The sequence below is a fragment of the Pedobacter duraquae genome, from assembly GCF_004362245.1.
Classification (GTDB): domain Bacteria; phylum Bacteroidota; class Bacteroidia; order Sphingobacteriales; family Sphingobacteriaceae; genus Pedobacter; species Pedobacter duraquae.
This window is the reverse complement of the sequence record NZ_SNWM01000001.1, coordinates 634,053-691,723: the sequence shown is the minus strand read 5'-3', so window position 1 is coordinate 691,723 and position 57,671 is coordinate 634,053. Positions and strand designations below refer to the sequence as shown.

Annotated in this window: 53 protein-coding genes (2 of these 53 cut by a window edge); 21 read left to right on the top strand and 32 right to left on the bottom strand. The window is 40.9% G+C overall.

Annotation, left to right across the window (positions count from 1 at the left end):
* The 3 genes from CLV32_RS03065 to rpmA form a co-directional block, all read left to right on the top strand.
* Window positions 1-61: the 3' portion of a hypothetical protein gene (locus CLV32_RS03065; RefSeq protein ID WP_133552262.1), read on the top strand. 449 nt of this gene lie to the left of the window's left edge; the window shows 61 of its 510 coding nt (coding positions 450-510); the start codon falls outside the window, past its left edge; the stop codon is at window positions 59-61.
* A gap of 82 nt (window positions 62-143) precedes the next feature.
* A complete protein-coding gene (gene rplU, locus CLV32_RS03060; protein WP_133552260.1) occupies window positions 144-455 on the top strand; it encodes a 50S ribosomal protein L21 in 312 nt (103 codons plus the stop codon).
* Between the two features lie 55 nt (window positions 456-510).
* Complete coding sequence (rpmA, locus tag CLV32_RS03055) at window positions 511-942, top strand: 50S ribosomal protein L27 (RefSeq protein WP_133552258.1); 432 nt, start codon at window positions 511-513, stop codon at window positions 940-942.
* 87 nt (window positions 943-1,029) lie between these two features.
* Here the strand turns inward: rpmA and CLV32_RS03050 are convergent, their stop codons facing one another.
* From CLV32_RS03050 to CLV32_RS03035, 4 genes are all read right to left on the bottom strand, one after another.
* On the bottom strand, window positions 1,030-1,848 hold the full coding sequence (locus CLV32_RS03050) for a helix-turn-helix domain-containing protein (RefSeq protein ID WP_133552256.1): 819 nt from the start codon (window positions 1,846-1,848) through the stop codon (window positions 1,030-1,032).
* Window positions 1,849-2,249: 401 nt separating this feature from the next.
* Complete coding sequence (locus tag CLV32_RS03045; protein ID WP_133552254.1) at window positions 2,250-3,218, bottom strand: polyprenyl synthetase family protein; 969 nt, start codon at window positions 3,216-3,218, stop codon at window positions 2,250-2,252.
* 29 nt (window positions 3,219-3,247) lie between these two features.
* Entirely contained in the window at window positions 3,248-5,380 is a 2,133-nt protein-coding gene (gene rnr / locus CLV32_RS03040) for a ribonuclease R (protein ID WP_133552252.1), read from the bottom strand.
* Window positions 5,381-5,441: 61 nt separating this feature from the next.
* Window positions 5,442-7,193: an ABC transporter ATP-binding protein gene (locus CLV32_RS03035; RefSeq protein ID WP_317130231.1), complete on the bottom strand. Its 1,752-nt coding sequence runs from the start codon at window positions 7,191-7,193 to the stop codon at window positions 5,442-5,444.
* Between the two features lie 28 nt (window positions 7,194-7,221).
* Between CLV32_RS03035 and CLV32_RS03030 the strand changes: the two genes are divergently transcribed.
* Window positions 7,222-8,532, top strand: coding sequence for a nicotinamide mononucleotide adenylyltransferase (locus CLV32_RS03030; protein ID WP_133552250.1), 1,311 nt, complete (start codon window positions 7,222-7,224; stop codon window positions 8,530-8,532).
* Here the strand turns inward: CLV32_RS03030 and CLV32_RS03025 are convergent, their stop codons facing one another.
* Complete coding sequence (locus CLV32_RS03025; RefSeq protein WP_133552248.1) at window positions 8,533-8,967, bottom strand: GNAT family N-acetyltransferase; 435 nt, start codon at window positions 8,965-8,967, stop codon at window positions 8,533-8,535.
* Window positions 8,967-9,458 (bottom strand): YajQ family cyclic di-GMP-binding protein, encoded by a 492-nt coding sequence (locus CLV32_RS03020; RefSeq protein WP_133552246.1) that lies wholly within the window; start codon window positions 9,456-9,458, stop codon window positions 8,967-8,969. Before CLV32_RS03020 ends, CLV32_RS03025 begins: the two co-directional genes overlap by 1 nt.
* A gap of 163 nt (window positions 9,459-9,621) precedes the next feature.
* Between CLV32_RS03020 and CLV32_RS03015 the strand changes: the two genes are divergently transcribed.
* The 3 genes from CLV32_RS03015 to CLV32_RS03005 all read left to right on the top strand — a co-directional run bounded on the left by CLV32_RS03015 (window position 9,622) and on the right by CLV32_RS03005 (window position 13,188).
* Window positions 9,622-10,131 carry a hypothetical protein gene (locus CLV32_RS03015; RefSeq protein ID WP_133552245.1) on the top strand — a complete coding sequence of 170 codons (510 nt, stop codon included), beginning with the start codon at window positions 9,622-9,624 and terminating at the stop codon, window positions 10,129-10,131.
* Between the two features lie 115 nt (window positions 10,132-10,246).
* Entirely contained in the window at window positions 10,247-12,304 is a 2,058-nt protein-coding gene (gene ppk1 / locus CLV32_RS03010) for a polyphosphate kinase 1 (protein WP_133552243.1), read from the top strand.
* Window positions 12,304-13,188 carry a Ppx/GppA phosphatase family protein gene (locus tag CLV32_RS03005; RefSeq protein WP_133552241.1) on the top strand — a complete coding sequence of 295 codons (885 nt, stop codon included), beginning with the start codon at window positions 12,304-12,306 and terminating at the stop codon, window positions 13,186-13,188. The genes ppk1 and CLV32_RS03005 overlap by 1 nt, the downstream gene beginning before the upstream one ends.
* On the opposite strand, the gene CLV32_RS03000 is transcribed toward CLV32_RS03005, so the two are convergent.
* The 17 genes from CLV32_RS03000 to CLV32_RS02920 form a co-directional block, all read right to left on the bottom strand.
* Entirely contained in the window at window positions 13,182-13,637 is a 456-nt protein-coding gene (locus tag CLV32_RS03000) for a 4'-phosphopantetheinyl transferase family protein (protein WP_133552239.1), read from the bottom strand. The genes CLV32_RS03005 and CLV32_RS03000 overlap by 7 nt on opposite strands.
* Window positions 13,634-13,891, bottom strand: coding sequence for an acyl carrier protein (locus CLV32_RS02995; protein ID WP_243732225.1), 258 nt, complete (start codon window positions 13,889-13,891; stop codon window positions 13,634-13,636). Before CLV32_RS02995 ends, CLV32_RS03000 begins: the two co-directional genes overlap by 4 nt.
* Window positions 13,881-15,164, bottom strand: a complete 1,284-nt coding sequence (locus CLV32_RS02990) for a beta-ketoacyl-[acyl-carrier-protein] synthase family protein (protein WP_133552237.1) — start codon at window positions 15,162-15,164, stop codon at window positions 13,881-13,883. Before CLV32_RS02990 ends, CLV32_RS02995 begins: the two co-directional genes overlap by 11 nt.
* Window positions 15,157-15,603 (bottom strand): 3-hydroxyacyl-ACP dehydratase FabZ family protein, encoded by a 447-nt coding sequence (locus CLV32_RS02985; RefSeq protein ID WP_133552235.1) that lies wholly within the window; start codon window positions 15,601-15,603, stop codon window positions 15,157-15,159. Before CLV32_RS02985 ends, CLV32_RS02990 begins: the two co-directional genes overlap by 8 nt.
* A 1-nt stretch (window position 15,604) precedes the next feature.
* Window positions 15,605-16,396 (bottom strand): SDR family oxidoreductase, encoded by a 792-nt coding sequence (locus CLV32_RS02980; protein WP_133552233.1) that lies wholly within the window; start codon window positions 16,394-16,396, stop codon window positions 15,605-15,607.
* The gene (locus tag CLV32_RS02975) at window positions 16,390-17,445 is read right to left on the bottom strand and encodes a type III polyketide synthase (RefSeq protein WP_133552231.1); all 1,056 of its coding nucleotides are present in this window, start codon (window positions 17,443-17,445) and stop codon (window positions 16,390-16,392) included. Before CLV32_RS02975 ends, CLV32_RS02980 begins: the two co-directional genes overlap by 7 nt.
* Window positions 17,446-17,447: 2 nt before the next feature.
* A complete protein-coding gene (locus CLV32_RS02970; protein WP_133552229.1) occupies window positions 17,448-18,158 on the bottom strand; it encodes a methyltransferase domain-containing protein in 711 nt (236 codons plus the stop codon).
* 3 nt (window positions 18,159-18,161) lie between these two features.
* Window positions 18,162-19,289 carry an NAD(P)/FAD-dependent oxidoreductase gene (locus CLV32_RS02965; protein ID WP_133552227.1) on the bottom strand — a complete coding sequence of 376 codons (1,128 nt, stop codon included), beginning with the start codon at window positions 19,287-19,289 and terminating at the stop codon, window positions 18,162-18,164.
* A gap of 25 nt (window positions 19,290-19,314) precedes the next feature.
* The gene (locus tag CLV32_RS02960) at window positions 19,315-20,322 is read right to left on the bottom strand and encodes a PorP/SprF family type IX secretion system membrane protein (protein ID WP_243732224.1); all 1,008 of its coding nucleotides are present in this window, start codon (window positions 20,320-20,322) and stop codon (window positions 19,315-19,317) included.
* 6 nt (window positions 20,323-20,328) lie between these two features.
* Window positions 20,329-21,279: a T9SS type B sorting domain-containing protein gene (locus CLV32_RS02955; protein ID WP_133552225.1), complete on the bottom strand. Its 951-nt coding sequence runs from the start codon at window positions 21,277-21,279 to the stop codon at window positions 20,329-20,331.
* Between the two features lie 14 nt (window positions 21,280-21,293).
* Complete coding sequence (locus tag CLV32_RS02950) at window positions 21,294-22,019, bottom strand: hypothetical protein (protein ID WP_133552223.1); 726 nt, start codon at window positions 22,017-22,019, stop codon at window positions 21,294-21,296.
* Window positions 22,020-22,047: 28 nt separating this feature from the next.
* Window positions 22,048-23,898, bottom strand: a complete 1,851-nt coding sequence (locus CLV32_RS02945; protein WP_133552221.1) for an immunoglobulin domain-containing protein — start codon at window positions 23,896-23,898, stop codon at window positions 22,048-22,050.
* A 305-nt stretch (window positions 23,899-24,203) separates the two neighbouring features.
* Window positions 24,204-24,929, bottom strand: coding sequence for a 6-phosphogluconolactonase (pgl, locus tag CLV32_RS02940; RefSeq protein ID WP_133552219.1), 726 nt, complete (start codon window positions 24,927-24,929; stop codon window positions 24,204-24,206).
* A gap of 1 nt (window position 24,930) precedes the next feature.
* Window positions 24,931-26,442, bottom strand: coding sequence for a glucose-6-phosphate dehydrogenase (gene zwf, locus CLV32_RS02935; protein WP_133552217.1), 1,512 nt, complete (start codon window positions 26,440-26,442; stop codon window positions 24,931-24,933).
* A 5-nt stretch (window positions 26,443-26,447) separates the two neighbouring features.
* A complete protein-coding gene (gene gndA, locus CLV32_RS02930) occupies window positions 26,448-27,860 on the bottom strand; it encodes an NADP-dependent phosphogluconate dehydrogenase (RefSeq protein ID WP_133552215.1) in 1,413 nt (470 codons plus the stop codon).
* Between the two features lie 6 nt (window positions 27,861-27,866).
* Window positions 27,867-28,631: an ROK family protein gene (locus CLV32_RS02925; RefSeq protein ID WP_133552213.1), complete on the bottom strand. Its 765-nt coding sequence runs from the start codon at window positions 28,629-28,631 to the stop codon at window positions 27,867-27,869.
* A 141-nt stretch (window positions 28,632-28,772) separates the two neighbouring features.
* The gene (locus CLV32_RS02920) at window positions 28,773-29,645 is read right to left on the bottom strand and encodes a lysophospholipid acyltransferase family protein (protein WP_133552211.1); all 873 of its coding nucleotides are present in this window, start codon (window positions 29,643-29,645) and stop codon (window positions 28,773-28,775) included.
* A gap of 89 nt (window positions 29,646-29,734) precedes the next feature.
* Between CLV32_RS02920 and CLV32_RS02915 the strand changes: the two genes are divergently transcribed.
* Window positions 29,735-31,981, top strand: a complete 2,247-nt coding sequence (locus CLV32_RS02915) for a GH92 family glycosyl hydrolase (RefSeq protein ID WP_133552209.1) — start codon at window positions 29,735-29,737, stop codon at window positions 31,979-31,981.
* A 40-nt stretch (window positions 31,982-32,021) separates the two neighbouring features.
* Here CLV32_RS02915 and CLV32_RS02910 read toward each other — a convergent pair whose 3' ends face one another.
* Both CLV32_RS02910 and CLV32_RS23040 read right to left on the bottom strand, forming a co-directional pair.
* Window positions 32,022-32,612, bottom strand: coding sequence for a DUF4142 domain-containing protein (locus CLV32_RS02910; RefSeq protein ID WP_208110938.1), 591 nt, complete (start codon window positions 32,610-32,612; stop codon window positions 32,022-32,024).
* Window positions 32,613-32,644: 32 nt separating this feature from the next.
* Entirely contained in the window at window positions 32,645-32,818 is a 174-nt protein-coding gene (locus CLV32_RS23040) for a DUF6496 domain-containing protein (RefSeq protein WP_166641866.1), read from the bottom strand.
* Between the two features lie 140 nt (window positions 32,819-32,958).
* On the opposite strand from CLV32_RS23040, the gene CLV32_RS02905 reads away from it, so the two are divergent.
* Window positions 32,959-33,909, top strand: coding sequence for an alpha/beta hydrolase (locus tag CLV32_RS02905; RefSeq protein ID WP_208110937.1), 951 nt, complete (start codon window positions 32,959-32,961; stop codon window positions 33,907-33,909).
* 3 nt (window positions 33,910-33,912) lie between these two features.
* Here the strand turns inward: CLV32_RS02905 and CLV32_RS02900 are convergent, their stop codons facing one another.
* A complete protein-coding gene (locus CLV32_RS02900; RefSeq protein ID WP_133552205.1) occupies window positions 33,913-34,164 on the bottom strand; it encodes a hypothetical protein in 252 nt (83 codons plus the stop codon).
* 128 nt (window positions 34,165-34,292) lie between these two features.
* Between CLV32_RS02900 and CLV32_RS02895 the strand changes: the two genes are divergently transcribed.
* Entirely contained in the window at window positions 34,293-35,597 is a 1,305-nt protein-coding gene (locus tag CLV32_RS02895; RefSeq protein WP_133552203.1) for a sensor histidine kinase, read from the top strand.
* Window positions 35,598-35,683: 86 nt separating this feature from the next.
* A complete protein-coding gene (locus CLV32_RS02890; protein WP_243732223.1) occupies window positions 35,684-38,041 on the top strand; it encodes an ATP-binding protein in 2,358 nt (785 codons plus the stop codon).
* 10 nt (window positions 38,042-38,051) lie between these two features.
* Here the strand turns inward: CLV32_RS02890 and CLV32_RS02885 are convergent, their stop codons facing one another.
* The gene (locus CLV32_RS02885) at window positions 38,052-38,582 is read right to left on the bottom strand and encodes a GAF domain-containing protein (RefSeq protein ID WP_133552201.1); all 531 of its coding nucleotides are present in this window, start codon (window positions 38,580-38,582) and stop codon (window positions 38,052-38,054) included.
* A 446-nt stretch (window positions 38,583-39,028) separates the two neighbouring features.
* On the opposite strand from CLV32_RS02885, the gene CLV32_RS02880 reads away from it, so the two are divergent.
* Window positions 39,029-39,934 (top strand): helix-turn-helix domain-containing protein, encoded by a 906-nt coding sequence (locus CLV32_RS02880; protein WP_133552199.1) that lies wholly within the window; start codon window positions 39,029-39,031, stop codon window positions 39,932-39,934.
* A 139-nt stretch (window positions 39,935-40,073) separates the two neighbouring features.
* Window positions 40,074-40,835 (top strand): SDR family oxidoreductase, encoded by a 762-nt coding sequence (locus tag CLV32_RS02875; protein ID WP_133552197.1) that lies wholly within the window; start codon window positions 40,074-40,076, stop codon window positions 40,833-40,835.
* On the opposite strand, the gene xth is transcribed toward CLV32_RS02875, so the two are convergent.
* A complete protein-coding gene (gene xth, locus CLV32_RS02870; RefSeq protein ID WP_133552195.1) occupies window positions 40,832-41,614 on the bottom strand; it encodes an exodeoxyribonuclease III in 783 nt (260 codons plus the stop codon). The two genes, CLV32_RS02875 and xth, sit on opposite strands and share 4 nt — an antisense overlap.
* Window positions 41,615-41,795: 181 nt before the next feature.
* Here xth and CLV32_RS02865 point away from each other — a divergent pair, with 181 nt between their 5' ends.
* The 5 genes from CLV32_RS02865 to CLV32_RS02845 all read left to right on the top strand — a co-directional run bounded on the left by CLV32_RS02865 (window position 41,796) and on the right by CLV32_RS02845 (window position 47,566).
* On the top strand, window positions 41,796-42,458 hold the full coding sequence (locus tag CLV32_RS02865; protein ID WP_133552193.1) for an NAD-dependent epimerase/dehydratase family protein: 663 nt from the start codon (window positions 41,796-41,798) through the stop codon (window positions 42,456-42,458).
* Window positions 42,459-42,519: 61 nt separating this feature from the next.
* The gene (gene modA / locus CLV32_RS02860; protein ID WP_133552191.1) at window positions 42,520-43,281 is read left to right on the top strand and encodes a molybdate ABC transporter substrate-binding protein; all 762 of its coding nucleotides are present in this window, start codon (window positions 42,520-42,522) and stop codon (window positions 43,279-43,281) included.
* A 14-nt stretch (window positions 43,282-43,295) separates the two neighbouring features.
* Window positions 43,296-43,967, top strand: a complete 672-nt coding sequence (gene modB / locus CLV32_RS02855) for a molybdate ABC transporter permease subunit (protein WP_133552189.1) — start codon at window positions 43,296-43,298, stop codon at window positions 43,965-43,967.
* A complete protein-coding gene (locus CLV32_RS02850) occupies window positions 43,964-44,578 on the top strand; it encodes an ATP-binding cassette domain-containing protein (RefSeq protein ID WP_133552187.1) in 615 nt (204 codons plus the stop codon). Before modB ends, CLV32_RS02850 begins: the two co-directional genes overlap by 4 nt.
* A gap of 96 nt (window positions 44,579-44,674) precedes the next feature.
* Entirely contained in the window at window positions 44,675-47,566 is a 2,892-nt protein-coding gene (locus tag CLV32_RS02845; protein ID WP_133552185.1) for an ATP-binding protein, read from the top strand.
* A 614-nt stretch (window positions 47,567-48,180) separates the two neighbouring features.
* Here the strand turns inward: CLV32_RS02845 and CLV32_RS02840 are convergent.
* Entirely contained in the window at window positions 48,181-49,407 is a 1,227-nt protein-coding gene (locus CLV32_RS02840; RefSeq protein WP_133552183.1) for a DUF2931 family protein, read from the bottom strand.
* Window positions 49,408-49,498: 91 nt separating this feature from the next.
* On the opposite strand from CLV32_RS02840, the gene CLV32_RS02835 reads away from it, so the two are divergent.
* Window positions 49,499-50,173 carry a DUF2461 domain-containing protein gene (locus tag CLV32_RS02835; protein WP_133552181.1) on the top strand — a complete coding sequence of 225 codons (675 nt, stop codon included), beginning with the start codon at window positions 49,499-49,501 and terminating at the stop codon, window positions 50,171-50,173.
* A gap of 6 nt (window positions 50,174-50,179) precedes the next feature.
* Here the strand turns inward: CLV32_RS02835 and CLV32_RS02830 are convergent, their stop codons facing one another.
* From CLV32_RS02830 to CLV32_RS02820, 3 genes are all read right to left on the bottom strand, one after another.
* The gene (locus CLV32_RS02830) at window positions 50,180-52,120 is read right to left on the bottom strand and encodes a sigma 54-interacting response regulator (protein WP_208110936.1); all 1,941 of its coding nucleotides are present in this window, start codon (window positions 52,118-52,120) and stop codon (window positions 50,180-50,182) included.
* Between the two features lie 136 nt (window positions 52,121-52,256).
* Window positions 52,257-54,188 (bottom strand): sigma 54-interacting transcriptional regulator, encoded by a 1,932-nt coding sequence (locus CLV32_RS23300; protein WP_133552179.1) that lies wholly within the window; start codon window positions 54,186-54,188, stop codon window positions 52,257-52,259.
* A complete protein-coding gene (locus tag CLV32_RS02820; RefSeq protein WP_133552177.1) occupies window positions 54,185-55,777 on the bottom strand; it encodes a sigma-54-dependent Fis family transcriptional regulator in 1,593 nt (530 codons plus the stop codon). Before CLV32_RS02820 ends, CLV32_RS23300 begins: the two co-directional genes overlap by 4 nt.
* A gap of 306 nt (window positions 55,778-56,083) precedes the next feature.
* Between CLV32_RS02820 and CLV32_RS02815 the strand changes: the two genes are divergently transcribed.
* The gene (locus tag CLV32_RS02815) at window positions 56,084-56,716 is read left to right on the top strand and encodes a hydrolase (RefSeq protein ID WP_133552175.1); all 633 of its coding nucleotides are present in this window, start codon (window positions 56,084-56,086) and stop codon (window positions 56,714-56,716) included.
* A 36-nt stretch (window positions 56,717-56,752) separates the two neighbouring features.
* A protein-coding gene (locus CLV32_RS02810) for an alginate export family protein (RefSeq protein ID WP_133552173.1) crosses the window boundary here: on the top strand, window positions 56,753-57,671 show its 5' portion. It continues 461 nt past the right edge of the window; only the first 919 of its 1,380 coding nucleotides appear in the window; it begins with the start codon at window positions 56,753-56,755; its stop codon lies beyond the right edge, outside the window.

The window sequence follows — 57,671 nt, the reverse complement described above, 5'->3', positions numbered from 1 at the left end:
GAAAACCTTAGTAGAGAAAACACTGAATGATGCAGAAGATCGGTACGGAAAGAAAAACTAAACGTTATGAATTTATAAAAATATATTCTATATTTGCACCTCGTTAAAAAAAGTAAACAATTTAAAATAATAATTATTTAACAATGTACGCAATAGTAAATATAGCAGGACAGCAATTCAAAGTTGCAAAAGACCAGCATCTTTTTGTACACCGTTTGCAGGGAGATGAAGGCGCTAGTATTGAATTTGACAATGTATTGTTGGTTGAAGATGGTGGAACTATTTCTGTAGGAACTCCAGCACTTAAAGGTGCAACCGTATCAGCTAAAATCGTGTCTCATTTAAAAGGTGATAAAGTAATCGTTTTCAAAAAGAAACGTAGAAAAGGTTACAAAAAGAAAAATGGCCACCGCCAGTATTTCACTAAGATCCAGATTGAGAGTATCAGTTTGTAATTAATTTTTGGTTTAATAGAAGACTTGGGTTTCCCAGTTTAAAATATAAAATAAAATGGCACATAAAAAAGGAGCCGGTAGTTCCAGGAACGGACGTGAATCGCATAGCAAGCGCTTAGGTATCAAAATCTTCGGAGGTCAGGAAGCTATCGCTGGAAATATTTTAGTACGTCAGCGCGGTACTAAACATCATCCTGATAAAGGCGTAGGTATTGGTAAAGACCATACTTTGTTTGCATTAGTTGATGGTACTGTAATCTTCAAAAAGAAACAAGATAATAAATCTTACGTTTCTATATTGCCTGCGGCAGTAGTTAAAGAAGTTGTTGCTGAAAAAGCACCTGCTGTTAAAGCGGAAAAAGCTGCGGAGCCAACTGAAGAAGTTGTTGCTGAAAAAGCACCTGCGAAAAAAGCACCTGCAAAGAAAGCTGTTAAAGCGGAAACTGCTACTGAATCAACGGAAGTTGAGGCTGCACCAGCGGAATAATTTGCAAATACATACATAAAAAAAGAGGACATCATAAGTGTCCTCTTTTTTTATGTAATAAATTTACCTTATTGTCCCTGTTCCGTACTAAACGGATTTTAGACTCCGCATCAGATTTAATTCTTTTTCAAGCTTCTTGATTGTGTGCTCAAATCGTTTTAGATTTAATTCCATATCATTTACTATAGGATCTATTGTTGTAGTAAATTTGCCGTGTGATTCCCATATTTCCTGAATAGTCGTAAAAGGTACAATAAAATCTGTACTATTATTGTTATTTCTGAATACCAAACTATCCATCGAACTATTGATGTTTAAGTACCTTGCAATGCGTATCTCATCATAAGTAACTATAATATATAAATTGTTTAACAGCAACTTTTTAAATTCAGAGAGGTGCCGCCCAATTACTATATCGTTCGGCTGCAACATTGCTGGTACGCTCAAACCAGTGAGTGTAAAGGCACGATAAACATTATTTGAGGCCCCATAGTCTAAAGGAATGTGTAGTGGGTCAAGAGTCTCTATAAAATCTATATCCCTTAGTGCAATCAAATACTGCTCACGCTTATTTTCAGGAATAATGGAAAGCTGCGGACGATTATCCGAGGCCGTGCAAAATACCACCTGCTCTAAGGATGGAAAAACGAATGGCCCGGGATTACTTTTCTTATCGCTTTCCTGGATTTGATAGCCATGTAATAGCCATTCGTAAGATTTACTATAATAACGGGCAAGAATATGTAAAGTATGAAACGTAGGAAACTGATTTCCAAGTTCTATCTGGGAATAGTTGCTCCTTGACAGTTGTAACACTTCCGAAATAAAGAACTGTGATAATCCCGACTTGATTCTCAGTTTTTTAATTCGCTCGCCTATATCTTTCTTTGACAGTATCTCTTGCATAGTATGGGTTATAGGTTGTACTAATGCAATTATTACTCCAATAAGATCCGGCCGTTATGTGTAATTACGGATAGCAGTACCGAAGTATTTTAGATGCTCAAGTTTCAGTGATAAAAAATCTGCTTCGATGAAAAAAACAGGTTTAGAAATTGTTCTGTTACCGGTTGAAATTGCTAAAACACACTTTTAGGTAATATGGTCTGTACGGGCTACAAGAAATTCTCAAATAAAAATGTAATAAAATAAGATAATTAACACATTTTCTTCGCCGCAAACAAAAAACTCATTTTGGCAAAAACTCCCTTTATGGGGAAAAAAATGTGGAAATAATTGGACAGAAATTCACGAATTTATATACCATACTTAAGCCTTCCGATAAGTATTGGCTGAGTAAACTGCTACTACGTTTCCCTGTTCATTAACTCTTTTGAAAGCTGAATTAACTGTTCTTTTCTGTGCTTCTCCACGGCTATCCTAGCTAAAGCATCGAATGCTTTGTCCAGGTAGGCCGTCATCTCTTTTGTAGCTAATCCCCTGATATCGTATTTTTCGTAAAGTGCTGTGATTTTAGCAATCTTTTGATCCAGATTGTTATTTGTAGATTGATCTAGAAGTGATTGCTCATCCGCTTTACTAACGGCTTGCTGAAGATTGAGCAATAAGAATGTTTTTTTATTCGCTATAATATCCCCACCTACTTGCTTACCGAATTTTTCAGGGTCACCGTAAACATCTAGAATGTCGTCCTGAAGTTGAAATGCTATGCCCAGATTTTCGCCAAAATCGTAGATCAACTCCGCTTGCTCCGGGCTAACTTCAGAAATAATCGCACCAAGCTTCATCGCACCGCCAACTAGAACAGCTGTTTTTAGCCGGATCATATTTATGTATTCCAATATGCTTACGTCATTTCTCGTTTCGAATTCCATGTCCAGTTGCTGACCTTCGCATACGCCCTGGGCTGTAGTGTTGAACGTATTGAGAACATCCTTTAAAACACCTGTATTGACCTGTGCAAGTTGCTTATTTGCTTCTACCATCATCACATCTCCACTCAATATTGCATTGTTAACGCCCCATTTTTCATGTACGGTTTGTTTTCCACGACGTAATGGTGCATTATCCATAATATCATCATGTATCAATGTGAAATTGTGAAAGGTTTCTATCGCAAGCGCTGCAGGCATTGCGGCGTTAACATCTCCGCTAAATAGATCCGTAGCTATAAGTACTAATGCAGGACGTAATCTCTTGCCCCCAAGGTTCATGATATAAGTGATCGGATCGTATAGGTTTTTTGGATGTGAAGGATATTCAATTGCTGGAATTGCTTGTTCTATGAGTTTTTGCAGTTCTGGTATAGTGTACATGTAATCTTTGCTTTTTTTTCTTTAGTTAATTAATCTTGCACTAAAGAGAAATCTATTTGTCGTTTAGACAAATCAACTTTTTTAACTTTAACTTTAACCTCATCACCGAGTTGATACTTCTTCTTCTTACGCTGTCCGATAATACAGTAATTTTTCTCATCAAGCACATAAAAATCGTCAGCAATATCGCGAAGCCTAATCATACCTTCGCATTTGTTCTCTATCAGCTCTACATACATACCCCATTCAGTAACACCAGAAATAATACCCATAAAGATATTCCCTACATTTTCTTCCAGATACTCCACTTGTTTATATTTGATAGAAGCACGCTCTGCATCTGCAGCACGCTTTTCCATAGCAGAGGAATGAGAAGATGCAATTTCGTATTTTTCTTCGTTTGCGGATTTTTCGTTATTCAAATAGGATGCGAGTAACCTGTGTACCATTACGTCCGGATATCTGCGGATAGGGGAGGTAAAGTGTGTGTAGTGGTCAAACGCAAGGCCATAATGACTGGTTTTTTTAGTAGTGTACACTGCTTTAGCCATCGATCGGATAGCAAGCTGTGTAAGGACGTTCTGTTCCTTTTTCCCCTCTACATCTTCCATAAGAAAATTAAGCGATTTAGCAATTTCCTTATCAGTTTTCATATTTATCTTGTAGCCAAAGCGAGCTGCAAATAAAGCAAAATTACCCAGGTTCTCAAGATTCGGTGAATCGTGCGAACGGTAAACGAAAGTGTATTTTTGTTTACCTTTTCCTTTTTTGGCTACAAATTCCGCTACTTTTTTATTCGCCAGCAGCATGAAATCTTCGATGAGTTTATGCGCATCTTTGCGTTCCTTAACATATACGCCAATAGGCTTACCGTGCTCGTTAAGCTGAAATTTCACCTCCGTGCTCTCAAAACTAATAGCGCCATTCTTGAATTTCCTGTCGCGAAGAATGTAAGCAAGTTCATTTAACTTTAATAATTCTTCTGCATAGTCGCCACTCTTGTTTTCTATTACTTCCTGAGCCTCTTCATAAGAAAACCGCCTGTCAGAATGGATTACTGTACGTCCAAACCACTCGTTTTTAATATTGGCTTCTTCATCAATTTCAAATACCGCTGCAAAACATAATTTGTCTTCGTGAGGTCGTAAGGAGCAGACACCATTGCTCAAGCGCTCGGGTAGCATAGGAATTACACGATCAACAAGGTAAACAGATGTTGCCCTGGAATAAGCTTCTTTGTCGAGCGGAGAATTAGGAATTACATAATGAGATACATCGGCGATGTGTACACCAATTTCGAAATTTCCATTTTCTAATTTCTTGAAAGATATTGCATCATCGAAGTCCTTGGCGTCAGCTGGATCTATTGTAAAGGTAGTTGTGTTCCTGAAATCTTTACGTCCGGTAAGTTCAGCTTCTGAAATCGTTTCAGGAATCGCATTAGCTTCATTTTCGACTTCTGGAGGGAATTGTAATGGGAACCCGTATTGTGCCAGGATTGCATTCATTTCCGTGTCATTCTCTCCCTGTTCTCCGAGGATATGCAGAATTTTTCCTATCGGATTTTTTGCGCCTTCAGGCCAGTCTGTTATTCCAACCTGAACCTTTTGGCCGTTCTTAGCACCATTCAAATCAGATAAAGGAACGAATATATCATGAAGCATCTTCTTGTCATCTATATTCACAAACGCAAAGCGCTCCGAAATCTTAATAACTCCGATAAAGTCTGTTTTTAAACGCTCAATAATCTCGATAACCTCACCCTCATTTTTTTTGCCGCTTTTCTTTGCATAAATGTAGACCTTAACCTTATCGCCATGGAGGGCATTGTGTAACTTACGTGCAGAAACAAAGACATCCTTTTCAAATTCGTCATCAGGAATGATGAAAGCAGCACCGTCTGCTGTCATATCCACTTTTCCTGTGATGAAAGTTTTCAGGTCCTTTAAACGGAATTTTCCTTTCTCAGGTTCTTCAAAAAGCCCCTTTTGTGATTGCTCTTTCAGAACGTCCAGAATGGTTTGCTTGGAGTCTGCGTCACTGATATTTAATTCGGCTGAAACTTGTTTGTAATTTAAAGCCTTTTTTTTATGCTTATCTAAGACATCACTAATCAGCTGGGTTAAGACCTGCTTTAAATGTGAAGATTTATTTTTTGCCATAGTATATGGGTGTATCAGCCCGAAGGTAACACTTTTGCAACGGTTTCGCGTCCTTTGTTGTTTACAAATTTATTCTTTGAGCACCGGGAATAGCAGCAATTAGCTTTTTTGTGTAAGCCGTTTGCGGGTTATGATAGATGTCTTCTGGAAAGCCAGATTCTTCTATTTTGCCCCTGTTCATTACAATCATGCGGTCAGAAATATGTTTTACTACCGCCAAATCGTGTGATATAAAGATGTAAGTGAGTCCAAATTCCTGCTGTAGATCTCTGAGTAAGTTAAGCACTTGCGCTTGTACTGAAACATCCAGCGCTGATACAGATTCGTCGCAGATTATGAATTTGGGTTGTAAAGCTAAAGCGCGGGCAATTACTATCCGCTGTCTTTGTCCACCAGAAAACTCATGCGGGTAACGGTTAAAATGGTCTGCCTTGAGATCTACCTTCTTTAACAGCCCAATGATATGTTCTTTTCTATCCGAAATACTGTCAAAAATACCGTGCACAGCCAAAGGCTCCAATAGGGCATTGCCAATGGTCATTCTTGGATTAAGTGCAGAATAGGGATCCTGAAATATCAATTGCACGTCTTTTCGTATTGACTGCATTGCTGACCCGCCTAAGTCGAGGATGGGAACCTTGTTGAATAAAATGGTCCCAGAACTAGGTTCTGTTAACCGTAGCAGGCTCCGTCCTAAGGTGGTCTTTCCGCAACCCGATTCACCCACAAGACCCAGTGTTTCACCTGGAAAAACATCAAAGCTAACATCATCAACAGCTTTGACAAATGATTTTGCAGTACCAAAAAATCCTTTTTTTATGGGAAACCACGTGCATAAATTCCTCACTTCAAGCAAAGGTGGCTGGTTATATAAACTACTTCTGCGTGTCGTGATTTCTTCAGGGGTATATGTGTTGCTTTTTTCCAGGTGAGCACTATTTACTGCACTATTCCCGCTTAGGAAATCTGCTACTACAGGAAGCTTTTTAAGTAACCGCTCTGGTGCTGGTCGGCACGCTAATAAGCCCTTAGTATAAGGGTGTTGTGCATCCTTAAAAATCGCTGAAGATGGTCCCTGCTCAACAATCTGCCCGTTATACATCACAGCAATGTCGTCTGCAATCTCGCTGATTACCCCAAGATCATGCGATATAAAGATCATCGCCATATGCCTTTCTTTCCTGATCTTTAAGAGCAATTCTAGAATAGTCTTTTGGACTGTCACGTCCAGCGCAGTAGTAGGCTCGTCGGCAATCAGCAATTCGGGATTACAACTTAGCGCCATTGCAATCATTACACGCTGCTTTTGTCCACCAGAAAGTTGGTGAGGATAGCTATCAAAGATATAATCCGGCCTCGGTAGTTGCACCTCTTTAAACAACGCTAATGTCATCTGTTTAGCCGTCTTTTTATCTAGTTTCTGATGCAGTACAATGGCCTCAAGGACTTGAAATCCACACGTGAAGACAGGATTGAGTGAAGTCATTGGTTCCTGGAAAATCATCGCGATCCTGTTTCCGCGGTATGATCTCATCGTTGTCGCTGAAACATCAAGTAAATTGATTTCATTAAAAGTAATCTCTCCACTGATTTTCGAATTTGCAGGATCATGAAGTCTCATGATCGAAAAAGAGGTGACCGACTTGCCTGATCCGGATTCTCCTACGATTCCCAGTATCTTTCCAGGCTCTATTTTAAAACTGATATCTTGAACAGCTTGCAGCCACGAATTGTCTTCCTGGTTATGGAAAGCTATATTTAGATTGGTTACATTTAACATCTCATTACCAAGATAGGGATTTTTATCGTTCAAAATCCCCCTTTTTCCTTATTTTTGTACCATGGAAAGAGAAATTCTGGATACCAAGCGTAAAGCATTAAAGATCAATTTAAATCCGAAGATATATGGCACATTTGCTGAAATCGGTGCTGGTCAGGAGGTTGCAAGAAACTTTTTTACTGCAGGTGCTGCTTCGGGGACCGTGGCGAAAACAATGTCTGCTTACGACATGACTTTTAGTGACGCTATCTATGGTGCGGAGGAAACAGGACGGTATGTAAGTCAATCCCGACTTAAAAAAATGCTGAATCATGAATTCGGCCTTCTTAAAGAAAGGCTCTCTGGAGAGAAGTATGATTCGCGTACTTTCTTTGCCTTTGCAGATACAGTTACTACATTAAACTACAATAAGTCCAATGATCCACACGGATGGATAGGGATTCAGTTTCAATCAGAACCGGCTGGCGAACCAAACGAAATATTTTTTCACGTACGTTTACTTGATACCGATGCAGCTTTACAGCAGAATGTTTTAGGGATCATCGGTGTTAACCTAGTTTACGCAGCTTTTTACTATAACCAGGATCCGAAAACCATGATTGAGTCATTGGCGGATAATCTGACAGTTGGTTCGGTCGAGATAGATCTGATTTCCGTAAATGGGCCTGCCTTTACAAATATTAATAACATACTTTTGAACCTCTATCTGATTGTTAAGGACTTTTCAAGTGCAGCGATATTCAATGCAGATGGACAGCCTGTTCTTCCAAAAGATTTGCTTTATAAAAAGGATATTATGATTCTGCGGACTAAGTATGCTCAGAAATCGAATCCTAACTTCAGTATGCTCAATAAGGCAGTAGACCAGTTTGTGCGTACTGAACACGTTCAGGAAGATAATCTAAGTGTCCTGATCGAAGTTTTGCTTTCTAATGTGCTAACACCCGACGAAGACGATAAGGAAATCGATCTGCACGCAGTTGCTAAACGCGCAGCCGATATGTGCGCAACAGGTAACCTCGTTATTGTTTCCAATTTTGCACGTCATAATAAACTGGCGAAATATCTTGATCGCTGTAAGCCGAAAAGTGTTGGGATATCCACTAACATCAATAACTTGAAGTTTGTATTTAATTCAAGTAATTTTGGAGAAAACTACAGCAGTATGCTGCTTACCTATGTAAGTGATATGTTCAGTAAAAACGTCAAACTTTTTGCCTATCCCTTCCTTGATAAAAAATCACATCAGGTAATTACGACGGCAAATATGCCTGTTACACCTGACGCGAAACCGCTGTTCGATTTTCTGATTATCAATGGATATATTGCTGATATCAGAGACTACAGCGAGGCTGATGTTAAGACAGTTTAGTTAGAGGTATGCATCTTTAATGACAACCGCCATCAGATTGTCGGGATTTTCAAGTTGTTTAAATCCATATTGACTGTATAGTTCATGGGCATCCCTGGTCGCCAACATATATCTGCGCAAGCCTTGCAAATCTTTGTGAAAGAGCATAAGGGAAATCAGTTTCTTGGAAAGCCCCAATCCTCTGAATTCTGCTTCTACATACACATCAGCAAGGTACCCAAAGGTCGCCTTATCTGTGATCCAACGTGCAAAACCGACCTGGCGCGCCTCCTTGTAAATACCAAAACAAAGGGAATTGGAGAGAGATCGTTCAACAATTTGCAGTGGAATTCCCTTTGCCCAGTATGATTCCTGACTTAGAAATCGGTGTATTGCAATAAGATCAAGTCTGTTTACATCATCAGAATATATGAATCCATGCTCCAGTATTTCCATTAGTTACGCATATTTATGAACTGCAAGGGCTGACCAAAATCCTCTTTTTTGCACAATGCAATAACGCCCTGAAGATCATCAATGCTCTTGCTTTGTACACGCACCTGATCGTCCATCATGGAAGCCTGTACTTTTAATCCACTTGCCTTAATTTTTGCAACTATCTTTTTGGCTGCTTCCTTATCAATACCTTCTTTTACAGAAATCTCTTTACGGATCATATTGCCAGATGCATATTGTTCTTTACCAAAATCAAGACTTGTGGAATCAAGTCCCTGTTTGGTCATCCTGGAGATAATGGCATCTTGAATCGCTTTCAGCCGCATGTCATCTTCCGTCACAATAGTGATCACATTTGTTTTTTTATCGTGATCAATAGTGCTCTTAGATCCGTTAAAGTCGTAACGGTTTAGAATTTCCTTTTTAGCATTGTTCATCGCGTTATCAAAAGTCTGCGCGTCAACTTTACTTACAATATCAAAAGTGGGCATGATTATAGCTTTAGTATGAAAAATAGATTAGATTTAAATAATAATACAAATCAACAAAAAATATCCTTTAAACACCCCATGTCCGTAAATTTAAGAAAACCAATTTTTACCTTGGTTAGACTTAATCGGGGAGCAGGATCATTTGATGCAAAAACACGAAATTATGAAGAATAGCAAAGCCGAAGTCCAAAAAAAAGCAGAGAAAAAAGCCGCAAAAAAAGAATTAGAAAAAAGCCTTACCGCTAAGTTTTTTGAGGCCGTTAAAAACTTAGGTCATGATGCAGAACAGATCGGTGAGGATTTGGTTCTCGTAAGCAAATTTGTAGCCAAGAAGATCGGAAAGAAATTGGGTTCCACTAAGAAAAAAGTTGAAGAAAACGCAACAGATGGCGTACCAGCAATAGCTAAGAAAGCTGCGTCTGCAAAACGAGAAGTAAAAAAAGACATTCAGAAAACGAAACAGGCTATCAAAAAGGTTACTGCAAAAGCGAAACCGGTAATTAGTTCAGTGAAAGTAGAGGCTATTGCAACAGCGGAAAAGGCAGCAAAATTAATAACTAAGCCGGTAGCCTCAACCACAGCTAAGGTAACCAAGGCTACTAAGACGGCTCCTGCAGTTAAAAAAATGCCCGCCAGAAAGCCAAAAGCTTCACCTGAAACGCCGGAATCATAAAATTCACAACATGATTAACAATTGACGGTTGGTATGAGATAATTAACATTGGGTTAACAATAAAATATGCAGTTTTGATTGTTCCTATACAAACGGGGAAATTTGATTACCATTCATGACTAAAAAGAAAGTTCCTTTTTTAAATCGGGAAATAAGCTGGCTGTATTTCAATGAACGCGTACTGCAGGAAGTAGCCGATGAAACGGTTCCTTTGATAGAAAGAATTAAATTCTTGTCTATTTTTTCATCTAACTTGGAAGAGTTCTACCGCGTAAGGGTCGCAACAATGTCACGTCTGGCTAACCTCAATGACAAAGCGAAAGAACTACTAGGCTTTAATCCAAAGAAAGTCTTAAATGAAATAAAAAATATTGTTGTTAGGCAGGAAAGGAAATTTGAACAGCTTTTTCAAGCTACGCTGATGAATGAACTGGCTCAAAATAGAATTTTTATTCTAAATGATACACAGTTGAATGTTTCACGCGGAGAGTTCGTAAGAAATCATTTTCGCGATAAAATACTATCTAATCTGGTTCCTATTTTAATTCAGCCCGATCAACCTTTTCCTGAACTGAAAGACCGATATCTGTATTTTTTTGTGCGGTTAACAAAAAAGGGATCAAAAACGCTTCAGAACTACGCTCTAATAGAACTACCACCAGATATTCCGCGGTTTTTGGTATTGCCCGAAACGAATGATTTAAAATTTATTATCCTTGCTGAAGATATCATCAAATATTGTCTTGACGATATTTTCTATGTCTTCAACTATACAGAGCTGGACGCATATTCTATTCAGGTAACAAGAGATGCTGAACTGGATATTGATAAGAATGTAAGCGATAAGTTTATTGACGAATTGAAAACAAGTTTGGCAAAACGTAAAAAAGGTAAGCCAATGCGCTTACTCTACGACACGCAGATGCCTTTCGATATGTTGAGTGTACTGGTATCAAAGATGAAAATTGAGGCTGAGAGCCTTATTCCAGGGAATCGGTATCATCGATTTGGCGATTTTATCCGTTTTCCGAACGTTGGTCCCAAAACGCTTGAATATGCTGGTAACGAACCCTTGAAAGTAAGTGGACTACACCGCACCGAAAGTATATTCAATAAGCTTGCTGAACGTGATTACCTCATCAACCTTCCTTATCAATCTTATGATTATATCATTCTATTTCTGCGCGAAGCTGCGATAGATCCGAAAGTAGTCGAAATTCATATTACACTTTACCGCCTTGCAGAAAATTCACGCGTCATTAACGCTTTGATCAATGCGGTGAAGAACGGTAAAAAGGTCAATTGCCTGGTCGAATTAAAAGCAAGATTTGATGAACAAGCCAATATCTTCTGGTCAACACGTTTGGTAGAAGAAGGGGTACATGTAAATTATGGACTTACTGACTATAAGGTGCATTCAAAAATCTGCCTGGTTAAAAGAATGGAAAAAGGACGGGCCAGGTATTATGCTAATCTGGCTACGGGAAATTTCAATGAGAAAACAGCCAGGATTTATGGAGACCACAGTATTTTCACAGCAAAAAAAGAAATCACTACAGATTTACTAAAACTTTTCACCGCGCTCAACAAAAAGATGGTGACAAAAGGTTTTAAACACCTGATCGTGTCTCCGCTAGAATCGAGAAACAAACTCTATAACCTCATCGATAGAGAAATTAAAATTGCCAAGTCTGGAAAACCTGCATACCTGATTTTTAAGGTAAACAGCCTTGCTGATGAAGGCACGGTAGAGAAGCTCTACGAAGCAAGCAACGCGGGTGTACAGATCAAACTTATCGTAAGGGGTATCTGTTGCCTGATACCTGGAGTAAAAGGATATAGTGAAAATATTACGGTCATCAGCATTATCGACAGATATCTTGAACATGCAAGGGTCTTCATTTACGGGAACGCAGGTAAAGAAGAGATGTTCCTTTCCTCCGCAGATCTGATGAGCAGGAATTTTGAGCATCGTGTGGAAGTTGGATTCCCCGTACTGGATACTGAAGTTCGTCAGGAAATCAGAGATATTATTGAATTCCAGTTGCAAGACAATGTAAAGGCACGCGACATCACTAAGACCAATACCAACAAATACCATAAGAATAGGTTGACCACGAAAGTGAGAGCCCAGGTACAGACATATAATTATTTAAAAAACAAACATCAATAATGCTCCGATACGCCGCTATAGATATAGGTTCAAATGCTGTTCGATTGCTGATCGCAGATATCACAAGAACTGAGAAAGGATTTGAATTCAAAAAGAACACCTTGGTCAGGGTTCCACTCCGACTAGGAGATGATGCTTTTTTGGATCATGCAATCTCCGAGCGGAAAATGGATGATCTCATTAAAACAATGATTGCATTTAAAAATTTAATGGATGTATATCATGTGTCTAAATATCTGGCCTGTGCAACCTCGGCAATGCGTGAAGCTGAGAATGGAAAAGATGTAATTAAGAAAATTAAAAAGTTTGCCAATATCGATTTGGAGATTATCGAAGGACAGCGAGAGGCAAATATTATTTATGCGAACCATATTGAACAGAATCTGGATATCAATAAGAGTTATCTCTACATAGATGTTGGTGGAGGAAGTACTGAGTTATCTGTGTTTGTGAACAAAGCGCCCATAGCCTCTAAATCCTTTGATATTGGTACAATTCGTATTCTTGATAATCAAGACAAAGAAGAAACCTGGGAAGAGATGCGCGTATGGGTTAAAGAACATACAAGGAACTTAAAAAACCTTGCAGGAATTGGTACTGGAGGAAATATTAATAAGTTGTTTAAAATGTCTGAAGAAAAGGAAGGTATGCCGCTTACTTTTCAAAAGCTCAAAAGCATGTACAACGATTTGAATAGCCATTCACTGAAAGAGAGAATTCAGGTGTTTGGACTAAACCCTGATCGCGCGGATGTGATTATTCCTGCTGCTGAAATTTTTATAACACTGATGAAATGGACTGGTGTCAAACAAGTGTATGTGCCAAGGGTAGGGATGGCCGACGGCATTATTAACCTCCTCATCGAAGAAAATCTGAATCAATAAACGAGGGCTAGAAATTGGCCATGGTGACTTACACAGCTTGGATTTTTTGAAGCATAGACTGGCATCTCACCACAATATTGGATGATTTCAATTTTTATTTTTTCCAGCTGAATTGATGATTCTGCTGCAATTGTGTGGATATAATCTCCGTTGATCTCTGTTTTTGTAAAATAGATCAGGGAATTCATAATAACCGTTCCGTGCCCATTCGACACGTAAGTACAAGCTAATCGAGTGGGAGCGAAGCTTCGCGTTTTAGTTATTCGGGAATATATTTTATACGCCGACTCTTTCATTGTCCAATATTGCCAAACGTGTAGGAATGGATCTTCAGCCGACAAAATATGTGCTTGTTCAGAAGGTGTGAAAAGCTTCTCAAGAAAGCCTTTTCTTTTCCAGTTGCTTTCTTTTAAAGCGCATCGAAGGTCGACTAAGTCGTTTCCGATCATTTTTCGCCAAGTTTGCTTTCAATAATAGTCATTGATGCTTTTACAGTAAGCATCTTTTCCATTTCCTCGTTAGCTATCACAATATCGAACTCTTCTTCAACATCCAAAATCACGTCAACCAGATTGGCCGAATTGATTTTTAGATCATTAATGAAATCGGTATCCTCACTGATGGAATTCAGCGCTTCCTTATTTTGTGCGTAAGGGCTTACAATAGCCTTAAGTCGGTTAATTAAATCTTCTTTAGACATCATTTTCATTATATTTTTTTAATACGAGACAAGCATTTACATCGCCAAAACCAAAGCTAGCCTTGATCAGGATATCCGATCTTTGTTCCAATGTTTTTTGCGGAATTCTTTTCGATGCGATCAGATTGGTAATCTCTGGGTGAAGATCTTCACAATTGATGTTCGGAAATATAAAATTCCCATGAAGTTGCAGAACAGCAGCCACGCATTCGATACTGCCGGCAGCAGTTAAACAATGTCCGGTCATCCCTTTTAATGTGTTTATGGTAGGGAAATCATCACCACTTCGTTCCAGTGCCTCCACCCAATTTCGAATCTCTAAACTGTCCATGCTAGTTGCAGTGAGGTGGGCATTGATCAAATTTACCTGAGTTGCCAATACGTTTGCATGTTGTAAAGCCTGACGTATACAACGTTGAACGGCTATCGGACTTGGTGCCGTCATAGTTCCCTTCCCACGCTGCCCCCCTGAATTTACATGTCCGCCGAGTATTTCGGCATATATTCGCGCACCTCTTTTCAAAGCATGATCAAGGGACTCGACAACCAATGCACCTGCGCCACTTCCAGGTACGAAGCCCGCAGCGGTGCTACTCATTGGTCTCGAACCCCGTTCAGGATCATCGTTGGATTTATAAGTACATACTTTCATCGCATCGAAACCACCCCATATGTAGGGGCCACTGTCACTAGTTGCGCCCGACAATACTACGTCAGCATATCCGTTTTTAATACGTTCGTAGGCCATTAATAGACTTTCCGTGCCCGTGCTGCATGCAGATGAGTTTGTCGACACTTGATTGCCTAAACCAAGTTTCCCGGATAAATAGGCCGAAACGCCACTATTCATAGTCTGCAGCACAACGGTACTCCCCAATCTCCGTACCTTTAGTTCATCAATATCATAAATTGCTTCTCTAAACCTGTCTATTCCAGAAGTCCCGGATCCGAAAACAAGTCCATAGTCCCAAAATGGCTCATTTGCTTCTGCAACAGGCAAACCTGAATCCTTCCAGGCGTCCATCCCTGCAATGACGCCATATATAATACCGTTGCTGTTGAAATTACGGAGCTCTAATGTGCTGAAATATTGTGCAATCAGCGCGTCATTGAGTTGTGGTTTTCCTGAGATCTGACAAGAAAACTGAAGTCTCTTAAGTTCTTCATCAAATCGGATTCCGGATTTACCACCGCGGATTGCGGATTCAAAAGCCTGTAATCCAACCCCATTGGGTGCTACAACACCGAGTCCCGTAATAACAACCCGGTTAGCCATTGAGCTTCAATGTAACCATGCCCGACAGTGTGCCTTTGCACACTGTTTCTCCGGCTGCATTGGTCATGCTAACGGTGCAATGCAATTTTTTAAACCTGAAATACACTTTCTCAGATACGACGGTAACTTTTTCTCCTGGGAACACGGGTTTCATGAAGTCGATGGCAGTTGATGTTAACATAACATGGCCGATCGATTGTTGATCTGTATTTCCCATGAGATGAATTCCTAGACATACGAGGCCAATCTGTGCCATTGTTTCTGTTAAGATCACGCCCGGAGTTACCGGGTTGTCTTTAAAATGTCCCTTGTAAAATTCAAGCTCCGGGTTAAATGTATAAGATCCTGTCGCTCCATTTTCGTCGATCGCACTAAGCTCGTCTACAAAAAGAAAAGGATAAGAATAGGGTAATGCTTTTAGTATTTCTTGTGTGTTCATATTAGTTTATTGTTTCTCCCCCGTTTACGGGAATAACCGCACCGTTGATCCAGGCAGCCTCATCTTTACACAATAGGTAAACAACATCGGCAACGTCGTCGGGCTTAGTTAGTCGCTTATAAGGATTTCTATCTTGTGTATGTTTAATTAATAGTTCATTTCCTGGTACCCTACGCAATGATTGTGTGTCAGTCACACCCGCCTGAATACAATTTGACCTGATTCCAAAAGGGGCATATTCCAATGCAATTTGTCTGCTGATCGCTTCTAAAGCGGCTTTCGCTGCAGAAACTGCACCATAATATGGCCAGGCACGAGATGAGCCTTCACTGGTGAAAGCTAGTATTCTGGCGTCACTGGCGAATAAACCAGCTTTATGTAAAGCTGAAACCCAATCTACAAGGCTGAATGCCATGTGTTGAAGGGTGATCGTAAGATCTTCAGTAGATAATGGTGTGTCGGCAACCAGAGATTTTAAATTGCCTTTGGCGATGCTATGGATCAGACAACGTAATCTGCCACCTGCACTCATCGTTTCCTGAAGCGATGTGATAATAGATATTCTGTTTTCTAATTTGATCACGTCGAGATTAAAGGAAATTAAGCTGACACCTGTTGCTCTGATTAGCATAAATTGCTCCTCTAAGTCGGGTAACTCCGTTCTTGAGTTTCGATGTACGATGCAGATGTTCATCCCCTCGCGCGCGAGCCTAAGCCCTGACGCAAGCCCCAGGCCGCTACTGCCGCCAAGAATTAATGCCCAATATCCTTTTCCTTCAAAATCTTTTACCATTGCAATAAGATCTGCTGGGCAGAGAACCCAGGTCCAAAACTGAGCATTAGCCCTTTTTCGCCTGCTGTTGGAGAGGCATCCATGAAACGTTCCAGGACATACAATACCGTTGCGCTCGACATATTCCCAAATAAACGCAGAATTTCTTTTGTATGGTCTATGTTTTTTCCTAAAACCCCAAATAATTCTTCTACAACATGCACAATTTTTTTCCCACCGGGATGAAAGATCAGGTGATCAACATCCGCGATTGTCATACTGTACTCTGAGAGAAAAGGATGTATAATTTTAGGAAAGTGCGAAGCAATGGTTTCCGGCACATCAATATCAAGCACCATCTGTAAACCAGTATTTGTTAATGAAAATCCCATCAGGTGGGTGGAATCAGGAAAATGATACATGCCGCTTCCCAAAACCTCAGTCCCTTGATCGGTATCTAGGGATGATAGGAGTACACATGCTGCACCGTCACCAAATATGGCAGCGCTGACAATGTTAGCCATAGAAAAATCCTGAAGCTGAAAGGTAGCTGTTGGAGATTCTACAGCAATGACAGCCGCCCGCTTTCCAGGATTTCCTTTTAAAAAATTCGCAGCGTAAATCATTCCAGATACACCGGCGGCACAGCCCATCTCTGTTACTGGCAAACGAACCACATCTTTTCGAAGGTTTAAATTGTTAATCAGGAAAGCATCAAGCGAGGGGATCATAATTCCTGTACAGCTTACCGTAATTAGATAGTCAATGTCCTCAGCACGCCAGTTCGCTTTATGAAGCGCGTCGCTCAAAGCTGTTGTGCCCAACTTAATCCCTTCGCGGATGTAAATATCATTACGCTCAGCAAAAGATAAGTCGCTAAAAACCTCTTCCGGCGACATAAAAGAATATCTGCGGTCAACTGCCGCCTGCTCAAAAATCTTCTTTACTTTTCTGATAAATCGTGGTTCTTGTTTATCCAGCCATACATCCAGAAAGGGCATAATCTCAGCTGTACTCCGGGAATATTCTGGGAGTGCTTTATTTACGGTACATACTTTTACTTTTGCCATATCTATTTTGTACGGATAATCCATTGGTAACGAAAGGCCCACCTCCAGTGGATACTGAATTTTTTTAACTGTAGTTTCTTTGAATACATCTTTAAATCACCTCGCTTAAAACCGCGGAGGATAGAAATCAGTCCATCTTCTCTCGACATGTCATTTAATCTGAAGAGAAAGCAAATTGCTCTGAAAAGGTAATAAGCTAGCTTACTGCGATGCAGATCATTAATGACTATGCCCAATCTTGCTTTTTCCGTAAATTTTTTAAGGAGTTTTAATAGCTCATCATCCTGAAAATGATGTAGCGTGAGCGTACATAATATGATGTCGCAAGGAACAGCTAATGTCAGCGGATCAAAAATGTCAGCCGTATTATACGAAATAGTGTTATACTTTAGTGATAGCGTTTGCGCATGACTGATTGTAAAAGCATTTGCGTCAATTCCCTCCAGTTCAAAATTCAGTTTTTTTCTGTTTGCAAAATCAGCTAGTGTTCTAAGCATATCTCCATTTCCGCAACCTATATCTACAATTTTGATATTCTTTCCCGCGACTTCGTCAGAAAGTAATTGTTTAACACCATCAAGGGTCACTTTGTTTCCACCCAGTAGCGTGTTGATGCTCGCAATTTTGTCCAGCGCATCACGTAAAATATCTCCTTCCATTTCGAAATCATCCATGATTTCGGCTGCAGCGCTTCTGTATGTTGTATCAATCATGAATTAGATTGCTAATGGTTTACCATGCGTTAACCGGATTATCGGTCTTAATGCAGATGGAAATTTAATTAATCCTTCGAGCAACAACTCGGCCGTTTTCTGATTACCCGCTATCTTTGATAGTACCCTGCCCATTTGCATTCTAGTCCTGAAGTTATGCTGCCAGGATTTTGTGTATGCTTGTTCCAGTTGATGCCGGGAAAATTGTTTTTCTTTAAGATGACTGGTCAATAATTCTGCAAGTAGCTTTGCACTATGAATAGCCATACTCATCCCATTTCCGCAAAGCGGATGAATCAGCCCGGCAGTATCTCCGATCATGAAAATATGCTGGTATACTTGTTCCCGGGGTTGAAAGGAAATCTGACTGATCGTTAAAGGTTTGTCAAAGACCATCCTGCTTGTTTCAAAAATGGTTTTGAGATGTTCATTTTGATATAGCACCTCTTGCTGATGGGCTTGAATATCTTTGAAGCGTTTGAAAGATGAATAATGGACAAGGTAGCAGATGTTAATCAGTTCATCTTCCACTTTAGATACCCCGCAATAACCACCATTAAAATGATGTAATGCAACAAGGTCGTTGGCGAAATCTCCTGTATAATGGGACTTAACTGCCAACCATGGTGATTTATTTTGAATGAAATTTCGCGTTAATTTCTGATCAAGCCCATCTCGTTTTCCATAAGCACCGATTACAAACCCTGCGGTATATCGTTTCCCATGCAATGTGTCGACAGTAAACTCATCCTTCTGGTAATCTACCGCAGTAACGGTATCGTGTTCAAGCCTACAGCCCTGAAGGACAGCCTTTTCAGCCAGAAAATGATCAAGAAGAAAACGACTCACACCAAATCCACCAAGAGGAAGTGTTGTCGAAATTACTTTCCCTGATTGTGTAGATAGCTGAATTCTTGAGATTTGGCTTGGGCTTAGCTCGGCAGGATCAGCATCCAGCCATTGTAAATAGGGCAGAACCTCATTCGATATATACTCACCACATACTTTATGTTGTGGATAACTAGTTTTCTCAATCAGTCTAACATGAATCCCCTGTCTCAGTAAATGTAAGGCACAGCTCAGCCCGGCAAGGCCGCCTCCAATAATCAACACGTCGGTATTGCTTTCCATAGGAGATCAGTATCTCCAAAGCTACTTAAAAATCATAGCATCGCAACCGGCGATTTCCATCATTTCGCCGGTCGTTTAAATAGATCCCTATAGAGAGCTCATGGCTGCCGTAGTTATAGCTGCCGAGCCCACTGAGTGAATAATCATAGGAATAGCCGATTCTGAACTTTGACGAAGCAAATATCTGAACAATAGCACCCATGGCATTTTCTTTAGGTAAGCCACTTTGTAAATTGGATTTTGGAAAAAGATTAACGGAGCTGCGGTAGAATAGTCCAATCCATAGCCTTTCCTTCATCAGCAGGAATGTGCTGAGATCTAACGATCCTGGTGCTTTAGTATCTTCTTTTAATAACACTACTGGCTTAAGCTTAAAGTCGTCATCCAGAGGGATTAATGCACCAGCGGTAAAAAAATAATGTGGCTGTGGCACAGGAGCAAGGATGGTCGTCTGGTTATTTGTGGCAAAATATCTTGCCAGCATATTGGTCGCAGAAATCCCTGCAAAAAAACTGTCGTCAGAATAATATACGCCGAATCTGGCATCGGGTAAACGCTGACTCTGTAAACCTGTTGGTATTAAGGCGTCTCCACTTTGCACTCCCTGCAATTTAGTTCCGTCTATACCAATCTGCGATAAACCTACACCGATACCAAATGCGAGTCGTTGGCTGCCATCATAATTTAAAGGTAGCCTGTAAGCATAGTTTGCAAATGCACTTAAATATCGCTGTGCTCCAATCTGATCGTTCGTAACAACCAGTCCTAAGCCCACATTTTTATTAGTCAGTGTCCCGTCAGCGGAGATGGAAAAAGACTTGGGAGCACCCACCAATCCCTGCCATTGCGAACGATATGTGGCCTGAACAAAAAGATCTTCTTTGTAGCCTGCATACGCGGGATTTATTGATAAACCATTGAAGATAAACTGCGTAAACTGAGTGTCTTGTTGCGCATTTGCAGATACCCCAAGGAGAATCAATAGACCTGCAGCGATAATTTTTAATAACTTTAGTTGAGTCATCTGCCACATAGCTTGTTATTTTGATTTGTTTCTGATCAGTGTCAGGTAACCTTTGAAAACCTTCTGACCTTCCCCCGGAATGTTTATTTTTAAAAGATAGAAATACGTACCCTCATTTAAACCGTCGCCTTTCCATTCATTTAAATAACCCTTTTTCTGATAAATTGTGGCTTGCCAACGATTTAAGATTGTGAGCTCATTATCGGGGTAATTTTCGATCCCTGGGATCTCAAACCGGTCATTTGTGCCATCGTCATTTGGCGTAAATACGTTTGGAATCAAAATGCCGATAATGATTTTGACGTCTGTCGACTGATTGTTATCTCCATTTGGATCACTTTCATGAGCAGAAACAGTCGCGGTATTAGTAACCGTGCCCGGCGAAAGTGATTTTACCTTCAACTTAAGCTCTGCAGTTTGGCCATTGTCCATCTTATCCAACTCCCAAAGTACAGATCGTTCGAAACTGTTATAATTTGCCAGACCAAGAGTTGGCGTGCCAATGGAAAGGAATTGCAATTTGTCGGGCAACACGTCCTGCACCTTAACTAAAGTCGCGTTTCCAGCACCGTTATTCTTCACCTTCAACAGATAGTCGAACGGCTCATTACTCGCTACCGATCTTGTTTCAGATGTCTTAATAATCATCACGTCTGCCTGTACAACAGGTTGGACCTGGTAGATTACCTTTGTTATACCAGATTCCGCAGATGAACATCCATCCTGACTGATGGATATAACGGAATAATCACCACTCGCCTGCACCCGGTATTCGGATAAGGCGGCACCTGGAATAGCCGCACCATTTCTAATCCATTGGTATTTTACGGCACGCGCAGAACTTGCCCGCAACATCAGCGATGCCCCATATGGGACATTGACCGATTGCGCAGCAGATTGGGCAAGGCATGTTGTTGCAAAGAGCAATAACATGCCTAAGACCAAACTTGTTGTTCTGCTAATCATTGATGTTTTACCGGTTAATTAGTTACTACTGGTGTGATTACTGGTGCTGTAGGAGGAGCCGTTACAGATATGGTAATTGTATTTGATGCCGTAGCATCAGCCGCAGCGGAAATCAAACGACCTGTTGGAATAACATATTTGCCTGTTGCGACAAAATAGTACGTACCAACGGCAGTCTCCGTAACCTGATAAGGATTTGATGTTGCGAGTTTGGTTAAAGAAGCTAAACTTCCATCAGAAGGGGTTTTATACCAGTCGGCCAACGCAATGGTAACTTCTGAGGGAAGAGCCACACTGCCCGTTACTGTAGCTGCTGTAGCATTTAGTTTTGTTCGCAGAGATGCATCTGCATTTGTACAGTATGATGCTGGTGTCCCAGCATCGGCAGCAACGGTGACTGTGAACTCAGGTAAAACAAAGATATCAATGTCTTTTGTCGCATCCACGTCAGACCAACACCCATTACCATCCTTAACAAGTAAACGTAGCTTGTATGCACCTTCCACAGTTAAGGTTTGCTTAAGTTGTGAGCCAGTTGTACCGGTAATCACAGCATTGGTTATCGCTGGGTCGGGTTGTGAGACCATAATCCATTTGTACTCCGAAAAGCCACTGCCACCGTTAATAGTGACTTCTTTACCTTTATAGGCGTAATAATTTGCTGCACTTGCAGAGACACTTGCGGATACCACTAGTATAACCATGAGGGTAATCGCTTTGAAAAAGTTGGGAGTTTTCATAATCTATTTATTTGAGTATATTGTTTAATTAGTTAATTGCTTGTGGGGTAATTGGTGGTGTATTGGGTTTTGGTAACAAAGTGACATGGAAAGCTAATCCTGCGCTCGTGCACGTTGCATTTTTAACGTATAATATTCCACTGTATGCTCCCGCAGTTGCCGTTGCCGGGAAATGTATGGGAATTGCCGCCGCGGGAAGGGACTGATCGGTAACTGGTAAAAAGGTACCTGGTAAAAGTGGATCCCAGACAATGCTATAAGTGGTTGGCGACTGCGTTGTTGCCGTATAGGGTAAACTTGCTGTCGACGTTTCTACACATGCTGAAGGCATTGCTCCAAGCGTAATTGTCGGTAGGGACAAAACTGTCACGTTGATCGGTACGCGCTCTGATTCTAGGGTACAGCCTATCTTTCTTGAGGCTACATAATAAATAGTATTCGCGATAAGGGAAGGCGTAACGAAAGGGGCTGTGGCCGACTGCACAACAGGGCTGGTGCTGCTGAGCGAATTATACCAAAGTAATTCATTCCCCGAATCTGTAGTTGCCCTGAGTGCAGCGGTATTACCGTAGCACACCGAAACGTTTTGAGAAGAGACGCCAACAGTAAAAGTTGGTTTTGCCGCAGTCATGCTTACATCGTACATACGTAAAGCATCACCGGCTACACCGAGATTAAGCAAACCGGCGTTTAACTCTACAACAACTCTGTTGAAAGCTACGTTGGGGTTTACCGTTACATTCATTTCGCGATATCCCGCACCCAGACTTAATAAATTCAATAAATTAAGATCCAATATATTGGAGCCTAAAGTCTGTGTGCTTACTAAACTCTCATTATTATATACTTTGAACGTTATACCGTTTCCCAGCAAAGCTAGGTCTACCAAGGCCTGTGGTAATCCCATTCTAAACGAAATCCCATCAGTTGCAGTTCCAGTATGGTCAAAGAAAAATGTCTGCGATATGGTACTGGCAACGCCTACACCGGCCAAGCCAGAAGAAAAAGACGAATAGCGACTACTGTTTCCATCAATTGCATATTGAGGGTTTGCAATAAGCTGACTTAATTCTAAACCGCCAACTGCCGCTCCACTATTGATAGTGATTCCCGTAGCCGTACCAGCATCTGTAAACTGAGCCCTGGAGCTGCACGTAGAGGCAGTTTGTGTAAATGCATTATAGACATTGACCTCCAGCGAATGCGCCACATCTGCCACCCTCAAATCTGAAGGTAAACTGACGTTTAATCTGATCGAGTTATAATCAGCCACAGGTCTCACCAGCGCATACCACTCGCCAAGTTTATCTAAAACGACATGTGTTGACGTTGTACCCACAGAACTTCCTTCGTTTGGACTTCCATTATAGCCTATGCCTGCACTATTGAATGCGTAATTTGCTGCCCCCGAATAGCCCTGTCCAGTGATGCCCTGAGTTTCTACAATACCTATTAAACCAAGAACGGCAACAGATATGCCATTGAGAACAGGTTTTTCCTTCAACTTGATATATGTGGTTGTTCCACCTGCCAGGGTAGCGTTGCCAGTATTCCTGATCTGGAGGTAAATGTTAGCGCCAGCTCCAACTACACCCGCGATGCCCACATCCTGGACTGCCCGTAGCTTCGTTGGAACCGTTGTGCTCCCAGTAAGCAGCGTATTATCTCCGTAAAAAAAACGGTAGGTATCTGGAAGAGGAAAAACATTTGGTGTCGTATACCTTGAAATTGGATTTGATATTGTTGCAGACCCATTGCCTAGTGAAATCAGGGTGCCACCAAAATAGTCTCCTGTCTTTTGTCCCGTTAAAAATGTCGGTGTCTGCGCATCGGCAGTCATACAATTTCCAGTCACCATCAACAGTGTTAATGATGCCATAAAAATCCCCCGGAACGCAACTTTTTTCCTAATCAACTAGTCTGATGTTATGTTTGATTTTCCCTCTGAAAAAACTTTTTCAGTTATACTAACTGGTGTGTTTTTTCGTTATCCAAACATATCACACAAACATTTTATATTGGCGTTCATTGCATTCAGTTTGACCTGTTCGCAAACACCAGGAAATTCTGAGGATAAAAAAACCCTTACCGATTTTTATCAGGTAAGGGTTTGATAATCAGCAACAAATTATATGTTGCAACTGATATTCATTTTATTCAGTATTAAACGCTGTTCCGTACGATTTAGCTATTCAATAATTTTGAGGATTTTGCGTCTAAAAACCAGGTCAAAGTTCCATCAAAAGGATTAATTAGTTGTGCCGGATAGAGGAAGGTATTTTTGTCTGTAACATCGATTACGTGTCTTAACGCTTCAGCTTTCGAATCACCTGTTACCAGGAAAGCAACATTCTTTGCTTTATTGATTAACGGGGCGGTAAAACTGATTCTGAAAGCCGCTAATTTCTCTACATACACAGAGTCTACAGAAGCATCTTGGTTTTTAAGTATTTCCGTCTCCGGAAACAGTGAAGCAGTGTGCGCATCATCACCCATTCCAAGTAAAATAAGATCGAAATTTATATCTGCTCCCTGAAAATGTGTTTCAATACTTTTAATGTAAGCATCGGCAGCCTGCGCTGGCGCTAAAGTAGTATTTACGTAAAAAACCTGCTCAGTAGGGATATTTAGTGGATCTAATAAAGTCTCTCTAGCCATTAAGCCATTGTAATTTTCTAAACCAGGCTCTACATCGCGCTCATCACCGAAAAAGAAAAAGACCTTAGACCAATCAATTCTATCAGCATAAGTGGTTGCAAGTGCATGATACAAAGGTTTTGGTGAGTTTCCTCCTGTCAACACAAAGTTGAAGCAGTCCCGTTCCTCAATAGCCTGATTTCCTATTTTAAAAATATAGTTCGCTAAATCAGCGATTAGCTCTTCATCAGTATGATAAATTAATACGCTCATCTTATCCTTTATTTAATGGAAGTGTAAACCAATGAAATCCATCTCTTGCAATTAATGCTTCAGCATCCTCAGGACCCCATGAATCTGCGGTATAGTTAGGAAAGCTCAATGATTTTTTGCTCTCCCATGAATTTACCACCGGCATCAATAGCTCCCAGGCACTTTCTACCTGGTCTGCACGCATAAATTGTGTCTGATCTCCGGTCATTACATCCAGCAAAAGTGTTTCATATGCTTCCGGTGTATCTGAACTGTAGGTACCTTTGTAATCGAACACCATATCAACTGGATTTAGTACCATATCCAGTCCAGGACGTTTTGCCTGAACCTGTAAACGGATACTCATCTCTGGCTGAATGCTAATGATCAATCTGTTTTGTTGCCAGTGTTCTGTAACAGACCCCGGGAAAATATGGTGTGGAACATCTTTAAACTGAATTGTGATCAGTGATGATGTTTGGAAAAGTCTTTTTCCTGTGCGCACATAAAATGGGATTCCTTGCCACCTCCAGTTATCTACGAAGAATTTGATTGCCGCGAAAGTTTCCGTATTTGAATCTGCGTCTACATCTTTTTCAGAGCGATAACCGGGAACTTCTTTACCTTCAACCCAGCCCTTAGTGTATTGACCTCTAACGGTACTAAAACGGATATCATCTGGACCAAACGGACGCATCGCTTTAAGTACGTCTACTTTTTTGTTCCTGATCTCATCTGCATCAAAGTTGATTGGCGTTTCCATACCCACAAGACAAAGCAGTTGCAGGATATGATTTTGGATCATATCACGAAGTGCACCGGCACCGTCATAATAACCACCGCGGTCGCCAACACCCAGTTGCTCAGTCACGGAGATTTGTACATGGTCAATATATGTTCTGTTCCAAAGCGGTTCCAAAAAGGAGTTTGCGAAACGGAATGCCATAATATTCTGTACTGTTTCTTTACCAAGATAATGATCAATCCTGTAGATCTGTTTCTCGGTGAAAATTCCAGTCAATAACTTGTTCAATTCTTTAGCCGTTTCCAGATCCCTTCCGAAAGGTTTTTCTATAACTACCTTACAGCTTTCTTCTGTACCAGCCAAACCGTATTTAGAAATACATTGCGCAATTAATGGGAACAGATTTGGTGCTACAGCAAGATAATAAACCACCTGTGTAGTCGGTCCAAATTCGTTTTGAAATCTTTCGATCAATGTTTTAAGACTTGCAAACGTATCAGGTGCAGATACATCGACGGGATTATAATGTACATGCTCAGCAAATTTTGTCCACTTATCTTTTTTTACCTTACCATTTCTAGAAAAGCTGTTTACACCTTCCATCAATGTATCGCGGAATTTTTGGTCGGTTAGTTTCTTGCGCGCCGTCCCTATGATGGCAAAATTGCCAGGCATGTAATTGTCACTATACAGATTGTATAGGGCAGGTGCGAGTTTACGCATATTCAAATCACCTGTTCCGCCGAATATGACAACAACAGTTGGTTTAAGATTGATACTTGTTTTCATCTTTTCTATGATTTAATAGGATTCCAGGTGGCATGGAAGATGCCTTCCTCATCTGTACGTTCAAAAGTATGGGCACCAAAGAAATCTCTTTGCGCTTGTGTTAAATTTAATGGAGATTTTTCTGTTCTAAGTGCATCGAAATAGGTTAGAGCGGATGCAAAAGCAGTAACGGAGATCCCGTTTTTAACTGCTGTACTTACTACATTTCGTACACCAGGTAACGTTCCTTTAATTTTGTCCTGTATATTTTTGTCTGAGAACAGATGATTTAAATCAGGCTTTGTTTTATAGGCACTATAAATATCCTGTAACAACTCTGCACGGATAATACATCCACCACGCCATATTTTTGCAATTTCATCCAGCTTTAATTCGTATTCATAACTTTCAGATGCTTGTGTAAGTAGGTGTAGTCCCTGTGCATATGCTACAATCATCGAAAAGTACATCGCATTTTCCAAGTCAGCCTCGAATTGCTCCTGATCTGCTATAGCCTCAGTTTCATGTGTAAAAGCAGCCCCAAGTTCGGTGCGTAGCGTTTTGAATTTTGACAAATCTCTGGTGCTTACAGCTTCGTTGATTGTAGGAATAGGCAACTGCAGTTCCATAGAAACCTGAGAAGTCCACTTTCCTGTGCCTTTTGATTTGGCTTCATCTTTAATCATGTCGATGAGCAAGTTTCCCGTCTTTTCGTCTTTGAATTTAAATACGTCGGCAGTAACCTCCATCAAAAAAGATTGCATCCTCCCAGCGTTCCACTTTGAAAATGTAGCCTCGATCTGCTCATTACTATAACCCAACCCTGTTTTCATAATGGCATAGCTCTCAGCAAGAAGTTCCATCATGGCGTATTCAATACCATTGTGAACCATTTTTACAAAATGACCCGAAGCGCCAGGACCGATATAGGTCACACAGGGCTCGCCATTTACCTTAGCAGAAATGGCTTCAAGCATTTCTTTCATAGCGCTGTAAGCGGCTTTATCACCACCAGGCATCATACTAGGACCAAACCGCGCGCCTTCTTCACCACCGGAGATTCCCATTCCGAAAAAGTGAATACCGGTTTTTAACAGATCTTCGGCTCTGCGACTGGTGTCTGTGAAATGGGAATTTCCGCTGTCAATAATCATATCACCCTTTTCAAGCAAAGGCTGTAACTCAGCGATAACACTATCTACAATCGGACCAGCGGGAACCAGTAACATAACTCTCCGGGGAAGTTCCAGACTCTGGATGAAATCTTCCAGAACAGCAAAACCCTTCAAATCATGCTTTTTCCCATCTTCCTCGAGCTTTTTTAACATCTTTGGATCTTTGTCATAGCCGGTAACATCAAAGCCATGATCTGCCATATTCAGTAATAGATTACGGCCCATTGTTCCAAGGCCTATCATTCCTAAAGTGTATTTTTTCATCCTATATTATTTTATTTTTTTTGGCTGTGTCGTGTACACATGATATCTCTCTTTGGCTGCCCATAATTTTGCGCCGCCCTTGATCCCGTCACGGTTGTTAACAAGCTTCATATTATCTTCCAGTTCGAATTCTATTTCCTTAGCATTTCCTCCACCTATATACAATCTATCATAATTGAATACAGTCTTGTAGATACCTATGATCCGCTCCAATCGATCATTCCAATCTTTTTTGCCAATTTTCTTAAGTGCCTTATCGCCAATATAGTTATCGTAATCTTTGCTCTTTGTCACAGGAAGGTGTGCCAGTTCTAAATGCGGCAACAATTGCCCATCAAAATATTGGGCGGTACCAAAACCTGTGCCCAATGTAATCACAAGCTCGAAACCTTTGCCACTTACTACAGCTAAGCCCTGTTGGTCAGCATCATTGATCAGTCGTACCGGTTTACCAAATAAATCAGCAATCTGCTGGGCAAGGTCAACATCTTTCCATTTGTTGCGGGCCAGATTGGGAGCAGTTTTAACTTTTCCATATTTAACATAACCTGGAAAACCTACAGCAATTCTGTCGAATGTGGCCAGCGTTGCTGCCAACTGTTTAATAACCTCGAGCACCGCAGCGGGAGTAGCGAAAGTTGGAGTAGGCAACTTTGTATATTCTGAAACAACTTCGCCTTCTGAAGTTAAAACACAGGCCTTAATACTACTGCCGCCAATATCTACAGAGAGGATATTGGTCTTTTTTTCTAAATGTTGATTTGCTGGCATATCTGTGGATTAAACTAAAACTTAATCAATTTTTCAAAGGTATTTTTTTTTGTTTATCAGACTTAAAATAAACTGTAATATTAGTGTATTGTTTTTTTACTGCCAATTATTACACGAATCCTACATTAACACTGCTAAAAGCTAGTCAGGCTTATGTTTCCACCTTCTATGACTCCACAGCCAGTAGCGTGGGTCTGACTTGATGATCTGTTCCAGCATACCTACATGTAAGGCAGTGATTTGGGCAGCATCCAATTTTGCTGGCTCCATACATAACGGGATGCATTCCGACTCGTAATAACCCTTCTTCAATACTTTAACTCTAAGGTAAAAAATAGGACGGTTGGTTTTCATGGCAATTTTCTCCATACCCTGGATAATTGCTGTAGGCTGATTCATGAAGATTGTCCAGAAATTAAAGTCGCCTTTCTGTGGAGCCTGATCATTTCCAAAACAAAATACGGTCGGCTGGCTCTTTGTATCAGCAACCGCCCTCAGCGTTTGACGCATTGAAATCATATGGTTGCCAAAGCGGCTGCGGATGCGCGTGAACCAATTGTCAAATACCGGATTGGATAAAGGTTTGTAGATAGGATAATTGGCAGCGCTAATGTGGAGGCCTAATGATAAGGTCCCCCACTCCCAATTTCCATAATGTGCAGAACACAATAATACACTCTGACCATCCTTAAAATAAGCTTCCATTAAATCAATATTCTTAAAGGTAAATCGCTTTTTAACCGCTGCCTTAGACATGGTTGCCATTTTTATAATTTCGACCATTAGATTGGTCAGATAGCGATAATATTGCTTTTCAATTTGAAGAATCTCCGGAGTCGATTTTTCTGGAAATGCGTTCGTCAGATTTTCACGAACTACTCGCTTTCGATAACCGAAAACACGATATAGCAGAAAATATAATAACTTGGCAAGCACATACAAGATCGGTAAAGGCAACAATGAAAGCAGATATAGTAATCCTATCCCAAAATGCGTCATGCTTTTTCTTATCATTTTCCCGGTTTATCGCCGCTAATTTAGGTTATGGTCTCGTATATATTACCATTTATTCCTAATATTACCTGTCCAAATATTTCTTAGCAATGAGCATCCCCTTAAAAATAGCTATTGTTTCTTTATTAATTCTATTACCTTCTGTAAAATCTAACGCACAGATAAAAAAATCACCATCAACAACAGCCCTCCCCAATCTCATCCAGTTTGTGGATCCTTTTATTGGTACTGGTGGCCACGGACATGTTTTTCTAGGTGCCAATGTGCCTTTTGGTGCTGTTCAACTTGGTCCGGTAAACCGCTCTAGCGGTTGGGACTGGTGTTCTGGATATCATTATTCTGATTCTACTATAGTAGGCTTTTCACACACGCATTTGAGTGGTACCGGCATTGGTGATCTGGGTGATATCCTTGTGCTTCCAGTATCGGGTAAAAAGAAATACGCTTTATTTAATCATCATGATGAAGTAGTAGCACCTGGCTATTATTCCGTTTATTTAAGGGATGATAAAATAAAGGTTGAGCTTACTGCATCTGAACGTGTCGGCTTTCATCAATATACTTTTGCGAAGGCCGGCTCTTCGCAAATCAGCTTTAATCTTCAGGCAGGGATAGGATGGGACAGACCTGTGCAAACAGCTATAAAACAGCTAAACGATACGACCTTGGTCGGCTATAGGTATTCAACGGGTTGGGCTGCCGATCAGCGCCTGTTTTTTACAGCTATTTTTTCAAAGAAAATCACAGGCTTCAGCCTTGCCGACTCATCGTCGGTGCTGAATGCCATAGAGGCTACAGGGAAAAAACTCACGGCAACTGCACTCTTTTCTGTTGCTGCTAACGAGCAAGTTAAAATTAAAGTAGGCATATCGCCAGTCAGCATAGAAAATGCTGCTGCCAATATCTTTGCTGAAATTCCACATTGGGATTTCAATCTTACGCTAAACCAGGCAAAAGATAAATGGAATAAAGAACTCGGTAAAGTGATTATAGAAGCGCCAATTAAAACCAAAAGGATATTCTACACTTCACTGTACCATACTATGATTGCACCATCAATCTTTAATGATCACAATGGAGATTATCGCGGCACAGATAAAAACATCTACCATCAACCGGGTTTTACAAATTTAACCACATTTTCTTTATGGGATACCTATAGAGCAGCACATCCATTGCTTACTATACTTCAACCAGAACGTGTCAAGGATGTAATTAATAGTATGCTGGCTATTTATCAGCAACAGGGAAAGCTCCCGGTGTGGCATCTGATGGGAAATGAGACAAACACCATGGTCGGAAATCCGGCAATTATGGTAGTTGGAGATGCTATTCTGAAAGGATTCACAGGTTTCGATAAGACATTGGCCTATGAGGCGATGAAGACAACTGCAATATTGGATGAACGTGGGCTGCGCTATGTGAAAAAATACGGGTACATTCCGGCCGACAGTACCGTAGAGTCGGTCGCGATGGGTTTAGAATATAGTATCGCTGACTGGACTGTTGGACAGGTAGCAAAATATCTTGGGCACGCCGACGATTATCGTTACTTTAATAAGAGAGGTGGGAATTATCAAAATTATTTTGACAAAAAAACCGCCTTTATGAGAGGAAGAGTATCTGATAATCAATGGCGTATGCCTTTTGATCCTTTCCAGTCTATTCATCGTAATGATGATTTCACTGAAGGAAACGCATGGCAATATACGTGGCTGGTGCCTCAGGATGTCGAAGGGTTGATCACGTTAATGGGAGGGAGGCGACCTTTCATAAAAAAATTAGATTCTTTATTTGAAGTTAAAGGGAAACTTGGGGCTGAAGCGTCCCCAGATATCAGCGGATTGATCGGCCAATATGCACATGGGAATGAGCCAAGTCATCATATCACTTACATGTACGCCTATGCTGCTCAGCCCTGGAAAACTGCCACAAAAGTTCGGTATATTATGAATGAACTTTATAGTGATCGTCCCGACGGACTGTCGGGTAATGAGGATGTAGGTCAGATGTCAGCATGGTATGTGTTTTCTGCCTTAGGGTTCTATCCACTTAATCCTGCAAATGGACAATATATTCTTGGAAGTCCCGCTGTTGATAAAGCTACAATCGATCTTCCCGCGGGGAAAAAGTTCAAGATCATTGTTGAAAACAACAACCTGAAGAATTACTACATTCAACAGGTTTTGCTAAACGGCAAATTATATGATAAATCATTTCTACAGCATAAAGATATTGTTGCGGGAGGAAGTCTGGAGATCAAAATGGGCCCTGTTCCTTCAAAAACATGGGGTGTTTCAGTGGGCAGTCTGCCGTTTTCTACAACAAGAAAATAAATTCACAAGCAGGCGGCAAAACAACCTGCTTGTGAAAAACTTATTTTAGGCTGGATTGGATTTCTGTTGCCTTTTTATAATGACCTTCAATTGTTGGCAGCGTCTTGTTTGCAAAAGCGCTAATATCTGAGTCTGAATTTTTGCCGCCTGCTTTAAATAAATCTACTGTTTTAGCATGGTCTGTTACCATCATCCCAATATAATGTTTATCGAAATCTGCGCCAGACATCTTTTTCATTTCATCCAGATGTGCTTGTTCCATTGCCGGTAATGCGGCTGGTAACGTCACAGATTTTTTTTCGGCAATTGCTTTCAATTCATCATTTGCTTTTGAATGGTCTGCTACCATCATCGCCGCAAAATCTTTTACTTGTGCATTACTTGACTTACTCTGCGCAAGTTTTCCCGCTTCTACTTCCATCATACCACCAACAGCAGCTTTTTCCATAAATGCGTTAGCATCCGTAGCCGCAGGATTCATACCTGTAGTATCGGTAGCCGTAGTCGTCTGAGTTATAGTGGTGTCTGTGGTGATAGAATCCGTTCCCGATCCGTCAGTCTTATTCGAATTACAAGCCTGCATGGCCAATACTGCAGCAAAGGTTGCCGCTACCAGAAATTTCTTTTTCATCTTCTTTTGGTTTTAAATGTTTGGTTAGGTTATTACTTATTCTTCGGCACTTTTGCGCCTTCTTTTCTAGCCTCCGACAATCCGATTGCGATTGCCTGCTTTTTGGAGGTCACTTTTTTTCCTGTTCCTGTTTTAAGCTTACCGGCTTTCTTTTCGTGCATAGCCTCTTCAACTTTTTCGCTAGCTTTTTCTGAATACTTTGCCATGATCTTGTTGTTGTTTTTTACTTATAACACACACCTTTAATTGTTGTTTTCTGAATTTTTATTTGATGCTTCAAGCCTCTTTTAAGTAATCTCATCTGATCTAACTCTAAAAACACTACTTTAGTTCTATGATTCGTAACATGATATTTAAGACTCCATTATTTATTATTCTATTAATCTGCGGAGGGTTTGCTTCAGCACAGGATACGTCATTTACCACCTATAGCGCCTTTAAAAAAGCACTTAAGATGTACCCTGATATAAAAATAGTTCCTGAATTTGTGTCACCCAACGTTAAGGAAGAACGTAATCTTACCTATTGTACGATTGGAGATCGAGAGCTTAAATTAGATGCTTTTTATCCTGTTCACAAGGGTGCAAAAGATGCTCCTGCTATTCTAATTATCCATGGTGGTGGCTGGCGCAGCGGCAACAGGACTCAACATATTCCATTAGCACAGCATCTTGCAGCATTAGGATATGCCAGCTTTACAGTCGGGTACCGCCTTTCGGAAGAAGCTTTATATCCTGCAGGCATCGTAGATGTGAAGTCTGCGTTACGATGGGTTAGAAAAAATCATAAACGATTCAAATTGAATCCGGATAAAATCACGGTCTTAGGTTTCTCGGCAGGTGGGCAGATGGCCGTACTCGCCGGAGTGACTGCAGGACACGCTGAATTCAATCTGGCATGTTCAACCAATGTATCCGATCAGGTACAGGCTATTATTGATCTCGACGGAACGTTGTCATTTGTTCATCCTGAAAGCGGTGAGGGCGACGATTCAAAAAAGCCTTCCGCAGCCACACTCTGGTTTGGTGCAAGTAAAGTTGACAATCCTGCCTTGTGGAACGCTGCGTCACCTCTAACTTATGCAGGTAAAAATACACCGCCTATTTTATTTATCAATAGTTCTGTCGACCGTATGCACGCGGGGCGCAACGACTTCATCAAAAAGTTGGATGAGGCAAACGTGTATGCTGAAGTGCATACTTTTCCTGATTCACCGCACGCTTTTTGCCTTTTCGATCCCTGGTTTACGCCAACAGTGAATTATATTGACGCTTTTCTAAAGAAAATATTCAAATAGATACTAAATCCCTGCATCAAGTGCCTCATCTTCAGCTTTAGAATCAATAGGCTTAACGTTATGAAAGTCTTCTGACGAACTTCCAGTGCCATCTTGATTGCCTGCTATGGGCTTATTGCCTGTTCCAGTATAACCGTCGTCCTTCAGTGAATCATACCCCTGAGTTCCTGTATTATCAAATCCATCGCGTGGCCCTTCTGGAAGATTCGGGTTTCTGAGCTCGTCTTTTGGTGTTGTGTCTTTATTAATTTCCATTACTTTAATGTTTCAGGCTATAACAGTCATACTTGCTCTGGGTTTTATTTATTGAATATTAAACGTTATAGCTACGCTTTTATGTTTAATTAATTACCTTAGAGACTAAATCACACTAAAACACAACTATGCAGTTTTTTGCTTTTCTCGCTACCTTTCTGTTGCTATTACGTATCAGGAAAGGACTAAGATTTAGTATTTTCTATCCAAAATGGAAAACAATGCTTCATTTGGCGATTCTGGTATGTGTAGTCTTGTTTTTCGTTTCGGAAAGTCTCTTTCATGATACGTTGAATGTGTTTCTTGGAAGTTTTGTGTTGTTGGGCCTTTTGCAGTATATTAAAAAGGAGCCCGACTTTAAACCGCAGACACCCTTTATAAACGCACATTATCCACTGGTGGGAGTGGGAATCTTAATGGGGCTTACTAAAGTAGTTGCCTCGGATTTTTACCATCAATACAGCAACTATTTTCAACTCGTTTATTTCGGATGTTTCATTTGGATCTTCGCACGTATGGCAACATCCAAAAAACAAGAAGAGGAACTGAGAATCATCGGTCAGCGTAAAACGGAGCTGGAAATGCTTGTGTCAGAACGAACGATGGAAATCACCAGACAGAAAGATGAACTACAGGAAACAGTAAAAGAGCTTCAAGCTACTCAGGCACAACTTATTCAACAGGAAAAGCTTGCCTCTCTTGGAGAACTCACCGCAGGCATTGCCCATGAAATTCAAAACCCTTTAAACTTTGTGAATAATTTTGCTGAGGTTAGTGCAGAACTAATCGACGAAATGGCAGAAGAAATTGCTAAAGGAGATACGGAAGAGGTACTAGCTATCGCTGCAGATATTAAACAGAACCTCGAGAAAATCAGGCATCATGGTCAACGTGCGGATGGAATCGTAAAAGGAATGCTGCAGCACAGTCGTGCCAGTAATGACGCTAAGGAACCAACAGATATCAACAATCTAGCCAGCGAATATCTGCGCTTGGCTTACCATGGTTTAAGGGCAAAGGATAAATCTTTCAATGCCGAGCTTGTTACTAATTTCCAGGAAGACATGCCGAAAGTGGATGTGTTTGCCCAGGATATTGGCAGGGTAATGCTGAATTTGTTTACCAACGCATTTTATGCAGTTCAACAAAAACAAAAGAAGGGAATCTCCGACTATAAACCTACAGTTACAATAACGACGGCTACAAAAGGCAAACTGTTGGAAATTAAGGTGCGTGATAATGGAATAGGAATTCCTGAGTCTATAAAAGATAAGATCATGCAGCCGTTTTTCACTACCAAACCTACTGGTGAAGGTACAGGCCTTGGTCTTTCGCTAAGCTTTGATATTGTCGTCAAAACGCACGGAGGGAAAATTGATATTCAAACACAGGAAGGTGAATTTACTGAATTTACCTTGTCTGTGCCTGTATAATCCAGCTCCTTTTAACTACCTTATTTATTTAATTTTAACAATATTTAAACAGTATATTTGAACTGGGATAATTGTTAAATTTTTTAATGGGCGCTAGAAAAGCCATGCTCGTGCTCCTTGCACAGCTCTGTTTATGCTTCAACATTAGTCTGGCAACAGCGGGGGATCTACATGTAAATCAGGCTGGTATAATGGATCTCCGTGGACACTCTTTTAGCTCTGATATTCCTCTAAATGGAACCTGGCTTTTTAGCTGGCATCAGTTGCTTAACCCAAAATTGCAATATATCGGTGGTATCCCTGTTAATTTTCCGGCAAAATGGACCGACCTAAAACTAAACGGCAAAAAGCTGCCATCATTTGGCTACGCTACCTATAGGCTCAAAGTGCTGTTGCCAAAATCTAAACAAGCGTTGCGCATCGCGATGCCCGAGGTATACACAGCCTACGAACTTTTTATAAACGGGAATCAGGTTGCCTCAAATGGAGTGGTAACAACCTCAGAAAAGGGGTTCGTTCCTTATGCGGAATACAGGGCAGTCGATATCCCGGTAGGTACTGATTCGCTCTACATGGTTTTGCAGATTGCCAATTTTGCCCACAGTAAGGGGGGGATCAAGAAAAACATCACAATAGGTCCCACAGAACTAATGTCGCTTAAACGAAATCGGGCAGAAGGTATCGACTTGATTTTGGGAGGATGTTTAATTATGGGCGGACTATTTTTCCTTGGTTTATATCTGATGGGAAGTCGGGATAAAGCTATTTTGCTATTCGCGATTTACTCCATCATTTATAGTTACCGTATCATAGGGATAGATAACTATGTGTTGCATACCATGATCCCAAATATCAGTTGGTACTTCACCATCAGATTGGAATATTTTACACTGTTTTTTGGTATCGGTTTATTTAGTTTATATACTAGATACTTGTACCCTCAAGAAGTAAAAGAGCGTCAGGTGCTCGCTTTGTGTGCTTGTTGTTTTTGCTTCGCTACAATAACCTTGGTTTTTAGCCCTTATTATTTCACTCAGCTCATCAACCCCTTTTTGGTCGTTATGGCTGCCTGTCTCATTTACATTCCCTACGTATACATCAGGGCTTTTCGGAAAAGAAGGCCTGGTGCAATTTATACCTTGATGAGTTCTGTAGCCCTGGTCATTCTTTTCGCTATCGCGCTGTTGCACTACTGGGAAATTACACCTGCACTTCAATTGCTCAGCTTTATATGTTATCTCGCATTTTTCTTCTTGCAGTCTCTTGTACTTTCTCACAGGGTATCTTTTAAATTAGGTACAGCTAAAAGAGAAGCTGAGGAAGGATTGAAAGTTAAAAGCGAATTTTTAAGTACGATGAGTCATGAAATTCGAACTCCACTTAATGCCGTAATTGGGATGAGTCATCTTTTGCTGAAAAATAATCCCCGCAAAGATCAACAGGAACAACTTGATGTGATGTTGTTTTCGGCAAATAACCTGCTGGCAATTGTAAATGATATCCTCGATTATAACAAGATCGAAGCTGGAAAAATCGTTTTTGAACGGATAGAGATGGATATTACCGCTATTACACGAAATATCGTTTCCGGCTTAAGAAGCACCGCACAGGACAAGAATATTGAACTACGGTTGAAAATTGATCCGCTATTGAAAAATAAGATCATGGGAGATCCCACTAGGATTTCACAAGTCATCACGAACCTGGTGCATAACGCAATCAAATTCACTGAGCGTGGATCTGTTGAAGTCGGAGTGGAAGTTAGAATGCAATCTGAAAAAACCACGACGCTTTACCTATATGTAAAAGATACAGGCATCGGTATTTCGCAGGCCAACCAAAAGCGGGTATTTGAAAGGTTTACGCAAGCGGATTCATCAACATCCAGAGGCTTTGGAGGAACCGGCCTGGGCCTTGCAATTTCGAAACGTATTTTAGAGCTTCAGGAAAGTGATTTGCACTTGATCAGTGAGCCCAATGAAGGGTCTCTTTTTTATTTTTTCCTTACTTTTGATAAAGGGACATCCGCGATTAATGAAAAGAAACAATCAGTTTTGCCGCTCGAGTCTGATCAGCCACTGGCCGGCGTTTCTATTTTATTGGTGGAAGATAACATGATGAATGTGCTGGTTGCTCAGCGGTATCTGGAGCGTTGGGGTGCAGAAATTGATGTGGCCTATAATGGATTAGAAGCACTGCATAAACTCAATCTGGATAAACACCAGCTGGTGCTGATTGATCTTAATATGCCTGTGATGGATGGTTACGAAGCTGCCACCCGTATGCGTGCAGATGGCGTAGTTATTCCAATATTAGCATTAACAGCTAATCTTCCAGAAGAAATACGTGATAGGGTTTATGAAGCCGGAATAAATGATTTTGTGTTAAAGCCGTTCCTGCCGGATGAGCTCTACCGGAAGGTGATGCATGCTGTATTTAAATAGCAATAAAGTACTAACTTGCAGTTATAGTAATTATTGAGGAATGACAAAGCTCTAAAGCGCTCATAACAATCCTTGAAAATCTCGCTAGAATATCTTTATCCCCTTGGAAAAAAGATCTGTTCTTACTATCTAATAAACAGAATGTACCGATGTTGAGGCCTTCATTCGTAATTAAAGGCGCCGCAGCATAGAACTCAAGGCCTTGCTCTCTTGCAATCAGTGGATTAGTGAGCAGGTAATCTTCCATTTCCTTGTTGTTAATTACTGTGACTTCAGCGCTTTTTATTGCTCTCGAGCATAAAGTTGTTGTTCTGTCTGCGGGACCGGGTATCGATCCAGCACTTGAGCTTTGTACAAAGACCTCATGTAAGTCTACAAAACAAACTAAGGCAAGCTCTACATTGAAAATCTCCCGGGCAAGTTGTGTTACTTCGTCAAGTGCTTTTTTTGCCGCTGATGTTAATGTTGCGTATCGGTTAACAGCCCGTACACGATGAAATTCTTGTTCCTCATTGTGGTCTACACCTAAAACTTGTTCCATATAATCGAGATTTAAAGTGCGATTGACTTTCAAAATCTATAAGAATGTCGAACTCAATCCGTATGCAAGGTGAACAAAAAAACACCACTTAAGTAATAATATTTAAATTATAGATGTATTGAGTATAACTACTCTGTTCGTTGACGTATTTATACATTTTTATATAGGATAATCTGAGTTATTTGTACTTGTTTTCAATATGTTGTCTCGACACATTAAGTCGAAATTATACGGCTTATGATTGCGTTTATTACAGGTTTAATCTAAACGCTCTGATTTTCTTGGAATATATACGCTTCCTGAACTCTAATACGCGAATGTGCTTAAAATGATTTCCAAAGTATACATCTAATCTCAGAACCATCTGGTCATACTCAAATCATCCGGAACGAAATGCCTCGCATTTCAATAATCAATAGCTATATTTGATTTTTACAATATTTCATATGGCAACTACATCGCTTGAAGAGTTCTATCAAGAGTCAGCTGGTCTGGTTCCAAAAGGTATCAGCAAAGAAATAGGGCACTTCAATGTTTTTAAAATTGATGAGCTTAACGCCAGTCTCAAGAAAAAGGGCGGTATGCCCTATAATAGAAGAGCATACTATAAAATCAGTGTGATCAGTGGAAGAAACAAGGCGGAATACGCTGATAAGGAAATTGACATCGACAAAAATGCGCTGCTCTTTGCAACGCCAAGAATTCCCTATCACTGGGTCCCTCAGGACGATGAGCAATTTGGTTACTTCTGTATCTTTACACATGAATTCCTGGTACAAACCAAGACAGGTGTTGTGTTAGATGAACTTCCTATATTTCAACCCGGTGGTTACCCGATTTTTCAACTAAGTGATGCAGATGCAGAGGCTGTTACTGCCATATTCAAAAAAATGTACGATGAACTTTCTTCAGATTATGCCTATAAATATGATTTGCTTAGAAATTATGTGCTTGAGTTAATACACTATGGGCAAAAGTTACAACCTGCATTGGCTATGTATCCGCTGCATACTGCGTCTGCAAGGGTTTCGTCATTATTTATAGAGCTTTTGGAAAGACAGTTTCCTATCGAATCTCCGCATCAGAAAATCGCCTTGCGCACTGCCAAGGACTTCGCCGACCGTTTGTCCGTTCATGTGAATCACCTCAATAAAGTGCTTAAAGAGAACATGGGTAAAACAACTACCGATATCATCACTAATCGTGTACTACAGGAAGCTAAAATTTTGTTAAGGCAAACTGACTGGAACGTTTCCGAAATTGCCAATGCACTCGGTTTTGAGCAGCTGGCCCACTTCTCGAATTTTTTTAGAAAGCAGACCTCAATTTCTCCATTAAATTTTAGATCCTGAACTCTAGGGATCAATGCTGAACGGCCTTGATTTCCTTTTTTTATTGGCTTATTTGATTTTTGCAAACTATAGATTGTTTTTCGCAAACAGCAAATTTAAACACACCATACCTTTACAACATCAATTAAAATAATAACAAATGGCAAATAAAAAGATCGCATTGGTTACTGGTGGTAGCCGCGGATTAGGTAAAAATATGGCGTTGAGTCTGGCAAAGAAAGGACTTGATGTAGTGCTTACTTATCACAGTAAGAAAGACGAGGCTATGGCTGTTGTCGCAGAGATCGAGAAGATTGGCGGCAAAGCAGCTGCCTTGCAATTAAATGCTGGTGCATTTATCGAATTTGATGCCTTTTTTAATACGCTGAAGGTTGTATTAAAAGATACGTTCAACGTAGAAAGGATGGACTTCCTGATTAATAACGCAGGTATTGGAATACATGCCAGTTTTGAAGAAACGACCGAAGCGCAATTTGATGAATTGATGAATATACACTTTAAAGGTGCATTTTTCCTTACTCAAAAAGCATTGCTGCTACTTAATGACGGAGGAGGCATCGTGAATATCTCTACTGGACTTGCAAGATTTGCATCGCCCGGATATGCCGCGTATGCAAGTATGAAAGGTGCTGTTGAAACCATGACGCGTTATCAGGCGAAGGAACTTGGCGGTCGCGGTATCCGCGTAAATGTTGTTGCGCCAGGTGCTATAGAAACTGATTTTGGCGGTGGTGTGGTAAGAGACAACGCTCAGACAAACCAATTTCTGGCAAGTGTTACCGCACTTGGCCGGGTAGGGCTTCCCGACGATATCGGCGGTGTAGTTGCCTTCTTGTGTACTGATGATGCACGATGGGTTAATGCACAGCGTATTGAGGTGTCGGGTGGCATGAATCTTTAATCTTGTTTATCGGAAAGTTCTATCCATACCGGTCCATGGTCACTTGTTTTTTCCCATCCGCGAACATGACGATCAACACCACCTGCAGTTAATCGTTGATCTAGTTGCGGACTAAGTAAAAAATGATCAATACGCAGACCTGCATCCCGACCGTATGCATTCCGGAAATAGTCCCAAAAGGTATAAATCACCTGCTCAGGGTATAGTTTTCTGATCGCATCAGTCCAACCTTGATCAACGAGGGTTTTGAAAGCCTGCCGTACTTCAGGCCTGAACAGGGCATCGTCAACCCAGCGTTCAGGCTTGTAAACGTCAAGCCCGGTGGGCATTACGTTATAATCACCGGTAAGTACTACAGGAAGTCCAAATTCTAAAAGCTTAGCGGCATGTGCTGTAAGCCGCTCAAACCAACGTAGCTTATAATCAAGTTTTGGTCCCGGTGCAGGATTTCCATTCGGAAGGTATAAACAGCCTACAACAATTCCGTTAATTACGGCTTCAATATATCGACTTTGTAAGTCCTCGTCCTCACCACTAAGTCCCCGTCGTAATTCTTTTATTTCCATGCCCCTGGCGAGGATGGCTACGCCGTTCCAACTTTTTTGTCCATGCCATATTGCATTGTAACCAGCTTCAAGCAGCGCTTGTTCTGGAAACTTTTCCTGAGGCGCTTTAAGTTCTTGAAGACAAACAATATCTGGTTTTGTCTCTTCAAGCCAGCGAAGTAGTACTGGAAGGCGACCGTTTACGCCATTTACATTATATGTAGCAATTCTCATAGTGGGTAATTTAAATTCCTCTGCAATAAACATAAAAATCAAGCCATTCTATTCCAAATCTGACCTGAACCTTTTAGCAAACTGCAATTGAGCTACTCAACAAAGCCTATACTTATTTTTAAATCTAACTTTGCATATAGTTATCAGGTCAGGCCTGCCGTAAATTTAAGTATATTCGAATATGGAGATTAAAGTAATTATAACAGGTGCTAGCGGCCTGGTGGGAGAGGGAGTTTTGCTGGAATGTCTGCAACATCCACAGGTTAAGGAAGTGTTGATGGTAAATCGTAAAGCAAACGCAATGAAACATCCCAAGTTAAAGGAATGTATTGTGCCAGATTTCCTAAATCTTACTGCTTTTGAGGACCAACTTAAAGGATATGATGCCTGCTTTTATTGTGCAGGAATCAGCTCAAATGGAATTAAAGAGGCAGAATATTCAAGAATTACCTATGATACTGCCCTCTATTTTGCTGATAGAATTCTGAAGCTGAATCCAGCAGTGGTATATAGCCATATTTCGGGAAGCCACACTGATAGCTCTGAGAATGGCCGGGTAATGTGGGCACGTGTGAAGGGTAAGGCTGAAAATGCGCTGATGCGTTTACCATTTAGAAACATCTACAACTTCAGACCGGGTTTGATGAAGCCTTCAGTAGGACAACAAAATATTAAAGGATATTATAAAGTGATAAATTGGATGTTCCCATTGCTTAAAGCATTGTTTCCTAACCAAAGCATAACATTGCATGAACTAGGAAAATCAATGATTAATAGCGTACTGAAAGGATATTCAAAACAAATCCTCGAAGTTGCCGATATCAAAAGACTTGCTCGGGTATAGACTCGAAAACTATTGATCAAATGCTGTGTTTTCGATGTAAATTTGCACTTCATAAAACAAGATGAGAATCATAAAAAAAATAATTGCCATTTCCACATTATGCACGTTATTCCACTTCGCAGCCTCGGCACAGCCTTTGCGGATTGCGGTAGCCGCAAATGCGCAATCGGTCATCAAACTTTTGCAGGCTGATTTTAAAAAAAGAACAGGTATTGCTACTGAGGCGATAATAGGTGCCTCAGGAAAATTAGCCACTCAAATTGAACATGGCGCCCCCTTTGATGTTTTTCTTTCTGCGGATATGGAATTTCCAGAATTGCTTTACAAAAATAATCTGAGTTTAACGAAGCCTCAGGTATATGCCCAGGGCAGCCTCATAATTTGCAGCGCAAGTGGGCAGGATGTCGGTAACTGGCAGAAAATATTGAGCTTAGGCACAGCAGGAAAAGTTGCTATTGCAAATCCAAAAGTCGCACCTTATGGAAAAGCGGCAGAAGAATCACTGGTGTATTATAATTTAATGGAACGCGTAAGGCCACAATTGGTCTATGGTGGAAGCATTAGTCAGATAAATACCTATATCACAACGGGTGTCGTTTCACTCGGTTTTACAACCGAGGCATTCCTGCATGAGCAAAAAGATAGCGACAAATTGAAATGGGTTCGTGTGGATCTAAAATCGTACAAAAAGATTGAACAAGGCATGTTGGTGCTTAGCCATGCGAAAAAGGAAAATTATAAAGCCGCAATGAAATTCCATGCCTATATCTTGTCAACACCGGCACAAACTATCTTGAAGCAAAATGGTTACATCATTCCCTAATTTTCAGTAACGAAATGGACCTAACACCAATTTGGCTGAGCCTAAGACTCGCGTTAATCACCACCTTAATTTTGCTGGTACTCGGCGTTCCTGTTGCCTACTGGCTTTCGCGAAAAAGCTCCTGGTTTAAATTGGTAATAGAAGCGCTCGTTACAATGCCACTCGTGTTGCCGCCCTCAGTACTTGGGTTTTATCTGCTACTTGCCTTCAGCCCAAATAACGGCCCAGGGAAATGGCTTAACGAATATTTTAATATCCATTTAGTTTTTTCTTTTGAAGGTTTAATCCTTGCTTCTGTGATCTACAGCCTGCCTTTTATGATCAGCCCTTTAAAGTCTGCTTTTGCCCATTTGCCAACTTCTATCGCAGAGGCATCCTACACCATGGGCAAGTCGCACACGCAAACATTCTTCAAAATTCTTATCCCTAACATTTCCGGCTCAATACTTACAGCATCAGTATTGACTTTTGCTCATACCCTGGGCGAATTTGGCGTTGTCCTCATGATTGGTGGAAACATCCCAAATCAAACCAAAGTAGCCTCGATTGCCATATTCGATGCCGTGGAGCAAATGGATTATTCAAGCGCCAATTTTTACTCATTGGTGTTATTTGCAATTACTTTCGCGATTGTCGTCACTGTTTTTATTTTTAATAAACACGCAGCAAAAAACCCGTTCGAATGATACATGTTCATATCACCAAAGAAATCAAACGTTTTAAGGGAACAGAAAAATTCTTAGTCCAAACTGATTTTAGCGTAGGAGCAGTAACGCACATTTCGGGTCCCTCGGGAGCCGGGAAGACCACCCTGCTGCGGATTATTGCTGGCTTAGTTAAGCCTGAGCATGGACACATCACTTTCGAAGGAGAGACATGGTTGAATACAACTGAGAACCTATACCTACCCACGCAAGCCAGGAAAGTCGGTTTTGTCTTTCAGGATTACGCGCTTTTTCCAAACATGACGGTTAAAGAACACCTTAGTTTTGGGACAAAAGATGTTGAGCTTATCCAGCGTTTATTGATATTGGGAAAGATGGAGCGTTTTATAGACCAAAGGCCAAGGGAACTTTCAGGTGGTCAGCAACAGCGACTAAGTATTTTGCGTGCGTTGACTACCAGACCACGACTTCTATTGATGGACGAGCCCTTCTCCGCGTTGGATCAGGCATTGAAAGCGGAGCTTGTTCCCGACCTTAAATTGCTGCTGATAGAGATGAAGACAACCTGTTTAGTATCCACACATTACCCGCTTGAGCTTAAGGGTTTTGCAGACTTTTATTTTGAGCTCTAATTGTTGGTGTGTTAACTAAAGGTTTACCTGTTGCGTTTAAAATAATCCCATTTAATTTTTGGTTACTATTTTTGTTGTGTACTTTTAGCAGTAAGAATGGATACTCTGAATCTCGCCAAACGTTTCCCGAAAATTCTTTGCATAACCCTGCTATTGTTCTTCACAATACCGGGAAATATTCAGGCGCAAAACAATCCTGCCAAACAGAATAAGTCTGGAAAAGTACCGCAAACGGAAGCGCAAATTCGTTTTTACAAGCAGCTTTCATCGGCAAATAAAGTTAAAAAGATTAAAGACAATGATTCTGCGGCAGTATATGCGAAGTCTTTATTGGATGAGGCTAAAAAGAATAACGATCCTGTTTGGGCAAGTCAGGTTAATTTGGCACAGTCAACAAGGGCATTTCGGTCAGGAGACCATAAGGTAGCATTAGCGTTTGCCAGACAATCTGCTGCTGAAGCCAGCGAAACAGACTCTATAACCTATATTAAAGCGCCTTTGATGGTTGCTTATATGCTCAACAGGGAAGGGAAAGATGACGCAGCTTTGGCAATTGCATTTAAAATGCTCCATAAGGCAGAAGGTCATGGATGGCGGGAGTTAATGATTGAATGTAAAAACTGTATTGCTGATGTATACCGCAAAATGAATCAACCACAGCGGGCACTTCCATATGCGCAACAAGCATCCGATGAAAGCCTTGAAATTAAAGATACTGCAATGTATCTTTTCTCGACGAGTATGCTGTCTGCCATCTATTCTAACCGGGGTATGCAGACCCCCGAGAATCTTGCTAAAGCAACAAAATTATCTGAAATCGTAGTCAGCAAAACTTTTTTTCCGACATTATCCAAATTCAGTCAGGTAAGGGAACTTGGCAACCTCGCACGACTTTACGAAATGCAGGATAAATTTGCCCAAGCCGAACGAATTCTCTTGCAGGCAGTTGAAATCAGTCATAAGGAAGGATATAGGGATCTGGAAACACATGATTTGAATGAGCTTATGACTGTGAAAATTGATCAGGGCTTGTATCAGGAAGCAATCAATTATGGTAATAGGGCAGTTGCACTACTCCCTGATACAACAACGATCGATGTGCTTTCAAGAAATATTTATAATAGACTTAAGGAAGCTCATCTGAAGCTTAGAAATTTTGAACTGGCGTTTAGATACGCTGAGAAAGCGAGAATCATAAATGACAGCCTCGTGTCCGCTGATAAGATTGAAACTGCAGCTAAGCTGGATCAGGATTATAAAGCCGACAAACGTATTATACAGGCAAATACAAGTGAGTTGTTGATGAAACAGCAACGGAATTATAGCATAACGATAGCCGTTATCGTACTCGTAGGCTTGATCGGCATTTATAGATGGTTTTTATATAAAAGGAAAAGGCAGGCTGACCTGGTCGCAGAAGAAAACAGACAGCTGGCTCGGCTCAATGACCTGAAGACTAAATTTTTCTCGAATATCAGTCACGAGTTGAGAACACCGCTTACGCTAATTGCCGGACCGATAGATCAGTTGAGAAATGTAGGTCCATATGAACTGGATCCCGAGCTGAAGAAAAACTATATAGAAACTGTCTGGCAAAACAGCAGGAAGTTACTTAGTCTGGTGAACGAATTGTTGGACCTTACCAAAATGGAGTCTGGAAAAATCACAGTGCAGAACCAGTCCGTAGCACTTGATGCTTTTTTAAAGGTTATTTTTCAGGGTTTCGATTCTGCGGCTAAATTTAAAAAAATAAATTACTCACTGTTAAGCCAGATCAAATCCAATATAGTCGCAAATCTGGACAAAGATAAACTTGAGAAAATATTAAATAACCTGATCAGCAATGCGATGAAATTTACGCCTGCAAATGGTAGCATAAAAATTTTAGCTGAAGTGACTTCGCAGGAATTGATAGTTAGTGTTTCTGATACTGGAAAAGGCATCCCTGAAGCCGATCTTAAGCATATATTCGACCGCTACTACCAGGTAACTACAGCGGATAGCCCTGCAGAGGGCGGCACGGGTATAGGACTCGCAATAGCGAAAGAATTTACTGAACTCCTTGGTGGAAATATTCAGGTAACCAGCACATTGCAAAAAGGGACATCCTTTAAAATAACAATTCCAACGGAACTCCAGGAAGTTTTTGTGGTAACACAGCCAGAGATTCAAATACCGGATGAGGTTTTGCCAACACCGCCTGAAACTGCTGAAAAGTTAGGTTACATCTTGCTCGTCGAAGATCAGCATGAGATGTCAGCATACATTGCCTCCATTTTGCGGCCCTATTATGCAGTGGAATTTGCAAATAATGGTTTGGAGGCACTTAAACTACTTGAGGATGCTAATGTTGCGCCGGCGTTGATTATCTCCGATGTGATGATGCCTGAAATGGATGGTTTCACTTTATTGAACCGTTTGAAAACGCATGAAGTGTTCTGCAGAATTCCTGTAGTGATGTTGACGGCATTGGCAGATCCGGGTAGTAAACTTAATGCGCTTAGTATTGGGGTAGACGATTATGTTACCAAACCCTTTGTAAGTAATGAACTATTGGCACGTGTCAGAAACTTGGTTGCTAACGCAAGCGAACGCCTGAAATATGCTGAGGATGACACACGGGCTGTTGAAGAATCTGGGGTTGCAGCAGATGTTGCGTATGTGTCGCCTTCGGATTTGGCCTGGCTAAAAAAACTGGAAGCACTCGTGCGGGAGAATACTGGTAAGATTGATGTCGATTTGGCGTCCGTAAGTTACACCATGGCAGTAAGCGAACGGCAGTTATTCAGGAACATTAAGCGTCTTACTGGATTAACACCTAATAAATATATACGTTCGATAAGGCTACAAATTGCAAGAGAAGCTATCGAAAGCGGAAAATATAGAACCATCGCTGAAATATCCTACGTGGCCGGTTTTGAGACTCCAGCCTACTTCAGTAAGCTGTTTAAAGAGGCTTTTGGGAAGGATGTTGCCGATTTGCTTTAAATTCTGTCAGTTCTCTTGAGGTTTCTGTCAGGTTTGTTTCTGTCGTTTTCGTGAATTTTACATCAATTATTCACTTAAGCACTCAATCAATCCTAAATGAATGTAGAACAAGAACTCAGAATATCTGCCGCTCCATATTCTCACAACACTGTGAAATGCCCATACTGTAACTATGACGATTGTATCCGTAAACCTAGAGGCTACGTGTTTAAAAGGATCTTTTTCTTTATCCCAGCTAAACATTACGTATGCGGAAAATGCCTTCGAACGTTTTATAGGTTTCAGAATTAGCAAGGACGTAACACTATTTTCTGATATGACTTTTTAGATATCGGCCATAGATTTTGTTTGTGTCAATTTTTTCATGTTTGCAAGAAGGGGAAAGTACAGATACCACTAACAGAAGCAATCCGAATGTTATTTTTTTTCGCATGCTTAAAGTTAGCCAAATAATAGTTATTTCAACTATGTTGCATTAATTATGTTGTGCTGACCTGTAAAAAAAAGCAGGGCAGACCTCTCGGCCTTGCCCCGCAACTTAACGCTCTCTCAACAAACATCGAAATTTTATAAATCGCTTGCAAATGGGATTAAGTCTTGAACGGAATGAACGGCTATTCAGTTTGTGCTTTCAGTTTCCTGGCTTCTTCCCATTCCATAATATAGAATAAATGTCTTGGCGAATAATACACCCAGTGGGCAAATGAAGGGTTTGCTACATTGGGTGTAATCGCTATTTTGTAGCCGCGTTCTGTTTTGAAGCCATAATCATCAACGGTAAATTTAATGTCTGCTTTATCCAGATCAACAGCTTTCCTGATATCCTTATCTTTAGAATTGGCGAGATAATAGCTTATGGTTCTTTGCATCAGCTCTTTACCGGGTTCGCTGATGTGTGTGGTCAAATAAGCGCCCTCCAGATCAGGAATATGTCTGTCGATAAGCTTAGAGAGCTTACCTTTCTCAAAAAGACTCGCATTTAATACCACTTGTCTTTGTGCAGGTGCTACCGAATCCCGGTTTGCACTATGCTGACGGATTTTCCAGTCCAGCCGGATTAAATCTCCTTGATTCAGTGCTTTCGGTACACCTCCAAGATTAATGAGCGCCATAGAGTCATGTTGTTTATGAACCAGCAATAAATTATCACCTTCCATCCGCATCTCTGCGATAAATTCATAGATACCTGTGTATACCCCATCTTTTGCTTTTTGCTCTTTGAGTGGTTGTGCAAGCGCTATTGCATCGCGCTCTTCAGGTGTTACCAGCTGGTAAACTCGATCCATGTATGCACTTTCAGTTTCCTTCGGACTGAGGTCAGAATTTTTCCAGTCAGGCTGATAAGCCCTGGCAGTAAATGTGGCTGCTTCTCGTTTCCCGCCTGCGCCTTTAACCCACAGAACAATAACACCGCCTGTATCGAGACCGAGAACCAGCTGATCACCTTTAACTGCTTTAAACAGACTGTCCAATCTTGCTTCTGGTAATTCAAACGCTCCCTTGTACCATGTTTTCTCCCTGAGTGAAAGCCAGTCTATGCTTAGTTTTAAAGGTAGGGGCTCATTATTCCCGTGATTTTCTCCATTTCCCACACCCCACTTGCCGCTCAATGGATAGTATTGTTCATGTCCGAACTCTGAAACTTCTATAGATAGTCCGTCCGGAGTTATGAAGCGTGCTGTGCTAACCATCATTGGCCAGAGATACCGGTCGCTCACCGCTGTTCCCCAAGTCATTTTGTTCCAGGCAGGGTCTCCACGTTTCAAATAAAAATATAAGGCAGTAGCAAAGCAGAGAACAATCAGGAAGATCGGCAAAATAGCTTTTTTAAATGATCTCATAGAGAAGGGCGTTGTCTTTAAAGGGCATGAATATACCGATAAAACAACTTAAGCATAGATGTGTTTGGTTGCTTAGCAGTATATTTGTAGTATGATCAAGGTCTCGAACTTTCAATTTCTTAAAAGCTTAAAAGATAATAATGACAGAACATGGTTTGCAGACCATAAGCAAGAGTATCTTCAAGAGCAACAAGAGATAGAAGCATTTGCCGATGAGCTACTTGATGGTCTGAATAAACAAGATGTGATTGAAACCTTATCCGGGAAAAAGAGTCTCTACCGTATTTACCGGGATACCCGTTTTTCGAAAGATAAAACGCCATATAAAACACACTGGAGCGGAAGCTTTAAGAGAGCCGGTAAGTCGCGGAGAGGTAGCTATTATTTTCAGCTTGAGCCGGGCAATACCTTCATTGGTGGAGGATTTTGGGGGCCAAATGCAGATGATCTTAAGTTGGTTCGGGAAAGTCTGGCATTTGATGCCGCACCGCTTCGCGAGATTCTGCAAGCGCCAGATTTTATTGCTGATTTCAAAGCCTTACAGGGCGATCAGCTCAAGACAGCACCAAAAGGATTTGATACTACACATCCGGATATCGACTTAATCCGATATAAACAATTTCTTCTTGTTAAAAGATTTTCTGATGCCGAAGTTCTCAACGGAAATTTTGCTGAATTGGTAGTCCAAACGTTTGTAAATATGCGGCCTTTTCTGAATTACATGAGCGAAATATTAACTACTGATGCCAATGGCTTGGACCTTTAGTATTTGTTATTTCACAAATTCGTAACGAATCCCAAGCTTTTTAATTTTAGAGTTTAAAGTTGTTGAAGGTATATTTAAAACTTCGGCTGCACCGCCCGGTCCGTATACTTTCCCGTTACACATTTTAAGCACGCGCATAATGTGATCCCTTTCCATCTCTTCCATAGTCTTTGCCTTGAAGTTGTCGCCAACCTCAGCAAAGGCTGAGGTGCTGGGAGTAGGTAGATCTATCTCAGTTATTTCCGTACCATTGGCCATCAGCATACTGCGCTCTATAAGGTGTTCCAGCTCCCTGATGTTTCCGGGCCAGTCATATGCCTGCAGACTGGCTAAAGCTTCAGCAGAAATGCCGGTAACTGCCCTGGAGTTCTTTTTACTGTACTTATCCAGGAAGTGATGTACCAATACTTCAATATCTTCTTTCCGCTGACGAAGTGCAGGAAGTTCAATTGGAAATACATTTAAACGGTAATAAAGATCCAATCTGAACCTGCCTTCGGCTACTTCTTTTTCCAGGTTTCTGTTAGTAGCCGTGATAATGCGGACATTGATCTTTTTTGTCAGGTTTCCACCCAGGCGCTCTATTTCTTTTTCTTGTAATACCCTTAACAGTTTTACCTGTGCTTCAAGCGGGAGCTCACCAATCTCATCAAGAAAAATGGATCCGCCATCTGCCTGCTCAAATTTACCAATTCGCTTTTCGTTGGCGCCTGTGAATGCACCCTTTTCGTGGCCAAATAATTCAGATTCGATCAGGGAGAGTGGCAATGCCGCACAGTTTACTGTAATTAGTGGTTTTGAAGCTCTAGGGGAAAGTTTGTGTATTGTCAGGGCAATTTTCTCTTTACCGGTGCCGCTTTCTCCGAGGATAAGCACAGAGGTATCGTCTGGCGCCACCAATGTTATTTTTTCGAACACGGTATGGAGCAAACGGCTGTTCCCGATAATCCCATTAAAATCGCCCAATACTGCAATTTTTGCAGGCTGAATAGAAGGGCTTTCCTGGATTTGTACTGCAGTCGAAAGGTCTTTGCCATAAATAGACTGCTCAATCATGAATTTGAGGCTAGACTCAAACCGGCCACTCATATCTGAATGAACCCTGGTGTACATTTCTGGCGCATGAGAAAAAAAGATCAGCTGAAAAGTTTCATCATTCAGTTTAAGTTCTGTGATTAATGCTGATTCTAATTTAAAGTGATCAGACGTCGCTTTGATCCAATTACTTTCCATGCGTAGCTTCCTGAAATCATAGCCGTTGAAGATCGGTTTTCCGGCATTGGGCGTTGCATTGGTATTCCACACTTTAAAGTCACGTGATGATACCAGGAGTTCTGAGCATAACTGATCTGCAGTATAAGTGCGAAAACTGTTGCTGTTTACGCGTTGAATATAGAGGTCTCTAGTGCTTGTCTTGGGTTGAATCCTTGAAATCCATAAAAAATCAAATGGAAGCACGGCATTTAAAACGCTTCCAGCTTGTTTGATCTTTTCGGCTAACGCTTCGTTTTTACTAAAGATATGCTCAAGCTGCTGCTGAAGTCCGGGCTCCGTATTATTGGTGTATTTCTGTTTTTGGGCGTGGCGATACTGTGCAATATCGAGCATCACCATAAGGTCTTTTTCTCGAAATGGCTTTACCAGAAAGCCGTAGGGAAGGGTTGCTTTTGCTGCTTCCAGGATGCCCTGGTTTGTATTTGCGGAAATGTAAATAAATGGGATATCCATTTCTGTAAGCTGCCCGGCAAGGTCAATTCCCGTTTTGTCGCCCTGCAGAAAGATGTCTAGCAGAATCCAGTTCGGCGCTTTGGTTTTAATGAGTTCAAGCGCCTTCGGCACAGATGGAGCAATGCCACAAACTTTATAACCCGATTTTTCCAGCATGATCCGCAGATCATTTGCTACAATAAATTCATCTTCAACAATTAGGATTTTTTCTTTTATCATCTTTATATCAACCACTATGCGCTAATTACAATTCCGATACCAATTAGTAACCGTCTTTATATTAGTGTTTTAATTTTTTCAGCAACAAAAAAACTCACTATATATCGTGAATTCACTATGGTCATCCCAATTGGCTTTAGCGTCTCAACCCCAATTTCTTCATTTTTGAATTTAATGTCGTTGCAGGAATTCCAAGCAATTCCGCCGCACCACCCGGTCCCGAAATACGGCCCTTGCATTGATTTAATACGTTTAGAATGTGATCGCGTTCGTTTTCTGCAATAGTCTTTGTGCTGGAAAAGGCGGCTTTTTCTTCTTTTTCTACATTAAAATCCAGTAAATTTTCGTGTAACTCAGGCTTTTTCGATAGCAGGATGCTTCTGATAATTACATGCTCTAATTCTCTGATGTTTCCTGGCCAGTGATAACGACTCAGTTGATCCATAAAATTTGCAGATGCCCCGGTAATTATTTTCCCAAGTTCTTTGCTATGTTTTTCGATAAAATAGCTTGCAAGAACAGCGATGTCCTCTTTCCGTGCACGTAATGAAGGTACTTCAAGAGGAAACACGTTTAACCTGAAGAAAAGATCCAACCGGAATTTACCCTTCGCAATTTCCTTTTCGAGGTTCAGATTGGTTGCGGCAATGATTCGGAGGTCTACAGCGATAGGAGTGCCACCGCCAACCCGTTCGATTTCTTTTTCCTGTAATACACGCAATAGTTTCGCCTGCAGGTCAAAAGGCATTTCGCCAATTTCATCCAGAAATATGGTGCCGCCATTAGCTTCCTCAAATTTTCCAATTCTGCGGTTTGATGCGCCGGTGAAAGCGCCTTTTTCATGACCAAATAAGATCGATTCGATAAGATCTGCTGGTAATGCCGCGCAGTTTACTGCAACCATGGATTTATTTCTTCTCGCTGATAGTCTGTGCAGGTTTTGCGCAATCATTTCCTTTCCCGTGCCGCTTTCTCCGGTAATTAATACGGAAGTATCGGTTGGGGCTACAATTAAGAGCTGATCGAGGAGATTTAATATTGCGGGACTTCGACCTATAATTTTTTGAAAGATAGTTTCATGAGGCGGATTAAAAACAGTTGGTACTGGTTCTTTGATGCCCTGTTGTCTGGATACTTCTGCTTTTTCCAATTCAATAATATGAGCCAGATTACCAATCAATGTCGGTTCGAGTGCATGAAGCAAATCCAAATGCTCTTGTTTGAAAATAGTATCTAGCCTGCTGTAGAATGAGAAAGTGATTAAATCGCCGTTGTCAAGCCTTATCGATTTTATTAAATTGGATTTTAAATGATATGTTTTGGCAACAAGATTTTTAATAGGAACTTGGTCGGTCAAATCGGTAAAAGCTTCCCCCATAAAAATCGCATCGTCTATATGTTCAGGAAATAGGGAATGGGTAGATTTTTTGTCTGCAGTATTGATTCCTGAAGCTTCCAGGAATTCATCAATAGGCAATAATTCATATTCGTCAAATTGTTTTCTTGATATCCCAACCTCCGAAAATCTTAGTTTATCTTTAGTTATACCTATAATTCCCAAAAAATCAAAAGGTATATAAGGCTGAAAGGCACCTGCAATTAGTAACAGCTTTTTTTGCCAACTCAAAGGTTTCATAGAAATGCTAACAATGAAATCCTCCATAAATAGCTTGCTGCTTATTTTAAGATTTTGGCTGTGGTTGGTTCTGTATCTTGCTATGTCTATGCTTAATAATACATCTTTCTCGCGATACGGCTTTACGATAAAGCCGTAAGGTAGGGTTGATTTTGCCGCTTCGAGCACGCGCTCATTAGAGTTTGCAGAAATGTAAATGAATGGAATCTGCCTTTCCATTAGTATTCTTGCTAAGTCAATCCCTGTCTGTTTGCCTTTTAGAAAAATATCCAGCAGAACCAGGTCCACTTCTTTTTTGTCGAGTAAAATCAATGCATTTTTGACTGAGTCTGCTACGCCTGCTACTTTATAGCCGGCATGACTCAGGATCATCTGCAGGTCATGGGCAACTATAAATTCGTCTTCGACGATAAGAATACGTTCTGTCATCATAGTATATGCGCTCGTTTGATCTGGAATTTTTTGATTTTCGAGTTTAATGTCGTCGCCGGGATGCCTAAAATTTCCGCCGCTCCACCAACGCCGGAAATTTTTCCCCGACAGAGTTTCAACGTCGTAAGGATATGATCCCTTTCGTTTTCGTAAATCGTTTTTATCCGATTGTCTTTGGCTCCGTTATCGGGATTGATGTGCTCAACTTTAGGTAGGTATACTTCACGCAACACAGGACCCTTACTGAGTAATACACTTCGCTCAACCAGATGCTCCAACTCGCGAATATTACCAGGCCATGGATAAGCCATTAAAGTTTTAGATACGTGTTTCGTTAATGTTCTGACATCTTTGCCGGTTTTTTTTGCAAAACGGTTGATGAAATGCATTGCCAGGTCCGGAATATCTTCTTTGCGATCTCTTAAGGGCGGTATGGTAATAGGGAACACGTTGAGTCGATAATACAAGTCGCTTCGGAAACGTCCTTCTTCTACTTCCTGTGCCAGATTTCTATTAGTTGCCGCAAGAATTCTGACATTTGTCTTGATCACGCTGCGTCCGCCTACACGCTCAATCTCCTTTTCCTGTAATGCACGTAGCAATTTCACCTGCAGTGCTAAAGAAAGTTCACCAATTTCATCAAGAAAAAGAGTGCCATTGTGAGCGAGTTCAAATTTCCCAATACGCCGCTCTGTTGCGCCGGTGAAGCTGCCCTTTTCATGTCCGAATAACTCACTCTCTACTAGGTCGGGTGGTAACGCAGCGCAATTCAGCTTGATCATGAGCTTGCTCTGTCGCGGAGATCCATTGTGGATAGCCCTCGCAATCAATTCTTTTCCAGTACCTGTTTCGCCAAGGATAAGCACAGTGCTGTCAGATGAAGCTACCTGGTCAACAAGTTGAAATACATTTTGTATTCCCGCACCTTGTCCTATGATTTCGTTATGCCGGTAACTCTTTTCTACCTGCTCTTGTAAGTAGGATTTCTCCTCCTCGAGTTGCTGTTTGTATAAGTTAATTTCCTGTAATTGTGCTGCTATCTTTTCGTTTGCCCTGATATTAGATACGGCGACAGAGATCTGGAGGGATATGCTGTGCAGGATGTCGTAATAAGTATTGGAAACAACGTTTTTTTCTTTAGTGTAGAGATAAAAGAAACCAACGCAGATACCTCTGTCAGATATTGGAAGTCCAATCATTTCCTTGATACCGAGGTTTTGCCAGAAACTCAGCCAGGCGGGAGGGTTGTCCCAGGCTAATACCTCGGCAACGTCAAAAACTACAGGTACTGTAGTTGCCATCATCGCGTGGCATAAACCGTCGTCAATGGTGTAGCTTCTGGTAGAGGCCGGCGCAATTCCTGCATTTTTCTGGAAATCTTCTCTTTGATTGTATAAAAATGGGCTATGCGTTTGCTGGTCGTCACTAATGATGCATATCACAAAATCCTCAAAATCGAAAAGACTTTTAAGTTTCTGGTCAATCACATCGAAAAGATCCGATTTGTCCCTGATCGTTGCTATGGCATTGCTTAGCGAAAGCAAAACCGCATTTTCCCGGTTTTTTTTAGCTGATAACGCGTTTTCCATGCCTTAAAGGTAAAACTATAATACGGTATACTGACGAAAATATGAAAATTATGATTACGATATTTCGCTGATCATTTTTTTATTCATTCATTGTCAGTTGGTTAATTTGGTAAAACAAATTTTAGTCTTCCTATTTTGTCTCAAAAATCAAATCATTAACTATAACTCAACACCGTTATGACTTCGTAAATTGACGATATATAGTCAGATTATAAATATTTTTATTATCTCAATTAATTGAAAATGAGATTATTATGTGGTTGGTATCATTGTTGGCTGAGTGGTGTAAATTAAATTATTAAAAATATGAAACCATCACCAAATCTCCTTTCTCCCGACAACCATGCTTTAGTACTGATTGATTTTGAAGGTCAAATGGCGTTTGCCACCAAAAGTATATCCATTAACGAACTACGTACAAATGTTGCCATCGTTGCGGGTGCTTCAAAGATTTTTAATGTGCCAACTATTGTTACAACTGTCGCCGAAGAGTCTTTCGCCGGTCCGGTATTTCCGGAAATAGAAGAGTTTTATCCACAGGCTACTTCAAACTATATCGACAGAACATCAATGAACACCTGGGAAGACGGACCTGCCTACCAGGCCATCACGGCAACGAAAAAGCAGAAGCTGGTGCTTGCAGGTTTATGGACCGGAGTATGTATCGTTGGCCCGGCATTGTCGGCACTTACTGAAGGATACGAGGTATTCGTGATCACTGACGCTTGTGGCGATGTTAGCGACGAAGCCCACGAACGTGCTGTACAACGTATGGTTCATGCTGGTGTGAAACCTGTTACCGCAGTGCAGTACCTGCTAGAATTGCAGCGCGACTGGGCAAGAACGGAAACCTATGCAGCTGTTACTACCCTGATGAAAAAATATGGTGCCGGATATGGACTGGGTATTCAATATGCACATAAAATGCTTAACCACTAAGCTTTCTGCCTGATACAAAATCCTCAACACCAAGATATGCTGCATTTTATAAAACGTTCATTCCTGATTTTTTCCTGCCTGCTGTGTTGTGCTTTGGCTGTTTCTGCTCAAGGATTCAGGCTAATGAGGTACGATGAAGATTATGCTGGATTAAAGGATTCTGCAGCTACTTTATATAACAGGATTAAATACCTCCCAATAACAAAACATAAAAATACGTATCTGTCGTTTGGTGGCGAAGCCCGACTTGAGTATGTGGCATTTGATAATGAAGATTGGGGCCGGTTGGGAATCGGGCACAACAACTTCCTGCTCCAGCGTTACGACCTGCATGCTGATCTGCATGCAGGTGCTGATATTCGATTTTTTGCCCAGATCAGGAGCGCCCTGCAGGGGGGGCGGAAAAATGGATCCAGACCGGTAGATCAGGATGAACTCAATATTCAGAACCTCTTCGTTGACTATAAGGCATGGAAACAAAACGATAAAAGTTTGCTTTTCAGACTAGGTAGGCAAGAGCTTGATTATGGCTCCGGCAGACTCATCTCTGTTCGTGAAGGCCCTAATGTAAGGTTATCCTTTACTGGAGCTAAGGTAATGTACAAAACTAAAAGTTTGTTTATCGATGCTTTTGTGATGGCTGCAGATACTATAAATCCAGGTCGGTTTGACAATAGGCGCTCGAATCAGGTAAACCTTTGGGGTACCTACTCAAAAATTATAATTCAAAGGTCTGGTAACCTCGACCTTTATTATCTTGGAATCAGAAGGGATGCCTCCCAGTTTGAAGAAGGGTTTAACAAAGAGTTGCGCCATACCATTGGCACACGATTGTGGAAAAGTGGCGGCGGATTTATATATAATCTGGAAGCTGCCTACCAGTTTGGGAAGTTTGGTGATGGTAAGATCTCCGCCTGGACAGGATCTGCTGAATTAGGTTACTCCTTTGAACAAA

Coding starts and splice junctions, on each gene's coding strand:
- rplU (WP_133552260.1), top strand. CDS start 144: ATGTACGCAATAGTAAATATAGCAGGACAGCAATTCAAAGTTGCAAAA.
- rpmA (WP_133552258.1), top strand. CDS start 511: ATGGCACATAAAAAAGGAGCCGGTAGTTCCAGGAACGGACGTGAATCG.
- CLV32_RS03050 (WP_133552256.1), bottom strand. CDS start 1,848: ATGCAAGAGATACTGTCAAAGAAAGATATAGGCGAGCGAATTAAAAAA.
- CLV32_RS03045 (WP_133552254.1), bottom strand. CDS start 3,218: ATGTACACTATACCAGAACTGCAAAAACTCATAGAACAAGCAATTCCA.
- rnr (WP_133552252.1), bottom strand. CDS start 5,380: ATGGCAAAAAATAAATCTTCACATTTAAAGCAGGTCTTAACCCAGCTG.
- CLV32_RS03030 (WP_133552250.1), top strand. CDS start 7,222: ATGGAAAGAGAAATTCTGGATACCAAGCGTAAAGCATTAAAGATCAAT.
- CLV32_RS03025 (WP_133552248.1), bottom strand. CDS start 8,967: ATGGAAATACTGGAGCATGGATTCATATATTCTGATGATGTAAACAGA.
- CLV32_RS03020 (WP_133552246.1), bottom strand. CDS start 9,458: ATGCCCACTTTTGATATTGTAAGTAAAGTTGACGCGCAGACTTTTGAT.
- CLV32_RS03015 (WP_133552245.1), top strand. CDS start 9,622: ATGAAGAATAGCAAAGCCGAAGTCCAAAAAAAAGCAGAGAAAAAAGCC.
- ppk1 (WP_133552243.1), top strand. CDS start 10,247: ATGACTAAAAAGAAAGTTCCTTTTTTAAATCGGGAAATAAGCTGGCTG.
- CLV32_RS03005 (WP_133552241.1), top strand. CDS start 12,304: ATGCTCCGATACGCCGCTATAGATATAGGTTCAAATGCTGTTCGATTG.
- CLV32_RS03000 (WP_133552239.1), bottom strand. CDS start 13,637: ATGATCGGAAACGACTTAGTCGACCTTCGATGCGCTTTAAAAGAAAGC.
- CLV32_RS02995 (WP_243732225.1), bottom strand. CDS start 13,891: ATGATGTCTAAAGAAGATTTAATTAACCGACTTAAGGCTATTGTAAGC.
- CLV32_RS02990 (WP_133552237.1), bottom strand. CDS start 15,164: ATGGCTAACCGGGTTGTTATTACGGGACTCGGTGTTGTAGCACCCAAT.
- CLV32_RS02985 (WP_133552235.1), bottom strand. CDS start 15,603: ATGAACACACAAGAAATACTAAAAGCATTACCCTATTCTTATCCTTTT.
- CLV32_RS02980 (WP_133552233.1), bottom strand. CDS start 16,396: ATGGTAAAAGATTTTGAAGGAAAAGGATATTGGGCATTAATTCTTGGC.
- CLV32_RS02975 (WP_133552231.1), bottom strand. CDS start 17,445: ATGGCAAAAGTAAAAGTATGTACCGTAAATAAAGCACTCCCAGAATAT.
- CLV32_RS02970 (WP_133552229.1), bottom strand. CDS start 18,158: ATGATTGATACAACATACAGAAGCGCTGCAGCCGAAATCATGGATGAT.
- CLV32_RS02965 (WP_133552227.1), bottom strand. CDS start 19,289: ATGGAAAGCAATACCGACGTGTTGATTATTGGAGGCGGCCTTGCCGGG.
- CLV32_RS02960 (WP_243732224.1), bottom strand. CDS start 20,322: ATGTGGCAGATGACTCAACTAAAGTTATTAAAAATTATCGCTGCAGGT.
- CLV32_RS02955 (WP_133552225.1), bottom strand. CDS start 21,279: ATGATTAGCAGAACAACAAGTTTGGTCTTAGGCATGTTATTGCTCTTT.
- CLV32_RS02950 (WP_133552223.1), bottom strand. CDS start 22,019: ATGAAAACTCCCAACTTTTTCAAAGCGATTACCCTCATGGTTATACTA.
- CLV32_RS02945 (WP_133552221.1), bottom strand. CDS start 23,898: ATGGCATCATTAACACTGTTGATGGTGACTGGAAATTGTATGACTGCC.
- pgl (WP_133552219.1), bottom strand. CDS start 24,929: ATGAGCGTATTAATTTATCATACTGATGAAGAGCTAATCGCTGATTTA.
- zwf (WP_133552217.1), bottom strand. CDS start 26,442: ATGAAAACAAGTATCAATCTTAAACCAACTGTTGTTGTCATATTCGGC.
- gndA (WP_133552215.1), bottom strand. CDS start 27,860: ATGAAAAAATACACTTTAGGAATGATAGGCCTTGGAACAATGGGCCGT.
- CLV32_RS02925 (WP_133552213.1), bottom strand. CDS start 28,631: ATGCCAGCAAATCAACATTTAGAAAAAAAGACCAATATCCTCTCTGTA.
- CLV32_RS02920 (WP_133552211.1), bottom strand. CDS start 29,645: ATGATAAGAAAAAGCATGACGCATTTTGGGATAGGATTACTATATCTG.
- CLV32_RS02915 (WP_133552209.1), top strand. CDS start 29,735: ATGAGCATCCCCTTAAAAATAGCTATTGTTTCTTTATTAATTCTATTA.
- CLV32_RS02910 (WP_208110938.1), bottom strand. CDS start 32,612: ATGAAAAAGAAATTTCTGGTAGCGGCAACCTTTGCTGCAGTATTGGCC.
- CLV32_RS23040 (WP_166641866.1), bottom strand. CDS start 32,818: ATGGCAAAGTATTCAGAAAAAGCTAGCGAAAAAGTTGAAGAGGCTATG.
- CLV32_RS02905 (WP_208110937.1), top strand. CDS start 32,959: ATGATATTTAAGACTCCATTATTTATTATTCTATTAATCTGCGGAGGG.
- CLV32_RS02900 (WP_133552205.1), bottom strand. CDS start 34,164: ATGGAAATTAATAAAGACACAACACCAAAAGACGAGCTCAGAAACCCG.
- CLV32_RS02895 (WP_133552203.1), top strand. CDS start 34,293: ATGCAGTTTTTTGCTTTTCTCGCTACCTTTCTGTTGCTATTACGTATC.
- CLV32_RS02890 (WP_243732223.1), top strand. CDS start 35,684: ATGGGCGCTAGAAAAGCCATGCTCGTGCTCCTTGCACAGCTCTGTTTA.
- CLV32_RS02885 (WP_133552201.1), bottom strand. CDS start 38,582: ATGGAACAAGTTTTAGGTGTAGACCACAATGAGGAACAAGAATTTCAT.
- CLV32_RS02880 (WP_133552199.1), top strand. CDS start 39,029: ATGGCAACTACATCGCTTGAAGAGTTCTATCAAGAGTCAGCTGGTCTG.
- CLV32_RS02875 (WP_133552197.1), top strand. CDS start 40,074: ATGGCAAATAAAAAGATCGCATTGGTTACTGGTGGTAGCCGCGGATTA.
- xth (WP_133552195.1), bottom strand. CDS start 41,614: ATGAGAATTGCTACATATAATGTAAATGGCGTAAACGGTCGCCTTCCA.
- CLV32_RS02865 (WP_133552193.1), top strand. CDS start 41,796: ATGGAGATTAAAGTAATTATAACAGGTGCTAGCGGCCTGGTGGGAGAG.
- modA (WP_133552191.1), top strand. CDS start 42,520: ATGAGAATCATAAAAAAAATAATTGCCATTTCCACATTATGCACGTTA.
- modB (WP_133552189.1), top strand. CDS start 43,296: ATGGACCTAACACCAATTTGGCTGAGCCTAAGACTCGCGTTAATCACC.
- CLV32_RS02850 (WP_133552187.1), top strand. CDS start 43,964: ATGATACATGTTCATATCACCAAAGAAATCAAACGTTTTAAGGGAACA.
- CLV32_RS02845 (WP_133552185.1), top strand. CDS start 44,675: ATGGATACTCTGAATCTCGCCAAACGTTTCCCGAAAATTCTTTGCATA.
- CLV32_RS02840 (WP_133552183.1), bottom strand. CDS start 49,407: ATGAGATCATTTAAAAAAGCTATTTTGCCGATCTTCCTGATTGTTCTC.
- CLV32_RS02835 (WP_133552181.1), top strand. CDS start 49,499: ATGATCAAGGTCTCGAACTTTCAATTTCTTAAAAGCTTAAAAGATAAT.
- CLV32_RS02830 (WP_208110936.1), bottom strand. CDS start 52,120: ATGATAAAAGAAAAAATCCTAATTGTTGAAGATGAATTTATTGTAGCA.
- CLV32_RS23300 (WP_133552179.1), bottom strand. CDS start 54,188: ATGATGACAGAACGTATTCTTATCGTCGAAGACGAATTTATAGTTGCC.
- CLV32_RS02820 (WP_133552177.1), bottom strand. CDS start 55,777: ATGGAAAACGCGTTATCAGCTAAAAAAAACCGGGAAAATGCGGTTTTG.
- CLV32_RS02815 (WP_133552175.1), top strand. CDS start 56,084: ATGAAACCATCACCAAATCTCCTTTCTCCCGACAACCATGCTTTAGTA.